This is a genomic window from Metabacillus malikii (assembly GCF_030813355.1).
Lineage (GTDB): Bacteria > Bacillota > Bacilli > Bacillales > Bacillaceae > Metabacillus > Metabacillus malikii.
This window is the reverse complement of sequence record NZ_JAUSUD010000026.1, coordinates 1-57,671: the sequence shown is the minus strand read 5'-3', so window position 1 is coordinate 57,671 and position 57,671 is coordinate 1. Positions and strand designations below refer to the sequence as shown.

Genomic DNA, 57,671 nt, shown 5'->3' with positions numbered 1-57,671 from the left:
AAGTTCAAAAGATGGCATAACTAGAACTGTAAGTAATAGAATGATTGTTACTTTTTTCATGAATTTCATCACTTTTATTCCTCCATTTCTTAGCATATTTTTAACTTACAGAGTTCACTTTAAGGAGTATTTGTTAAATGCATGAAGGGAAACTGTTAAAATTTCGTAAAATTTATGTAGAAATGAAGAGAATTATTACGGAAATTAGCGGATTTTGTTGCATTTTTTATAAAGTGGGACTTTATCAGTGAAAATTTTACACTCCTACTGATGAAAAGCAACGCTACACAGGATACTAATAACAGTAGTAAAACGTTAGAGATACTACTATTATCTTTCGAAACGTTGATTATCCATGTTTCTTGTACCTCTTGTTAGCGTTATTACACACCACACCTAGGTCTTGCTCCTATGAGAAATTAATTCAATAACATCAAGCGACGCGATTTTCCCCAGAAATCCTTTGTAATTGATAGACAATAATAGTAGGTAGCATCTTTTTAGACTTTTTATAATGGTTCTACTAAATACCTAAAAAGATAGGGATTGGCCGAACAAACGAGAAAGTCACAATATTGGCGGTTTTGACGGATACTTCACCATTTCAAGAAAACCAGTAAAGGATTATCAGTACGAACTAAGCATGCCTTACTCTCCAAAATACTGTAAAGCAAATCAATTCATCGTAAATAAGGACTACTCCCACTTAAAAAGGGATAGTCCATAAAAAAATATATGTCTATTGATCAGATTGAAAAAATCACTTCACAATGTCTCAGATGTTTGTGCTTATTAGCCTTACATCATGCCTCCAATAAGAGATATCTTTAATGTCGTGTATCAAAGGGGCTGCATATTAGGTTTTGCTGATTCTAAGGAGCAACATCCTTATCGGAAGTTTATTAATTTCCGAAGGTTAGTTAGCAAACTTTTAACAGTTAACTAATTATCAAGTTAGGTTTAATTCAGTACTTTACCCCTTCTGAGATAATCAACTTATTAAATAAGTTAACGAACACTACGATATAAAAATAACCATGCGGAAATCGCAACTAATAATATTGCCCAAGAAGATTGAACTACTAGTCCCGACCATTTATCCAAATAAATAGTTACCTCGGGTATTGTGAAAAGATTCATCGTAGCAAGAGTTGGTAAAAATTTCGCCGACTCAGATAACATAAACAACATTTGGCCTAGTCCTATAATAAGCGGAAGCATAATAGAAATCGCTGTGATCATTGATTTTGTCATTATCGATATGGTAGACGCAATCCAAGCTATTTGAATCCAACTAAGTATGCCAAGTGAAACACTTCCAAGCAATTTTAACATGAGAGCACTCGTCCATTCTATATCATGTTGAAATGAAAGAACGATTAATCCAAGTACACTCGAAACGATTCCTGTAAATACTACAATAAGGGTAACATTTAAAAACTTCATAAATAGTACTTTTTTTCTTGATGGTTGTGTAAGAAGTGTTGTTCTTAGAGCAGAGTGCGAATATTCTTGTCCAAAGTAAGCAGCACTGGCAATAACAATTCCAAGTTGGCCCAAATAGAGGGCCTGTAGGCAAAGATAAAGTACCCCCTTCTCTCCCTCTATATTAGGTATATCAGATATTATTAAGAATAGTAATGGAATGATAGTAGCTCCGATTATCCCTAAAACACACCAACCAAAAGTAAAAAACTTTGTTTTCTCACTACGGAGTGCAGCGTACATTAGTATTTTCCTCCTACATCTCTACGAATAAAAGCGACACTAGATGTTATTAAAGATAACATCACCCATACGAGCAGTATAATACCGCCTTTTAGTGGTTCATGTTCAAGTGGGTCTGTTGGTGTTGCGAAGAGAAGATTCCCCGCTGCCACTGGGAGATACTCTCCCCATTCCCACTTTTGTGCTAAAAAGTTCCCAAGGTTGAAAACTTGAGGAACTAAGAAAACTAAAGGTACGATGGCGTTTCTAAAAAACATCCCCATACCAAAAGAAAGTAAGGTTAGTAAAATCCAATCAAGTGCTGAAAATCCAATAAACTGCCAGGCTACTGTACTTAAACTAAATGGATTTAATCCTTCTTCGCCCAAACTAAAATGCATAATAGAAATTGTGACTATAATGGATAGAAATGATAAAAATGTGCTGCATATCAATAGTGCAAATACCTTTGAAAAAAACACTTGTATACGATTACTTTGACATAGTAAAGTTGTACGTAATTCATGATATTTATATTCACTTGCCCCTAACATTCCTCCAAAGACTACTATCGGTAGTAAACCAAATAATACGACTTCAAATCCAAGATAATCCAAAGGAGGAATTGCTTCTACTAATTCAGGGTGAGTTTCTGGTGTTGCATCTAAACCAATCTCCGCATAGCTTTTGGCTAATATTATTGCAAATAATGGTTGAACAACGACAACTAAAGTAAAAATCACCCACCACATTCTACTTGAAACAATCTTTATCAGTTCCGATTGTATCGTTCTAGGAAAAGTTTTCATTTATTGACCCCCTTCTTCCGTAAGAGAGAAAAATACGTCTTCCAATGATTCCAGATTCTTCATTACATAATGGAGCTCGCCTTGTGCTATTACTTTTCCATGATTAATAATAACTACATCATCCGCTACAGCCTCCACTTCAGAAAGAATATGCGAGGACAGTAGAACTGTTTTTCCTAAGTCTCTCTGCTGACGAATAAACTCTCTAAACCAACGAATACCTGTTGGATCAAGTCCATTGGTTGGTTCATCTAAAACAATATATTGTGGATCCCCCAAAAGAGCTGCTGCAAGTCCGAGCCGTTGTCCTTCACCCAACGATAAAGTTCCCAACTTAGCGTTGCCTTTCTCTGAAAGACCAACAATTTTCAATACTTCAGTTACACGACGAAAAGGTATGCCATTACTTTGTGCAATGATTTTTAGATGGGTTTTTACCTTTCTAGAAATATTGCCCCCTACACCGTCAAAAGCTGCTCCTACCACTTTCAATGGATTATCAAACGTTACATACCTTCTGCCACCAAAAGTTGCCGTTCCAGCTGATCGATCAAGCCCTAACAAAATACGTAGTGTTGAACTTTTACCTGCACCATTTGGTCCAAGAAAAGCTGTGATTCTACCTTGTTTTGCTTCAAATGATACGTCTTTTAAAATCTCTTTATCCCCATGTCTCTTGCATAAATGTGAAATAACAATATTATTTGTGTTTGTTTTCAATTTAAAAATCTCCTCCGATATTATTTTTTTAATATTGTTCTTATAATAATCTATCTCTTAAACAAATTTTCTCCTATGTAATAATCGGCAATTTGGATGTCATAAATAATTACAATTCTCAGTAGCCCCTATGTATAAGGGATAGTAGGGTAAGTTATTAACTTAAGAGTGGTAATTATAGATGAATTAGAACATAATCAGAGGATAAAACATTTCCAGGCCCTATTAAATACATAGGGGTGTTTTTGACTTTGCTTGGCTATGACGGGGCTAACAAAAAGACAAAAAAAGCCTCTCTTCGCTAAAAGATATAGTTAGGTCCTTGACTACTATATCAGCTGAACGAAGGAGGCATTTCCCAATGAAATAAAAAATAAGTTTTACAGAAAATTTAGATTTTGTAAATTTCAGTCGTTAATTTATTATTAGCTATTCTCCTAGTACCCTCAAATTACCTTGTCAAGGAATTGTTCTTTTGCTAGTTCTCTATATAACGGTACTTTATCTAATAACTCATTGTGGTTGCCAGAACCAACAATTCTTCCATGTTCAAGAACATAAATAATATCAGAATCAACTATTGTTGAGAGACGATGTGCTACAACAATAACAGTTTTAGACTCTCTCAATTTGTCTACAGCTTTTTTCATCACGACTTCATTTAAACTATCTAGATTTGATGTCAATTCATCAAGAAGTACAATCTTCGAATTTGATAAAAGCGAACGTGCTAATGCTAAACGTTGGCGTTCTCCACCAGATAATGTCATACCTGAATCTCCTATTTTCATATCAAGTTTATCAGGAGAACGTTCGATCAGGTAGTTAAGGTTTACCTCTTTTAGCACATCATAACATTCTTGATCAGAGACATCAGTATTTCCTATTAGAAGATTATCTCGTAATGTCCCTGGTAAAACAGGTGCATTTTGCTCCACATAGGTGATGAGATTACGAAGTTCTTCACGTGAATAACTTCGATGGTCTTTTCCGTCTACATAAATATACCCGCCGTCTGGATCATAGAATCTTTCTATTAACTGTAAAACAGTACTTTTACCTGCACCTGAAGGTCCTACAATAGCTGTGCGCTTTCCATATTCTGCACTTAGTGAGACCTCTTTCAATATCATTTCTGCCTCTTTTTGAGCAATATCCGCTCCAAACTCTAACTTTTTGTATCCAAAACTAACTTTCTCAAAAACCACCATTCCTTTTCGAGCTGAAGGATTAGATATGGTTGTTACTTTAGTATTTGTATCATAATCGGATTCTATAGCTAGATCTAATAATTCTCTAATTCTTGCAAAGGCTCCAAGTGATTCCCCTATTCCAGAAAAAGCACCAAAGATTTGCCCTACAGGTCCAATCATTATATAAAGTAATAAAGCAAAAGCAATTAAATCTTCAATCGTCATATAACCCATAGAAACTCGATAACCGCCAATACCAAGAACAATTAGACCACATATCTGTATACTCATATTTGAAATTGGTGTCATAAATGACTGTATTTTTGCTAAACGTATTCCTAACTTACGCAAATGTTCTGCCTGTTGCGTTGCTTTTTCCTCCTCTATGGAAGTAGCATTAGTAGAACGAATTGTTCGTATTGCATGTAAATCACGTTCAACAAGTTCACTTAGTTTTCCAAGTTCTTTTTGCACTCGAAAACTTGCCTTTTGTATTATATTACTCATAAAGAGGATTCCAATAAATGATAAAAGGATAGTTGCTAAAGCTGTTAAGAATAAAAAGCTATCTTTTAAAGCTAGACCTATTGCTGCACCAACTACAATAAAAGATCCACTGGTTAATGCAATTGTCCCTTGAATAAGAGCCATTCTTAGCCGTGAAGAATCACCACTAATTCGACTAAGCATATCCCCTACACTTCTATTGTCAAACTCAAAAATAGGAAGTCTGAACAAATGGCTAATTAAATTTGTTCGGGCTTCATAAACAACACCTTCACCTATTTTCTGTAACATATAATATTGGATTGTAGTTAAAACCATAGCTGTTGTTAGTGATAAAATAAGAAATACTAAAGAACTACTTATTGTAAAACCTGTATTTGATTGTTCTACTATATCTGCCACTAAGTTTGGTTGTAAAAGTGTTAAAGCTGCGCTTAAAATACCAAGTATTAATACCAAGGAGAATTCTAAATTATGTCCTTTAGTTAGAGCGAACAATTGTCTAATACTCGCTCTTGGAATATGTACAGGTTGATCCTCTTGTCCAAGTTCGTTAGGCTTCGAGTTATTACTTTCCAATTCCCCTTGTGATTTCTCCTCATTTTCACTAGTATTAGTTACACTTATAACTTTAGAATATGACCTTACTTCCTCCGGCTCACCAACCGGATTATTATTTACTTCAACCCATGCATGTGCCCTAAAAGGTTCCAAGGCGTATCCAGTGCACCAACTTACAGATCTTCGTTTTAACCAAGTCCCTACCGCTACTGCAAGTGAACGTCTAAGACACCCCTCTTGACTGCGACATCTCCTACTCACTGTACAAACTGCATCACGAATAACCTTAACTTCTTCCTCTGTAGCTGGTGGATATTTTCTTACTAATCTAGATAATATCTTTTCCATCATTCTTGGACTTAACCAATTCAAAGGTGCTGATAGAAGTAGAGCTAGTCTAGCAAGCCAGATCGCCCCGGTTGATACTTCTTCTGGTTGCTCAGGAAAAAGAGGTATATTCATTATGTAAGTCCCACCTCTCTAAGCATTGAAAAAAAGTCATTAACATCTTCCTCCGCATTAGCTTTCTCCAAACCAAATGTTTTTTCTAATTCCGCTACTAATTCACTCTTGGTTTTTCCTTCAGCTATTCTTTCAATTAATAGTCTTCCAACATGATTTACTTGGAAATATATTCCGCTCCTTTTTTCAAAGATTACTGCTCCATCATCTTGTTCAATTATTTTAAGTTCTCTTTTCGCTTTCATAAATTTGCCCCCTTTCCCAGTTAATATCTTCACTTGTAATACATTAACTAATTGCATTATGAAGCCATCGCTCAACAGCAGTTAATCTTTCAAAGTCTGCAATACGGTCACCTAAAGCAGTTGGCAAAGATAATACATTAACAAGTATCTCGGGGTCCACAATGCCTAGTTCAACAACTTTGAATTCTCTAACTAGATGAATATTCTTTTTAACTGCTTCCTTATATGCATTGTATAAGAATGTTGAATAATCTCCTTTAAAACCTCGTGTAAATACTTCAATAGGAACGATCCCTTTTGTAGCTTTATATAACATAGGTTTAGTAATCCTTGCATCTGAGTGATACCGTATTGGTATAGATAGTGCATACTCAATAATCTTTGGATCTAAAAACGGCGCTTGCCAATTTATTTTACTTCCGTAAATATTATTCAATTGACTTACTACATGCCTTTGAAACAGTAATGACTCTATTGCTTGATGCTTAGAACGGTCAGAATCAAGTCCTTCAGGAATTTCCTTTACAGTTTCCATCGCAATTTGGTAACTTGGAGAATAATAATCTTTTGACAGCCATGATGGGATTGTAATTTTTCCGAACCAAGCCAAATCAGACTCTTTCCTCCGTGGTTTAGCTTGGCCAAATCCAATTTCTATTTCTTCTTTCAGTACATCTTTAAAGGATCTATTATCTATTAGATTAGACACACCTCTTAAATATGATATTCTCGTAAGTAAGCTATATCGGAGGCTAAACGATAAACTACGCATTCTGTTCTGCCTTACAAAAGTCCACGCATATGCTGGCATACGGGTAAATAATTCATCGCCACCAAGACCTAAGAAATGAACAGAATCTCCATAGTTATCATTAAATTTAATTATATTTTCAACATACCCCTCTGTATCTGCCCATATTACTGGAGATTCTGGAAGAATTGAACCTGAGTAGGGTAAGTCTGTTTCAAATCTCCGACCAGTCTCACCGATTGATGGCAATAAATTTAACGATTCATACATATCGTTCGCAAACATACTAGCCCACTTCGTATCATTATTGGATGTACTATCTGTTCTTGCATGATACAGCTTGATATTTGTATTTTGTGCCTTTAAAGCATATGCTATTGTAGCTGAATCAACACCTCCAGAGAGGTCGGTAGATACGTTAGAATAGCTACTAGTATAAAACGTCAATAATTCAAAAAATCGCTCTCTTATATTTTGGAGCGTTAATTCCACATCATTATTTAGTTCTGGAGGTATCCATGTTTTGTATTCTTCAAGTTGTGGACTTTTTCCACCTTTCAGAATACAAAATGGTTGGACTTTATTCACACCTTCCCACATCGCTACATTTTGGAAGGGATAAAATGGTAGACTACCAATCAAATTCAATGCTACTGCCGACTTTGATATATCTAAATTGCAATATCGCGCAATCTCACTCGCCGAATCACTAATGATTAATCTGTCATTTAGCCTATACCATGATAAAGAAACATCAAATAATGCTCCGCCTACAATAAATTCTTCGTGATTAACTAGCACAAAAGATCCTTTAGTGATATTTTTTTGAAAAGTTACCGCCAATTGCAACAAATCAAATTCTCTTGCATCCTGTATCTGGTTAGCAACATTTGGATACTCAGATGGCAAACAATATATCTGTAAGTTACCTTTAGAATGCTTAACATACTCATATTTAGAAATAAGCAAAATGCTTACTGATTCTGTATTTATATTTACTTCAAATGGAGCTTTATAAGACTCTAATTTTGTTAATCTTTCTTCTATTAGAATGAAAATAGCCTCCTCCCATCTTACTTAATTTTCAAATACATTTGATTTTTTAATAGGTTGATATTGTACTATGATAAAAATAAATACAATTGCAACAAACTAGTATTCATTGTTGTCCTTGGGTGACATAATAAATATTTTTACATAAGAAGCTGATTTTTTATTGAAAAAGTAATATTCTATAATAGCAATCTTACTCTTCTCCTCTTACCTGAGTAATATGGGGAATAACACATTGATTTTTTAGAGGTATTCCTTATTTTATGTTCGAATTAATATACAGTAATACTTTGGATATGATTATATAAATATAATATCAATATAATTATATGAGATTTTAAAAGTATTGCTTTTACAGAATTGTGGTCATTAGACAATTTAGAATTGCCCAATGACCACTTTCCATAAAATTAATAAACAATAGCAAATACTGCTTTACCACCAAAAACATCTGTGAATTTACCAAACCAAACACCTTTAGTGGACTCTTTAAAACCAGCTACTTTTTCAATAGTTGGTTTTGCATACACAACGTTTGTCATTTAATTTCCCTCCTTTCACTAAATAAGCAACAAAATACTACAAATAGAGACTTATTTCCCCTATTCGCTATAGTCATAATAATCCATTTTTTTCGGAAGATGTCCTACTATGTAACAATATGCAAGTTATATGTAATAATATGCACATTATGCCAATTCCATACAATTTTTTAGGGGGGTTTTTAAACTTATAATAATTTTGCTAATAGACTGTTTTATGAGATAGTTATCGGTAGTAAAGTGTTGACATACTCTTCCATAATCACTAATATTTACTATGTATAAAGGAGTGATACAATGGTATTAAAGGTTGCGATATGCGATGATGTTTCTGTTAATGCTAAAACAATTGAAGATTTAATGCTAGAATACGACTCAGCGTTATTTGAAATTGATATATACTTTAATCCGCTTCGATTAATTGAATCACTTAAAGACAATACATATGATATGTATTTTTTAGATATTGAATTTCCGAATCTATCTGGAATAGAGATTGCCGAGACCATTAGAGAGAACAATTATACTTGTCCAATTATCTTTATTACTAGTTTCAAAGAATATATGGAAAAAGCTTTTAAGGTTAACACGTTTGATTACATCTTGAAACCAATAACAAAAAACAAAGTATTTCCTGCCTTGAATCGCGCGATCAAATATTTAGATTTAAACGCATCAAAATTTATGTTTACATTTAACAAAGCTTTTTACAGTCTGCCGTTTAGTGAAATTGTTTACTTTGAAAAAGACAAAAGGAAAGTATTTATTCATACACCATCTGATGTATATGAAACATTACTTCACACAAAAGCGCTTTTATCCAAAATTAATGAAAATTTTGTACAGGTTCACACCTCGTTTATTGTTAATGTTCGATATGTAAAACAAATTAGCAATAATACAGTTACTGTTAATATACGTGATAAACAAACTATAGAAATACCAATAAGTCGTAAATTTAAGGATAATGCGAGGGAACAAATTTTGATGAGATTAAGAGACATTATATAATGAATGGAAATTACTATTGAATTATTCAAATTGAACAACTTCTCATCTATTCTTATCAATATCTTCTTCACTGGATTATAGTTTTTAAGGTTAGCAGGGATTCAAATGTTTGTGGTTTAGGGGGCTAGGTATGGCTTTATTATTAATACTAATTGCTGAGGCGGTCCTTATTATGATTATTCTTCAAAAATGGAAGTTAAAGAGCCCTACAAATATTTTTATTCTAATGATAATATTCTCTATTCCTGTAATATCATTACTTCTATTAAGTACTGCCGTATTATCTGAATTCCAAATTACTCAACCTCATTTTATCTTTATATTAATTGCTGCTTTTATTATCTATATGAACATATGTATACTATATCTATATATAACCCTAGGAAAATATTATAAAAAGCTTGAAAAAACGACCACACAAAAAAAAGTATTTGAATCAGAATTGAAGTATTTCAAGCAATTAAAGGATTCACAATCTAAACTATATTCCATGAAGCATGACTTAAAAAATCAATACATTGTTCTATTGGGAATGTTAAGCCAAAAAAATATTGCTGGAGCTGAAGAATATCTTCAAAACTCGATACAAAAAATCGAACACAGTGATTACTTTTTTACAAATAACTATGTATTAAATTATTTTTTGAATGAAAAAGCTTCTATTGTTGAAAGCAATGGAGTAAGATTAGACGTTAAATCTTTCCTTTCTGAAAATATTAGTTTAGATACTGATATTCTAGCGATTGTGTTAGGAAATTTAATAGATAATTCTTTAAACGCTGTCTTACGCTTATCAAACTCTGAAGAAAAAAAGATTTCACTTCTCATTAAACAATTTGATAATAACCTACTTATCGAAATTTCAAATCCATTTGATACTGCAGAGCTAGAGACTCGAAAGAATAGACGCTGTGAGGGAATAGGAATTAAGAATGTGAAAAAAGTTATAGAAGAGCATGGCGGGATTTATAATCAATGGATCCAAGATAATCAGTATATTGTAAGCATACTTTTACTCAACGTATATGAAAATAAAGATGAAAAATTGGAATAAGCTTCAACCGCCATTATCCGATTCTTGACCTTTATAACGGAGAAATTCTTGCGCTTGGAATCGAAACGCCCAACGTTGGATCTCGTCATGGAACCCTTAGAGGAAACAATAGAGTTCATAAAAATCACGCAACCTACCGTACGACCATCCATTCAAATCAAGGATGGCATACCAGCACAACAAATGGGTAAAAACAATAAAGAAGAATAAGATATTCCAAAGAATGACACGGAAAGCAACATGCGCAAATAATGCCTCGATGGTGAATTTCTTTGGCATTTTAAAGCAAGAAATGTATTATGGGGAAAAACTAGTAAGCTATGAAGATTTAAAAAGAAGAATATATATACTGGTATAACAATGAACGATCAAAAGAAAAATTGACTGAACTGAGCCCTGTTAATACCGAACTCAATCCAGCCAATCAGCTGCATAATAAAACTCTAACTTTTTGGGGAAACCATCTTGATAATAACTCAACAGAACTCTTTTTATATTTTATAATATCGATGGTTTTCTCGGTGTCTAATGTGAAGGATTCTCCACAAAATACTGTTATGCCAATGTTTTAAAGCTATTACATCATGCCGCCCGTAGTCTGCTAGAGTGTGATATTGTTAAAATTAGGTACAAAAGTGCGGTAAATCAACACTTTGGATGTTTTTGGTTGTAACATCTTTAACGGGGATTTACCGTTTTTTATGGGGTTGCGTTAGCAAAATGTTAGCAGATTCAGAGACGAAACCATTTCTAAAATACAAAATAAATTATCCTCACACTTAAATTGAAATATTTATTGCTTCATCAACTTCAATTTTTGGGGATCGAAATAGCCTCAATCGGCCTTACCCTGGCTACTTCCCTCTTATTTTTGGAGAATTATGAACATTCGATACATAGCTTTCCGTGTTGATCCATTCTTCTTTTGGTAAAAAATTTGAAGAGAACGATTACAATGGGAATCTATGAACAAGGGTAAGTTGCTCATGAGCGGACACGATGGGCATCTCTCTTTGAAAAAGGAACACCATTATTCTGGGCATTCCTAATTCTACTTCACCGATAACCGCTTCATCATGTAAAAATCCAAAAGCTCGACTATCCTTACTATTTAAGCGATTATCGCCCAACACAAATAATGATCCTTCAGGGACTCTTGTTTCACCCGTTACTTCTTCTAGAGTAAAGTCACCCATTATCTTACCAAATGTATGATCCCCTTTCTCTAAAATTGAATTCCTCCGTTGGACTTCCATTAATATAAAGGACTTCATCTTTTTCTTCAACCGTATCTCCTGGCAAACCAATTACCCGCTTAATATAATACTCATTGGCATCTGGCGCATCAAATACGATAATATCGAAATGTTGAATATCAGAAAATTTACTAACAATTACTCTGTCATGATTTTCAAATGTAGGTAACATAGATTCTCCCAAAACAACCGAAGGCGAGAACAAGAAACTACGAATGACAAAAGTATTATAACTGAACTACCAGTGATTATATCCAGGAATAAACTTCATCGACTATATATTTTTTTCTTTTGCTCCAATCGTTTCCCTCCTTATATATGTTTATCAAACTTCAACATGGATTATTTTAGTTTTGCTAGCTTTAAAAACAACATGACTAATAAAACCGAGTAAATGATGATCCAGATAAAAGGAAATATCGTTAGTTCTGAGATGCTTTCACCACTCCAATCACCTAACGGATTTTGTGTAATCACTGCCGGTGGGAGGATCCAAACTATGTTTTTAAAGGATGGCGGTAAATAATTATAAATTCCTAAAGCTGCTATTGAAAGGGTGACGATAAGTGAAAGCCCGCCATAGGAATTGACTTGGTTATCCATTAAGCCTTTACTAAATAAGCTTGCTACACAAATACCTAAAGTTGCTAATAAACTATGATTAGCCAATGAAACTAAACCAGTAGATAACGTAACAGGTTCCTTGAACATATCAAAAATAATAGGATATAGGAATGCATACACTGTCAGAACCATTGCAACAAGCCACACTGACATTAATTTAGAAAGATAGTAACGGTTTCCACTTTTCATATGAAGAATCATCAATTGTTTTTGTACAGACGAATCCAGTGATAAAATGCTTATACACAGCCAGGCGGATACGATGTATAAAATTAATGCCGTTACCGCATAACTACCAATAACTGGATTAGGTTTATATGTATAAAAAATAACAATGAAAATAAAATAGGTTGAAACAGGCGGGAAATATTTATAGGAACGGATATAATCGTGCAAACTATACTTAATAAGTTCTTTCAAAACAATCACTCCTTCTGTACGACAGACCATGATGATGAGTCAACAGTGATTCAAAAGGATTTTTTATTTACCTATTTGATCATTCTCATCGACTACTATGGTTGATACACGATCAATGCTTCCTTGTAATTGCAGGACCCTGGATAGAATGGTGTCACTGTTTTCTAACCCAACATAAAGTAATAAACTATTTTCTTTATTTTCGATATGCAGGACCTCATTCCACCCTTTAACGATTGACTCCTCTATCCGTTTTACTTCTACTAATTTTATTTGTTCATATACTAACGTATTAGTTTTTGAAATTACACCCTGATTTAAATAATAAGTAGTTTCTATGACATCATCAAACATATGAGATTCGTGATAGGTTAATAGAATCGTACCCCCCTGCTCTTTTAATTCCTTTATAACCGTTACTAGTTCTTGCTGTGCATGGATATCAAGACCAGATACAGGCTCGTCTAAAATGAACAAATCGGGTTTTTGTATGATCGCTTGGATAATCCCAACTTTTTGGATATTTCCTTTAGATAGGTGCATAATCCATTTATGGTTCATTTCCTCCAATTGAAAACGACGAAGCAAATTGGGAATTCTTTTGTTTAGATCCTCTTCGGAAATACCACCAATTCTTCCCACATAATGCAAATATTCGCCAGGTGTAAATCGAAGCATTTTAGGAAATCGATCAGGTACGTATCCAATTCTAAAGCCTTTATTTGTATATACCACTTTTCCGGAACTAGGCCGTTCTAAACCAGATATTATTCGTAAAATCGTGCTTTTCCCTGAACCATTCCCGCCTAGAACAGCAATAACTTGATTCTCCTCAATGGTTAACGAAATATCATGCAGAACTTTTTTATTTCCGTATTCTTTACTAATCTGTTTGAGCTCAACAAGCTTGCTCATAATGTACCCCTCCTTTCACAAATACCGATACATGTATTCATCATGATTTCATGTTATTTTTTATACCGTTTTCCATCACTTTACTAAACAGCTTTTCTAAGGTAATAACGTCCACACTTTCTGGTAATTTCGAAGTGGCACAAGCAGCCAAACTATATTTGGAATCAAAATCATACAACTTAAATGTTACATTTGTGCGCAATAGACTTTCTTTCATCGTAAAAGAGATAGCAGACTCCTGGATCCTTACAGAAAAAGAATGTAATGGAGTTTGTAATCCAGTGCCTATACATTTTATATAACTTTCCTTTAAAGTCCATAAATCAAAAAAATACTTCGTTCTTATCGGTTCCTGTAAAGCCATCAGATCTTCGTACTCTATAAGACTAAAAAAGCGTTTAGCTACATCAAGGTCTACCTTATCCCGTTTCTCAATATCCACACCTACATCCTGAGTAGCAAAAAGACAAACTACCCAGTCTCCAGAATGAGAGATGTTAAAATAGAAAGGAACATCTAAATCAATCCCTGGTTTTCCATATTGATTCAAAATAAAGCAAATATGATCATTCGAGATGGAAAAGTGATCCCATAAATAGTGGCGGACTAAGCAATCACCTAGCAAGCTTCTGTAAGCATCTCTCTTATGACGAAATCGACTTAATTTTTCTCTTTTTCCTATTGAAACCAGGCTAAGTAAATGTTTATAATAGTCCTCTTTCATTTCCTGAGGTACTTTTATCGCTATAATTTGTGACATGAAACCTCCAAATAAATAAAACTAAAAATCTCTTTAAATGAAACATCGATTAGCGGGGATTTAGTAAAATCTGCTGATCGTGTTCCCATTTTGTGATCTAGTGCTCAAGAAACTAGTAAGCGATATGAATCCATGTTCATCATGTAAGGTAGATTTTATGTAAAAACCCCGTTTATCATACTGTTTGTAATTTTACGACCAATTGATTGATTTCTTCTATAACTTCTCTTTCATTGTCGTGGATAAAAAAATGGCCGCCTTCAAACTCAGAAAAATGACATGACTTTGTTGTATAAAATTTCCACTCATTCAAGATAGTCAAATCGGTAGAATAATCATTCTTTCCATAAAATACGAAAAGATCGATATCTAATGGCTGGTATTCTCCTGCCCTGTAAGATTCAACTAACTGGAAATCACTTCTTAAAATAGGAATATAAATTTCAGCCATCTCTTTATTGGAAAAAACTTCTTTAGGTGTACCTCCCATGGCAAGAACTTCTTGTACGAACTCCTCATGTGGTAACGTTGAAATGATTTTCTTCTCTCGACATTTTAGCGGATCCGTCCCAGAGAAAATTATGAAAGTTGGCCCTTTATTATTAGATTTCAAAATCTTGTATACTAGTTCATAAGCTAATAGACTTCCCATACTATGGCCTAATAGGATGTACGGTAAATCATCAAGCCCATCTTTTATATTTTCAAAAATATCATTTACTAATTCTTCTGAATTAGAAATGAGAGGTTCAAGTATCCTTCTACCCCTGCCCGGATATTCTATCGGGACTAACTCAATATCTGGATGCAAATTCCTAATCCATTTACTAAATACGTAAGACGATCCCCCAGCATATGGTAGGCAATAGAGCCTCATCTTCTGCATATCGTCACTCCTCTTAACGATTAAAGTATATCACACCGTTTGTTCCATCAACAATGACCTCATCTCCTGTTTTAAGGGTAGAAGTCGCTACTTTCGTCCCTAATACGGCAGGAACCCCGTACTCCCTTGCCACAATTCCAGCATGTGATAAAACACCTCCACTATCCGTTATAATAGCGCCGACAATTGGAAAAAGGACCGTCCAAGCGGGTGTGTTCGTTTTACTTACTAACACATCTCCATGATTAACTAGATGAAATTCTTCTTGTGAATGAATCAATTTAACCTTACCTTTATACATACCTTTAGAGGCAGCTGCACCTTTAAACGATTTCTCCAACTTATTAATCGGTTCTTGTGGAAAACCAACTATTTTTTCCAGCTCCATCGCATTGCCCAATTTGGACAGATCCCCTACAAATGGGACCGGTATACTTTTCATATTCTTCTGATGCTCTTTTTTTCTTTTTTCAATCAATACTTTTACATCTTCATCTGGTTGAGCCAATAGTGTTTTAAGGTCATTTAGATACATATAGAAAATATCATGTTGATCTGAAAGGATTTGTTTTTCAACTAAATAACGACCCACTTCAAGGAAGAAAAATCTCGATTTGGCTGGAAGCATCGCATCAATATAAAAATGATGGTCTTCTTCAATATGCCAAATCTTTAATGCGGTATCCATCATCTGGATAAACTCCTGCTTTTTAGGACTATCTGGTATCTTTGATAATAATTCGTTATATAATTGACTTCTTTTCGTAGAACGTTCCTGTAATTTTTTGTTAAAGTCAAAATTGATATCCATATATGTTTTGACAATTCCAAGAATATATACAGGATTTTCGACCCAGGTCTCTTCCATGAAATCATGAAAATTAGCGCTTCTATACCCACATTCATTCATGACTTGTTGTAAACTGGCAAGAAATCCCTGTCCTGCTTCCAGTCTGGATAGTTGTTCTGGAAGGCTTTCGATTTCCGTCACTTCAAATAAATGAGTTAGTTCCTTTGAATGTTTTACTTTTCTTGATAATTCCCAAATGGCTTTATCGGTCTCTAACGTTTTATTCATGGGTCCGCTCAATACATCATAAAGGACTGACTTATCTTCAGCCTGTACTAATTGAGCGTACATCTCTTCTAAAATCCAACCAGCTGCTTGTTTTGGGGTTAGCACCTCATAATGGATTTCCCATGCTTTGAAAAAGAATTGTTCTAATTCATTCACTGCCTCTAAGATCATGGGTATGGATGTATCTGTTGTTTGAAAGGAAGAGAGTTTCGTATAGAACGGTTTGAACACACTCTCCACATATTCATCTAATTTGCTACTTACATTTGGAATTAGTTTTAACATAAGTGATTTATGTTCTTCAGGATCATACTCTTCCTTATCTGCAGGAACTATAGATTGATAGTAGTAACCGTTTAAAGATTTTACATCGACTCTTTTAATTTGCATCTTCATTCTTTCATAGCATACCTTTGTTCCATGACCCATAGCAGGCATAATGAGGGATGTAAAAAGCGGTGATAATGGTTTAGGAAAATGGACATCGTCTTGTATCCAAAATGCGCTGTCCATATCCTCTTTCGATAATAAAAAGTCTTGTTCTATTAATGTATTAGTCAACTTCAGTAACCTCCTTTAAAGTAGTGATCGGCCTCGTTTGCAGCACATAAATGTCGTCATTCCTGATCCCAAATTCGATATCAACTGGATATTGATAATAATCTTCAATCTCCTGAACGATCTCGGTCAGTTTTTTCAATTGTTCTTCGTTCACACAAAACGATGAACTTTCTTGTTGGGATGTCGGAACTTCCTCAATCCCTTCTGCAGTTCCGATGATCTTACACTCTTTATCCCCTAATTCCCTATGTATTACATCGTGATTCAGTTTTGACACAATAAACATATCTGGCGTGACCAGACCTGAAACAACGGATTCTCCCAAGCCATAACTGCAATTGATTACAACCTCATCAGAATCGGAGGTTATTGGATTCACACTAAAAGCAACACCAGAAATATCTGCCTGTATCATAACCTGCACCAAGATACTTATTTTGGAACTTTTGCTATTCATTTCAGCATGTTGTACATAACGGAGTGCCTGATCCGACCAGATCGAAACCCAACATTTTTTTATACTCTCCACTAAATGATCATAGCTTCCGATGTTTAAATAGGTTTCGTATTGTCCAGCGAATGATTGATGCTGTAAATCCTCTGCAGCTGCTGACGATCTTACCGAAACATGGGATCCACCTGACGATGATCGCAAGGCATCATAGGCACTCCGTATTTCTTTTTCTAAGTCACTTGGCATTTCATGAGATAGAAAACATTGTTGAATCTTTTGATTGGGGTTTTCCTCTGTTTGTATTAAATAATCGATTTGTTCAGCCAAGTGATGCGTTTTGATAAAGTGAGATAAGGCATCGGAAGTGATAATAAAACCGTCTGGGACCTCTATTCCTGCCTTCATCATTTTCGATAGATTTTTTGCTTTCCCACCTATCAGTAATCGTTCTTTATCATATCCTTCGCGTAAAGGAACAATCATGTTGAACTCTCCTTTCAGGTGGAGGATGGGAGATTCCGCGCCGCTCCTATCCTTGCCAACCATTGGTGATTTCTTTTAGTTGATATACCCAACCTTTTTCATATGTTCAAGAAGCTTTTCAATATAGTTGGTTTCTATGTTTGGATACTCAACAAAATCTAATTTCTCTAGGTATCTTCTTGTAAAAGAGGAATCTATTTCAACTTCCCACTGATACGGTTCGGATTCCACTTTTACTAACTCCGGAATCATTGTTGATAATAAGTCATTCTGATTATGTTGGAATTCTTGGCTGATCCATTCCCGAAACTTCTCTTCAGGCAGGATTGTGACCTTGATTCCTAATGAGTGTAAGATTGCCAATATCTCATCCATTTTCATCACGTTGTGATTAAATAGATGGAACACATTACGATCTGATTCCACCGTTTGCATAATTTGAACTATGGCTTTACTACAGATATCGACTGGTGTTAATTCAATAGATTGGTGTAGAAGAGGATCTGGGATCACTTTATAATCCATTAAAAATTTCACTTTTCGATAGAATGCATTTTCCTCTATATTCTCTTGGAATACTCCGTCTGCTAATCTTCCCATTAAGTTACCAACACGATAAATACTCACTTGCAATCCGGCTTTTTGTGCCTCGATGATCCGTGCTTCAGCTTCAAATTTACTTTTTATATACACATTGTTAAAAATATCCTGTTGAATAGACAGATGATTTTCCGTAAAAATCCTTTGTTTTGGATTCATTGTACGATTGCCTGAAATACTAATCGTTGAAACATAATGGAGATGAGCGCTGTGATTGAAACAGAAATCGATGATCCTACCCGTTCCCTTCACATTGATGGTATTAAATTCTGTTTCATTTCCATAGTGTTTCACAATAGCTGCTGCATGGATGACGGTATCAATCTTATTACCTAGATCGGTAAAATCCTTTGTCGACAAACCTAGATGATCTTTCGTAATATCGCCTTCAATAATGTGTAATTGATTTTTCACATCATTCCATGTTTTCATGAAATCTGTATCTTTGAAATATAATTCCACTTTCTGAATCAAGCGTTTTTCCGCAAATGGCCCACGAACCAAACAATAAATATGGACATTGGTATTCTGTAGTAAATCTTTCATAAGATGAATGCCAAGAAATCCGGTAGCACCCGTTACCAATACATGTTGAAGGGTACTACGCTTTCCACTAGGCAAAGTCTGTCGATTATTCGGTGATATATTAAGTATCTCTGCAGGTTGATAGACTTCGTCCACGGACTGTTGGGCTGTCGTTACCTTTTCGGCTAAACTTCTGATGGTCGGTGTCGTATACAGGTCTTTCGCTGTAAGATTCCAGCCTTGGAAATACATTTTTGATAAAGCTTTTAATAACGATATAGAGTGGCCACCTAACTCGAAGAAGTTATGAGTCACTCCAATTCGACTGACTTCAATTCCTAATACTTCTGACCAGATTTGCACTAATTGTTCTTCCGTTTCATTTTGTGGAGCTACAAACTCCTGGTCATCGAATATAGTCGGTTCTACATCGGGTAATCTTTTGCGGTCTACTTTGCCATTTGGTGATAGCGGCATTTTGTCTAAATGGACAAAATAAGCAGGAATCATATAGTCTGGGATCTTCTCCATCAAATAGTCATGCCATTCCTTTTGGCTCCATTCTTTATCTACCACGATGTAGGCACATAAATATTTATTTCCTTGGACATCCTCACGAGAGACGACGACTACCTCACGAACTTCCTCACGCTGCAGGATACAATATTCAATCTCCCCTATTTCCACACGGTATCCCCTGATCTTCACTTGAAGGTCTGTTCTGCCGAGGTATTCAATATTTCCATACGGCAACCATCTGACTAAATCCCCCGTTTTATATAGTACTGAGTCTTTTTTGTAAGGATGAGGGATGAACATTTCCTTGGTTTTCTTCTCATCATTATGGTATCCTCTTGCCACCCCTTGACCGGATATGCACAATTCACCAGGAATTCCTACTGGCTGTAAATGTCCTTCTTCATTTAAGATATATGCTTCCGTATTATCAAGTGGTTTTCCAATTGGTACGTTCGATGCTTCAAGATGGTCATCCAACTCGTATCCTGTACTATAGATACTGGCTTCTGTCGGGCCATATAGATTAAAGATACGGGTATGAGGCAATAATGATTTTGCTGACTTCGCCAGTTTTGGCGACAAGGCCTCTCCTGCCACAAATACATAGGTCAGATTAGTTAATTCTTGCAATTGTTGTTTCGACATCACATCAATAAAGGCTTGCAACAGAGAAGGCACAAAATTAACATGGGTAATCCGCTCTTGTACCATCACCTTATACAGTTCAACAGGGTCTTTTTCCAATCCGGCTTCTAAGATGACAAGTCTTCCTCCTGCAAAGAACCAACCTAATAATTCTGAAACGGACACATCAAAGATAAAAGGTGTTTTGAACAGGTAAGCATCCTCTTCTGTGAGAGGGAATCTTCGCTGTAAGCCGACTAACGTATTTAACACCTGTTGATGTTCGATCATAACTCCCTTAGGCTTTCCTGTCGAACCCGATGTATAGATGACATATGCTACGTTCTCTGGTCGATTGACTGGGAATAAATTCGTCACGTCTTCTTTCGGATCTTTCCGGTCACTCACCACGATCACGTGATCATGGTATGAATAAAGTTGATTTTGAAACTTGTCTTGTGTTAATACCACACCTGATTGACTATCTTTGATGATGGTTTCAATTCTCTTACTAGGATGATGAGGATCAATCGGTACAAAGGCGCCTCCAGCTTTTAAGATGGCTAAAATACTCTTTACCATTTCAAACGAGCGTTCCATGACGACACTTACGAGTACTTCTTCTTTTACCCCCTGTTTTCTCAGTTTTCTTGCGAGTTGATTGGCCTGTTCATTTAATTCTTGATAGGTCATTTTACAGCCATTAAACATAAGCGCTGTAGAATTAGGAGTTCTCTCCGCTTGTTTCTCAAACCATTGGTGTAGTAATACATGATCCGGAACGACCTGTTTCGTTTGATTAAAGTCATAAAGAAGTACTTTCTTTTCTTCCTCCATGACCATATCAATGTCCGCTAGCTTTAACTGGGGTGATGCGGCAATGGTGTTTAAAATCTTAATAAAGTGTTGGCTTAACCGTTCGATACTTTCTTTTTTAAATAACGATGTACGGTACTCAAATTGTACTTCCAACCCATCTTTTCCTTCTGATACGAATAAGGACAGATCGAACTTGGAAGAGTTTGATTCGATGTCCACCGTTGATAGATGCAATCCTTCCATCTCTACCTGAGAATAACTGGACTCTTGTAAAGTAAACATCGTATCAAACAATGGATTACGACTCGTGTCACGCTGAACTTTTAATTTCTCTACTAAAAGTTCGAATGGATAATCTTGATTTTCAATTGCTGCTAACGTCGATTGTTTGACCAAATCCAAAAAGTCTAAAAATGTTTTGCCTTTATTAGGGAAATTACGTAAGGCAAGGGTGTTCACAAACATCCCCATCATATTCTCGACATCATGATGATTTCTCCCGGAAATGGGCGTTCCTACGATAATATCTTCTTGATTGGAATACTTAGATAATAAGACATTGTACGCAGCTAACAAGAGCATGAACAGGGTCGTTCCTCGTTTAGCAGCCAATTGATGCAGGTCACTTGTTAAAGCTGTTTCGATATGTACAGAAAGACTATCCCCCCTTGTTTCCTTGACAGGTGGTCTTGTAAAGTCTGTCGGCAATTGCAGAACAGGATATCCACCCTCATATTGATTCAGCCAATATTGTTCCTGTCTCTTTAATTCTTCAGATTCTAAAAATTCATTCTGCCATGACGCATAATCCTTATATTGAAGGGCAGGCTCTGATAATTCTTTTCCTTCATATAATTGGACAAATTCATTCACCAGTAGTTGTACCGATTGCCCGTCCGATACAATATGATGAATATCAATGAGCAGTAAGTGTTTGTTTTCCTCCAGTTTGACCAGTTTGACTCGTAGTAACGGATCACGGGATAAATCAAAGGGCTGGACAAAATCAGCCACGAATTCTTCTATTGTTCGGTCTTCTAACTGTGAAACCCCCATGTTAATGAATACTTCATCATGAACGACTTGAATAGGTTCTCCATCCTTTACTTGAAAGGAAGTTCTCAATGCTTCATGCCTTTTCATTAACATGTTAAATGCGTATTGAACCCTTTCTGTCTCAAGGGGTCCATCGATTACGATGGCTTTCGACATATTATAACTAATTTGGTCTTGGTTCAGTGCCTGAATCATAAAAATTCGTTTCTGTGCAGAAGACAGTGGATATTCATCTTTTTCATCCACTTTTTCAATTCCGTATATTTCTTCCCTTTTTATCTGCGAGATATAGGCAGCCTGTTTCTTCACAGTGGATAACTCAAACATAATATGGATCGGAATCGAGACTTCAAATTCCCTGTAAATTTTAGATACAAATGAGGCAATCCTTAATGAATGCATTCCTAAATGAAACAGGTTATCGGATCTTCCAATTTTTCCTTCTTCCGAACCAAGAATTTCGCACCAGATGGAGATTAATCTTGCTTCTAAATCATTCTGAGGGGCCTGATACGTGAGTTCCTCGTTTATCATTTGTTTCGGGTCTGGCAGTGATTTCTTATCGATCTTGCCATTGATCGTAAGCGGAAATTCGTCCACTTTCACAAAGTAACTAGGAATCATGTAATCAGGTAGTCTTTTTTCAAGAAAGTCTCGTAATTCTGATACTGACAGCTCGTTTGATGCAATATAATATGCGCATAAGCTACTTGATTCATTTGCATCCTTCAAAGCTGTCACTAAGACATCCTGAATCCCTTCATAGTCTTTTACATGAAGTTCAATTTCTTTTAGTTCAATACGGAATCCCCTAATTTTCACTTGTTCGTCTACTCTTCCCAAGTATTCTAGCGTTCCATCAGGAAGCCATCGTGCCAAATCCCCTGTTTTGTACATGACACGATTAGGCTTAAATGGATTAGGTACCATTTTTTCATCTGTTAATGTTGGATTATTCACATACCCTTTGGCAAGCGAAGCACCTGATATACATAGCTCTCCAGGCACGCCAATCGGGAGTAATTTCTGTTCTTTATCGAGAATATACACACAATTATTGGCAATTGGCTTCCCAATCGTAATCTTAGAATCCGATGTTACATTTCGGCAAATTGTCGTCACGACACTATTCTCAGTCGGGCCATATTCATTGGCGATTTCGACGTTTGTTAATTTTTCTTTACTTTTTTTCAAAAGATCTTTTTTAACTTCCTCACCCGCTAAGGTAATGATTTTTAAACTTAGTAATTCTTCAGGTTTTATCTCATCCAATAAACTATTAAATAACGATGGTGTACTTATAAAATGAGTGATTCGATGCGATTTAATAAGTTTGTATAAATAAGGAGGATTTTTAACATCATCATTTTTTACAAGTATAATTTGTGCACCTGACACAAATGGCGTAAAGAAGCTTGTCACAAATCCATCAAACGAAAAAGAAAAAAGCTGTAAAACACAGTCTTGCTCGCATAGCTTGTATTCGTTTTTTCTCCAAATAATGTTATTCGTAATACTTTTATGCTGAATCATGACCCCTTTTGGTTTGCCGGTCGTACCGGATGTATAAATACAGTATGCCAAGTCATCCGCACGATTAACATGAACTAAGTTCTCTGCTTCACTACTATTCTTCTGTAAATATTCTAAGTCAATGATTTCTCCATTGAAGTCTAGTTTTGATCGATCCGTTGTTTCTTTTAAAAGAAAGGTTAACCTACTATCTTGAATGATGACTTCTTTCCGTTCTGAAGGATACTTCGGATCGATTGGTACATAAGCACCCCCAGCCTTCATGATGGCTAATAGTCCGATCGCCATTTCAATTCCGGGACTGATCATAATTCCCACAAACGTATTTGGCGTGACTCCTTTTTTACGCAGAAACGCTCCCAACTCATTGGCTCTTGAATTCAGGTCACGATATGTAATCTCTTTATCTTCGAATACAATCGCCACTTGATCAGGACTTTTTTGGACGATTTCCTCTACCCATTCATGAAGTAGTTTTTTATGACCGACATCCATGTAAGTTCTATTAAAATCATGTAGTAATTTATCCTTTTCACTTTCAGAAATTAATTGCAGCTCCCCAATCTTACGTTCAGGGTGCTGAGTGAGCTCTTCGATAATCGTAACAAATTGTTCTGCTAACTGACGGATAAAATCACCGCTATAAGCGTCTTGATAAATGATTTCTCCCGTGATCTGTCCATCTTCATTTTTTGAAAAACAGAAGTTTATTAAGGCATTTGTAGTGCTTTTATTTTCCTTCTTACTGAGATTGTCAAAATGAATAAGCACGGGATACGCTACTTCCCTAGTATTGGGTGAAAGCAAGTCCATTGATGATAGTATCGACGCAACATCCCCATGCTGATGATGTACCGCTTCTTTGATGGTCTTGGTTACCTGGATTAGAAGCTCTTTCCACGTCATGTCAGTTGTGACGGTATTTCTGAATAAGAGAGGATCGTCAGCGCCCGATTTTAATCCAGTACTCCCTACTAAGATGTCATCACTTCGATTGTATTTCTGCAGAATCACATTTAGGGATGTCACTAACATGACAAATGTTCCCCAATCTGAATGGTTACTGATTTTGTTGATGCTATCGCTTACCTCTCTTGAAATTGGGATCGAAATAGCAGCGATTCGATCCCCGTTCCCCGTTTCTAAATCAGGTGGAAAACTACTAAACTCCAAATCTCCTGATAACTTTTCCATCCAAAAGGTTTCCGCTTTCTTCCGTTCTTCTTTTAAATTTAATTCATGTGTTAACGTATTGTGTGTCATAGCATTTCCCTTTCCTTTATCTACTAAGCAGCTGTTTTATAAGGTGTCTGGCATCCACCATAAAATTGGTACCTGACACCTTTGCTTTTGAGACAGCCACTCAGTAAGAGTAATCTCAAAATGAGAATGTTAATTCATCTGGAAATGTAATTTCTTCAGATAGTATCTTCCGTTCTACTCTAATATCACCAATCTTGATATTTCCGTCTTGTGCCACTTGTTCGGCAATCAATTCCATATCTTCAGCTAGTTGCGAGATGGTATCGATTTTATACAGATGATTTTGATAAACGATGTCTAAGTAGAATTGATTCCCTTTTTCGACGACGTTAATCGTTAAATCGAATTTCGCCTTGCCATTTTCATATGGGTATTCTGTTAACCTCATCCCGTCTATCTCAGAGTAATGATTATGAAGTTTGTCCTCTTTATAAATAAACATCGTATGAATTATTCCTTGAGCGTTCGCCATATTGCTAAACTGCAAGGTATCTAGCAACATCTCATAAGGATAATCTTGATTCTCAAAAGCTAGAATCGTATTTTCTTTCACTTGAGATAAGAAGTCATTAAATGTCAACTCTGGCTTTGGCTGGTTTCTAATCGCTAACGTATTAACGAACATCCCGACGATTTTCTCCACATCTGCATGTGTTCTGCCAGCCGTTGGAGTTCCGATAATCACATCATCTGATCCACTATACTTTGATACCAAGATGGAATAGACCGTAAAAAACAATTGATATAACGTGGTGTTATCCTCCTTCGCGAGATTCACCAGTTGCTGAGAGACTTCTTGATTTAGTGCATAATGTAAAACTTTTCTTCCGCCTAAAGCAGGGTCGCTTTCAGGATAATCAAACGGGATTCTCTCTAGTTTTATGTCTTCTTTGTACAAATCACGCCAATACATTTCTTGTTTTTCTAATACTTCCTTGAATTCTTCACTTTGTTGCCAAACAGCATAATCTTTATATTGCAGCGAAAGTTCAGGAAGTTGTTCGCCTCTATAGAGTACAATGATCTCGTTTAATAACAATTGAAGAGATGACCCGTCTGCGATAATGTGGTGTGCATCCAAGCAGAAAATGAATTTGGACTGATTCACTTCAAACAGTTTGGCACGAATTAATGGTGCTTTCGTTAAGTCAAACGGAGTTATGAACTTCTCTATGTTCTCATCAATCTCTAATTCGTTGATAGTTTCATATTCCAGTACAAACGGTATCACTTCATGAATTTTTTGGACAAATACTCCATTGATGAAGTCAAAGGATGTCCGAAATGCCTCATGTCGTTGAATCAACTCATGCAAGACCATCTCCAACTTGTTTCTATCTAGTGCTCCTTGTATTTCCAATAATACCGGCATGTTGTAGCTTATCCCCAGTTGTCTTGTTTGTTCGAGAATAAACAGCCTTTTTTGTACATTAGAAAGTGGATAATATTCTCTCTTACCCGCTCTTGGTATGTGCTTATGCAGCAATTCTTTACTATTCTCCAAGTGAACGGATAGTAATTCGATCGTTGGCAGCTTAAAGATATCTCGCAAACTAATTTCTTTATGAAACGTCTTGTTCAGTTTGGTTACGAGTGTGATCGCATTTAAGGAGTGACCCCCAGACTCGAAGAAGTTTTGTGTAATTCCAATTTGATGGCTGTCCATTCCTAATACTTCTGACCATATCTCTACCAATTGTTCTTCTGTTTCACTTCGCGGGACTACATAGTCCTCGATGAGCGAGGTTGTCTCTACCTCTGGCAACGCTTTTCGATCTAATTTACCATTTGGAGATAATGGCATGCTGTCCAAATGTGCAAAATGGGTAGGAATCATATATTCCGGAAGTTTGTCTATCAGATAGTGATGCCATTCTTTATGACTATATTCACGATCTGCCACGATATAGGCGCATATATACTTTCTTCCGTAAGCATCCTCTCGACCGATAATGACAGCTTCGCGAACTCCTTCACGTTGCATGATGATATACTGTATTTCCCCTATTTCGACACGGTACCCTCTTATTTTGATTTGAAAATCCTTTCTGCCCAGATATTCAATATTTCCATCAGGTAACCATCTCACCAAATCGCCTGTTTTGTATAAAACGCCATCTTGTTTGAATGGATGAGGGATAAACTTCTCATTTGTTTTCTTCTCATCATAGAGGTAGCCCCTGGCCACCCCTTTTCCAGCTATACACAATTCGCCAGGAATTCCGATTGGCTGCAATTGTCTCGCATCATTTAATACAAATACTTCGACGTTATCAAGTGGTTTTCCAATTGGCACAATAGAACTCTCAAGACTATGATCCAACGAGTATCCTGTCGTATAAATACAAGCTTCTGTCGGCCCGTAAAGATTCATGATTTTCGTTTTTGGCATTAATTTCATAGCTTTTTTAGCCAATTTTGACGTTACCGCTTCACCGCCGAGAAAAATATATTTTATATTCGTCAATTCCTGTAACATGTCTTCAGGAATCATTTCGATAAAGGCTTGAAACATGGACGGTACGAAATTGACATGTGTCGCTCGATCCTTTTGGATGGTCCAATAAATGGCCATTGGATCTTTTTCCAGTTCCGGCTCTAAAATAACCAGTCTTCCTCCTGCAATCATCCACCCAAATAGCTCCGCTACCGAAGCATCAAACACAAAAGGTGCTTTTAACAAATAGGCATCCTCTTCCGTGAATAAAAATCTTCTCTGTAATCCGAATAAGGTATTTACTATATTTCTGTGCTCAATCATGACACCCTTTGGCTTGCCTGTAGAGCCGGATGTATAAATAACATAAGCTAAATTTTCAAGAGTACTCACCCTATCGAGATTCGTTACGTCCTCTTGAGGATCCATCTTATCATCCACTACCAATATGTTTTCGTGATAGGAACTAAACCTTTCTTTAAACTTAGATTGCGTTAATAACATGCATGGCTGACTATCTAGAATAATATTTTCGATACGGTTACTTGGATGATGAGGATCCACGGGTACATAGGCCCCTCCCGCTTTTAAGATGGCTAATATACTCTTCACCATTTCAAACGAGCGCTCCATGGCGCACCCGACTAGAACTTCCGCTTTTACCCCTTGTTTTCTCAGTTTATTTGCTAGCCCATTGGCTTGTTGGTTCAGTTCTTGATAAGTCATGGTGCCACCAGCGAACTGGAGAGCTATTTTATTAGGCGTTTTCTCTGCGTGTTTCTCAAAAATTTCATGCATCAAAAGATGATTATCAAAATCATATTGCGTTTGATTGAAATCATGAAGCAGTCCGCTCTCTTCTTCATGACCGGTCATCGTGATATCCGCAATTGTTATTTCAGGCGATGATGTTATGACTTCTAGAATATGGACAAAGTGCCTGCTTAGTCTCTGGATGCTATCTCTGCTAAAGAGCTCTGTCATATATTCAAATTGTGCTTCTAACCCGTTTTCTGTTTGTGTCATATATAACGAAAGATCAAACTTAGAAGCTTGCGGCTTGACCTCCCATTGTGACACACGCAAATCATCAATCTTTAATTGCGCATAACTAACATCTTGAAAGGTAAACACGGTGTCAAAAATAGGATTTCGGCTAGTGTCCCGCTCTACATTTAATTTATTCACGAGTAATTCAAATGGATAGTCTTGGTTTTCAAACGCAGCCAGCGTTGATTGCTTGACCTCATCCAAAAATTGTATAAACGGTTTCTCATTTTCAGGAAAGTTCCGCAGTACAAGGGTATTGACAAACATTCCGACCATATTTCCTACATCCGGATGGTTCCGGCCTGAGATAGGGGTTCCAACGATCGTATCTTCTTGGTTACAATACTTTGAAAGTAGAACATTGTAGGCAGCTAATAGGACCATATATAGAGTCATGCCTTTTTCAGCAGCCATTCGTTGCAAATCACGTAATAATGAATGTTCAATCTGAACAGTCACCATGTCCCCTTTATGAGTTAATACTGAAGGTCTTGGATAATCCGTTGGTAACTGCAATACAGGAATGTCTCCTTGTAATCTGTTTAACCAATACGTTTCTTGTTGTTGTAGAGCTTCAGATGACAAAAATTGATTTTGCCATGAAGCATAATCTTTATAGTGAACGAGAGGTTCTAGTAATTCTCTCCCCTCATATATTTCTGCAAATTCTTTAATCAAGACATCAATAGAGTAACCATCTGCAATATTATGGTGAAGATCGATGAAAAACAGATGTTTTCTTTCATGAATTTCAACCAGCTTTACACGAAACAATGGTGCCTTTTCAAGGTCAAAGGGAATAACAAATGTTGGAATCACATGTGCTAACTCCTCCTCTGATGCCTTAATCCTATGTATCTGAAAATCTACCTTCTCATGCACAACTTGTTTTGCCTCGAAGTCTGCATATTGGAAGGATGTTCGAAGCGATTCATGCCGTTTAACAAGGGAATGAAAGGCCTGTTCAAAGCGTTTTTGATCCAGTAAGCCCTCTATCATAAAGGCGCCTGAGATATTATAATTCGAACTGCTTTCATCAAGCTTAGCTATCGTTAAGAGTCTTTTTTGTGCTGCAGATACAGGGTAATACTCTTGTTGCTTCAACGGCTCTATAGGTTCATATTTCCTTTTCCTAACAGTCTGGATATATTGTGCCAGACTTATAATTGTCGGTTCCTGGAAAAATTCCCTGATTGGAATTTCTACTTTCAGTTCTTTATAAATATGAGCTATTAGAATGGTCGCTTTTAAGGAATGACCACCTAATTTAAAGAAATCATCTTCTATGTTGATAACTTCCTCTTCGATCCCTAATACTTCAGACCATATGGTTAAAAGCCTTTTCTCGATTGAATTACTTGGCTTTTTCATACCTTCGACAGAATTCCTTACTGTCTTTGGCTTTGGAAGCGCTGAATAGTCCAACTTTCCATTTACGGTGCTTGGAAACAGATCCAATTCGATAAAATCCGTTGGAATCATATACGGTGGTAAATGCTCTCGCAAATGATTTTCCAGCAGTATAGGTGATTGATGATGGTTAGCGATATAGTAAGCACACAATACCTCATTCCCCACTGAGTTCACACTATTGATGACGACGGCTTCTCTTATTTCAGGATGATGTAACAGAGTTTTCTCGATTTCTTCTAACTCTACTCGATATCCCCGAATATTTACTTGATTCCCGATTCTCCCGATAAACTCAATGCTTCCATCTTGATGCCATCTGCCCACGTCACCCGTTTTATACATTTTTTGCCCAGGCTTAAATGGATCGTCAACGAAACTTTCCTTCGTAATTTCAGGTCTATTTAAATAGCCCTTTGATAGACCTTTGCCAGATAGATAAATTTCACCTGGAACTCCAATAGGTACCAACTTCCCTTTTTTATTTAAGATATAGACAGATTTATCAGGAATTGGGCGCCCAATCAAAATTTTTCCGTTCACTTCAGGATCCACTTTATGAAATGTGGCACAAACTGTTGCTTCGGTTGGACCGTAAGTATTATAAACAGTAGAGTAAGTTACTAGATTGGAAATATGTTCTTTCTTTAACACATCCCCCCCACCTATAAAGGTTCTTACCCCACTTAATGGTCTTTGTTTATTAAATTCATTTAAAATTAGTGGCGTGCTGCTTACCATCGAAACCCCTTCGGTTTCTATTAATGTTGCTAACCTCGGGATATCCATTACTATATCTTTTTCTGGAATCACTAATTTTCCGCCAACCAATAAGATTGGAAACAATTGCTCAATCGATGCATCAAACGCAAAGGATGAGTGCAGCAAAAATCCATCACTCTTATTGAGTTGAAATTCCTGGATAAACTGTTCCACATAGTGAACAACAGCTTGATGGTCAATACTGACTCCTTTTGGCTTTCCTGTTGAACCGGAAGTATAGATGACATAAGCTGGGGCCTCTGAATCGGCCAAATGTAAATTTGTCCCTTCCCCAGCATACATGCTTGGATCATCTACACATACGACTTCATGGCTGTAATCTAACGCATTATAGGCTTGTTCTAAACGCGATGAAGTTAATAAGATACGGATGTTACTGTCTTTTAACATAAAATCAATTCTATTCGCGGGATATAAAGGATCCAATGGAACATACGCTGCACCTGCTTTTAATATCGCAAGAATCCCAATAACCATTTCAATACTATTGTCTATCATAATTCCTACATAATCCTGTTGGTTGACACCTAGGTCCAGCAATTTTCGGGAAAGTTGATTGGATTTGTGATTGAGATCTTGATAACTGACTTTCTCATTTTTGAACACAAGTGCTGTTTTTTCCGAATAGTGTACTACTGATTGTTCAAAAAGTTGATGCAGTGTCTGAGGTTGGATATCGTGATAGGTCGTTTCTGATTTCTGGTTAAACTTTTCTAGTATTTGGTTTTCTTCCTCTTCTGTGATCAAGGCAGAATCTGACACTTTTTCATTGGCATTTTCACAAAAAGACTCTAAAGCTAAAATAATCTGCTGAAAAAATCTTTTGATGGTTTCTTCATGATACAAATCTGAACGATATTGAATCCTGGAGCGTAATTCACCATCCGATCGTTGGAAAGAAAGAATCAGATGTTGATTCTCTAAATCATGACGAATCGTGCTATGTAAATGTTCGAACATCAGAAATGTTTTAAATACTGAAGAATCTTTATGGTAGGCCGTATCTGCCACATTCACTAGTTCTTCATAAGGAAAATTCTGATGTTCATTTGCTTCCTTAATCGTTTGCTGAACCTGCAGAAGAAATTCTTTCCAGGTCATCTCCTCATTCAAATGATTGATAATCGCTAATCGGTCATTGATAAAATCTCCTGTCTCATATTCATGTTTAAAAACAGGGGTCCCAATGACGATCACTTCTTCATTTGAGTATTGGGATAAAACTGCATTCATGGACGAAGTCACCAATAAAAAAATTCCCATCTCAGATCCGTTTGATATTCTATCCATCTTTGTCAAGACACTATTTGGAATACTGAAATTGATTGTTTCCGTGGATGGTTTCAGCCCTCCGGCATACTTTCTATCTGCAGGTAATGTACTTGGGTAGATACCACCTGATAGTTTCTTTTCCCAGTATTCCTTTTCTTTTTGGAATTTCCCGTTTTTTAGTAATAGCCGTTTAGAAAAGTTCATTACTTCTCCCCCCTATATGGATGAAACAGAGAGAGAGGCTCTCCCTCTGTTTATAAGTTCATAAGGATCAAACGATCGCTTTCCTTCCATTTAAAAAGTAAAATTTACGTCTTCGATCGCGATTGGTTTTAATTCCTTTATTTTGGTCTCTAATACAAGCTCCCCTAAAGGCTGATACGGATGGCTTAACACCGTATCTAGTATCTTTAAAAAATCCTCCGCTACGATCTTAATCGTTTCTTCTTTAAATAGATGGGTATTGTATTCAAACCTCAATATATAGTTTTCACCGAGCTCTTCCGTCTCTAAACTCAAATCAAATTTGGCAGTTCCCCTATTCATTGGATAATTGATAATGTGTAATCCTTCCATGTTGATGTCATGGCTGCTCACTTTCATATCAAACATCGTATGGAATAATGGATTTTGGTTTTTGAATCGCTGTATCTGAAGATCATCAAGTAAATTCTCAAATGGATAGTCCTGATTTTCATTAGCACTCAAAATGCATTCATTTAATTCCTCTACATACTGAATGAAAGATTTATGATTTTCCGGATAACTTCTAATCGGTAATGTATTCACAAACATGCCAATCACATTTTTTAGCTCATGGTACTGTCTGCCTGCAAATGGTGTGCCGACGACCACATCATGTTGACCCGTGTATTTCGATAAAAGCACATTATACACACCAAATAACAGAACATAAGATGTTTTATTTAGCTTTTCCGTCATGGTACGTATAGCTGTAAAAGTCTGTTGATCGACCTCCATGGATAAAGTCTCTCCTTCAATCGTTAGAATATCGGGTCTAGTAAAATCATATGGCAATTCTAAGGGTGACACTTCTTTATGAAAGACATCCTTCCAGTACATGGCCTGCTTTTGCATGGTTTCTGTCTGCATTTGTTTTTCTTTCCAAACCGCATAGTCTTTGTATTGTATGTTCATCTCTGGCAATGCTTCCCCCTGATAGAAGGCAACAAAATCACGAATCAGGATGTCAATGGAAACGCCATCTGCGATGATGTGGTGCATATCAAATAAAAAAAGGTGCTCATTTTCCTCCAACTGAACGAGCATGCTGCGAAATAGCGGAGCTTCTCCCAAGTCAAAAGGGGTGATAAATTCTTTTATTCGTTGCTCGATATTTTGGTAGGAATCAGATTCTTCTACTTTATCGATGTTGATGTTCTCGTGAATCACTTGAATCAGTTCACCATCACGGTAGGAAAAGCTTGTTCTGAATGATTCATGTCTATCCACAAGTTTTTGTAAACTACTCCAAAATCTTTCCTTATCTAATGGACCCTTGATAGATAAAGCTTCATACAGATGATAACTACTATCCATATCGTTGACCTGTTCTAGGATATATAATTGTTTTTGCGAAGGCGTAAGTGGATAATATTCCCTCTTTTTCACAACTTCGATTTTGCTGTATGCTTCTTCATTGCCGTTCTTAACTAGTATTTCAGCCTGCTCTTTAATCGTTGGCGAATGAAATACATCTTTTAAAGATAAAGTAGTAGCAAATTCTTCATATACTTTTGAAATAATCGATATTGCTTTCAAAGAATGTCCGCCTAATTCAAAAAAGCTGTCATTTATTCCAATCTTTTGTTCATCTATATGAAGGACGTCAGCCCAAATCCTTGTTAATTTTTGCTCGACCTCATTACTTGCTACCATGAATTCACTGCTTTTTGTCACATTCTTCAATTTCTGAAGCTCTTTCCGATCTACTTTGCAACTTGCATTTAGCGGCATACGTTCTACGAACACATACATCGAAGGTAACATATAATCTGGCAGCATTTTAGACTGATAGTTTCTTAACTCCATGTTAGGGATAGGCTGACTCGCCACATAATAGGCAAATAATTCGTAATTCCCGTTTTCATCTTGTATAGGTAGAACGACAGCATCTGTTATCGAATCATATCCTGTCAAGTTTGTTTCAATTTCTCCGATTTCTACACGATTTCCTCGGATTTTCACTTGATCATCTGTGCGACCGATATATTCTATATTTCCATCAGGCAGATACTTGGCAATATCACCGGTTTGATACATTTTCGACCCTGGAATAAAGGGATTATCCACAAACTTTTCGTCTGTTAGTTCTTGGCGATTTAAATAGCCTCTCGCCAGTCCAATCCCTGATATATATAATTCCCCTTCTACTCCAACAGGTTGAATGTGATGATGTTTATTCAAGATATACAAGGAAGTATTATAGATAGGCTTCCCAATCGGAACGGTGGATACATATTCATCCTCACAATCATAATAAGAGACATCAATTGTTGCCTCTGTTGGCCCGTATAAATTGGTTAATCTTGTTCCAAATTCTTTCTTTACATATTGATGAAAGGCCGTAACATGACTGCTCAATAACGCCTCGCCACTCGTAAATATTTGTCTTAAAGAGCTAAGATCATAAGATCCTTTATAATATTTTAGATGATCTAAAAACATAGAAAACATCGTTGGCACAAAATGCATGGCCGTAATTCGATGCTTCTCGATTGCTTCACAAATGATGGCTGGATCTTTTTCACCATTTGGTGGAAGCATGTACACTTTTGCTCCATATAAGGAACTCCATAATAACTCCCATACAGATACATCAAACGTGAATGGCGTTTTTTGCATAATAATATCTTCTTCGGTTAATGGATATCTGCTCTGCATCCAATCGATTCGATTTATAAGGGATTGATGTTCAATCATGACGCCTTTCGGATTACCCGTTGATCCGGATGTATAAATGACATATGCCAGACTCGTAGGTTTTGTCACAGATGGAAGATTCGTATGATCCTGCTTCTTAATCTCGTCATCATGCAAATGAATAGTCAATCCAGAAAAGACAATCTCTTGCTTCATAGAACCACTAGTTACTAAGACGTTTATTTCACTATCCTGAATCATGTATTGAATTCTTTCAGCAGGTAAATGTGGATTGATTGGTAAATAAGCCGCACCTGCTTTTAAAATGCCTAAAATTCCAATCAGCATGTCGGTTGATCTTTCTAGCATAATGCCCACGAGATCATCCGGTGCTACTCCGACGGATCGTAAATAACGTGCCACTTTATTGGCTTTTTGATTTAATTCCATATACGTGAGACCTGTATCGTTTTCAAATACAGCTGTATGGTATGGTGTGCGATTTACCTGTTCTTCTAATTTTTCATGATAGCCCTTTGAAACATCGACGAGATGTTTAGTATCATTCCATTCATAGATTTGCTTCTGTTGTTCTGCTTTATCTAACAATACAATGTCTTTAAGGCTTGTGTTTGGTTCAGTTGTCACTCTTTGAACGATCTCCATAAAGCCATCAACCATTCGTTCAATCGTGCTTTGATTAAATAAAGCTGTACTATATAGGATTTTCACTTGTAGTTGATTTTCCCTTTCAACTGCTTCAAAACTTAAATCAAATTTTATATCCTTACTAGTTACTTCAACAGACTGGATTTCTAAATCTCCAACGGTTAGGGATTCGATCTTTTTATCTTGCATCGTAAATATCGTGTCAAATAAAGGCGCTTGGTTTCTATTAATCTGTATTTCAAGTAATTCGATAAGGTGTTCAAACGGATAGTCTTGATTTTCATATGTTTTTAATAAATTTTCTTTCACAGAACATAGGAATTCTTTGAATGACAAATTGGAGTCCGGATAACTTCTGATTGCTAATGTATTGACAAACATGCCAATTACATTTTTGATTTCATTGTGCTTTCTACCAATAACAGGGATGCCCACCGTAATATCTTCTTGACCACTATACTTGGATAACAGGATGTTATAGATTGAAAAAACAGTCATAAATAAAGTAGCTTCCTGGCCTCTTGCCACCTCTTTTAATGAAGAAAGGAGATCCTTTTCTATCGAAAATGTGACCTGTTCTCCTGCGTACGAAGGTTGTGATGGTCTTACTCGATCTAATGGAAGATTGATATTCTGTACCTCTTTTGAGAAGACTTCCTGCCAATAAGATTCCTGTTTCTTCATTTCACTTGAAACCATTTGACCTTCTTGCCAATGCGAAAAATCCTTATACTGTACTTGAAGTGGAGGTAAATTCTTCCCTTCGTATAGTTGAATGAAATCTTCCATAAGAATTTCAATAGACGTACCATCGGAAATAATATGGTGCATGTCAACAAATAATATCCACTGATCCGCTTGTTCGTGCAGCAAATACACACGTAGTAATGGCGCACTTGATAAGTCAAAAGGTTCAATGAGCGTTTGGATTTTTCCCCTAGGATCAGCGTTCTGTAATTCGATTAATTCAACATTGAAGTCTACCTCACGATGGATTTCTTGGACAAGGGCACCGTCGACCATCTTAAATGAAGTACGAAATGCTTCGTGTCTCTCCACGATTTTTTGAAAAATATCATTTATTTGCTTGAAATCTACTGCCCCATTTATTTTAAAAGCACCAGGCATATTATAGCTTGTTGTATGATTCGTTGTATTTATAATATATAAACGTTTTTGTGATGTTGAAGCCTGATAATACTTTTGATAGGTAACTCGTTCTATTTTTTCCTGACTTTGTTTTACTAATGATTCAATATGTTTCGCTAGCTTTTGGATGGTTGCATATTGAAAGGTCTCTTTAATCGATAGGTTAACTTGGAATTCTTTTTGAACCTGAACGACTAGTTCAATCGCTTTTAAAGAATGGCCGCCTAAATCAAGAAAATGATCATGAATCCCAATCTTGGATGGATGTTGATTAAAAAGTTTCCCCCAAATGTTCGTTAATTTCATTTCTGCTTCCGTACTTGGTGCAACATACACATGCTTCGTCTTATTTTCTATAAAAGGATCCTGTAACCTTTTATGGTCAACTTTCCCATTTGGTGTTAATGGAAACTCCTCCATCGGGAAATAATAGGTTGGAATCATCGCATGTGGCAAATTATAGGTTAGATATCCCCTAATTTCTTCTATTTTAACCGGCTCTTTTGCTATGTAATAGGCACAAAGATACTTCCCATTGTTCCATTGCTTCACCGTCACAACCGATTCTTTGATTTTCGGATGACTATCGATTTGGTTATGAATTTCTCCCAGTTCCATACGCACCCCATTGATTTTTACTTGATCATCATTTCGACCAAGAACCTCGAGTTCCCCATTAGGTAACCATCTCCCCAAATCACCTGTCTTATACATCATCAAATTTGGCTGGAATGGATTTTTGACAAATTTGAGTGAAGTCTGCTCTGGATTGGAGAGATAACCATTCGCGATACCCCCACCAGATATACATACTTCACCGATCACCCCTATCGGCTGCAACTTCTCATTTGTGTCAAGGATATAGATTTCTCTATTCGCAATAGGCTTTCCGACCGTTATGGTATCAGCATCATGGTTGATTTCCTTGAATGTTGACCATACCGTCGTTTCGGTTGGACCATAAATGTTATAAAGCCTCGCGGTTGTTTTCTGTTTTATTTTTTGTACTAGATTATTTGTCAGCGGCTCTCCCCCAACCAATACCTTCTTTAAATGGTGAAGAGAGGCAGTGTCCTCTTCTAATAAAAGTCGTAAACGAGACGGTGTCAGTTGGATCACGTCCACTTCATGCCACCTTATTAAATCCTTTGTTTTCTCTGGATTTTGTCGTTGCTCTTCATTTGCAATAATGACCGTCATACCTAGGGATAAAGGAAGAAAAGATTCTATTACAAAAGGATCGAAAGACATAGAGATAAGCGATAAAATCGTTTGATTCTCTGAAAATTGAATGGCTTCTGTAAACCCATGAATATTTTGATGCAATGCTTGGTGGTTAATCCCGATCCCTTTTGGCCGGCCCGTGGATCCAGATGTATACATGATATAAATTAAATCCTGTGCACTGCTGATTTCGCGCAAATTCTCAACACTTTCTTGATCTATTTTCGCAGAAACAAGATCTATTATTTTACCTGTGAATTCTAACTGTTCAGTCTGCACATTGGTTAGTAATAGCTCTAAACCACTATTTTCAATCATGTAGTGGATTCGGCCTGTTGGATAATAAGGATCGAGCGGGATGTAAGTGCCTCCCGCCTTGATGACCGCAAAAATAGCAATAATCATGTCCATGGAACGATCCGTCATGACACCAACACGGGTTGTTGCTTCAACGCCTTCTTTTCGCAATACCCTTGCTAGCCTATTGGCCTGATGATTCAATTCTTTATATGTAAGTGTTTGATTGCCATAGACTACAGCAGCCTTGTCTGGTGTTTTTGCTGCTTGTTCTTCAAATATTCGATGAACCGTCTTCGTACGATCAAATTCCGCTTTTTTACTATTAAAATCTGTAATTAGTAAATCTTTTTCACGCGGTGGCAGTATGTCTAATTGAGATATTGGACAGTTTTCATCCTTAAATAAGTTTAAAATGATTTGTATCATTCTATTATAATGAGTCTCAATTTCTTCTTCTGTAAATAGTTCTGTTAAATAATCAAAATCGAGCATCAGTTCGTTTTTTTCTTCACGATCATTAATATGAATATTTAATGAATTTATCTCATGTTCTGAGAAATGCCATTGTGTTTCATATTCATCCTTTATCGCTTCATCATTAATATGAAGTTTTGAATTTTGATAGGATAACGAAATATCAAATAATCTCTCTATATAATTATATTGATCTCTTAGTTTTCTAGTTAACAGATCAAAAGGGTATTGCTGGTTTCGCAGCAAGGACATGAGTTTATGGCCCATTTGGTCCATCAATTCCACGATGGTCAGATCATCATTTAGCTTCACACTAATAGGCATCGTACTCACAAACATGCCAAAGGTTTGCCGTTCTACTGGATTCAACCTGTTTAGGATTGTCGTACCTAAAATAAACTGATTTTGACCTTTTAACCTTTTTAAATAAATCGATAAAATCGATAGAAAAAATGGAAAAACAGACAGATTATGTTTTTCACAAAATTGATAGATGTCTGACGTCATCTCTTTAGATAACGTGAATGTTTTTCGTTTGGCATTCGTGCTTCTCATGGCTGTATTGCTTTCTTTTAAACTGATGGGCTTCGGTAAATCAGCTAGTTCATTCAGCCAAAACGATTCATTTTTTTCAAATCGCTTCGATAATTTATACTTATTTTCACGTGAGATAAAGTCTACGTATGAATAATCTTTACTCTCACTAACCTCGACCCCGTTACATAAATCAGCATAATATTTCATCAATTTTTCTGCCATCAAATGAATCGACCAGGCATCCGAAATGATATGATGAACTTTTGCCAATATGCCACTTTCATTGTAGCCATTTTTAAATAAGATAAACTCAAATAAATCAGAATCTATTAATGCAAATGGTTTCCTTGTTTCTTGTTGTACCCACTCATGAAATGTTTTATTACTAGCTTGCAAATTTATGATGTTGAATGTTTTCTCTTGAAATGGTGATATGTATTGTTTTACTCCATCTTCCTCTTCTACTACACGAAGTCGAATGGAGTCATTTTTGAGAATAAATAAATTGATTGCTTGTTCAATTTTAGTGAAATTCAATATCCCCTTGATTTTAATGGTCCCAACTAAATTGGATATTGAAGAATGTTGAATAAACTTTTCAGTTTCCCAAATCCTTTTTTGCGGATGTGTCAAGGGATATCTGAGTTCAGACACGCTTTTTCCCCCTTTTAAAACATTAATTTTTTTCTCTCCATTGAATAAATTTAATAATCAATAAAAATGAAATGAAACTAAACACTACTAATACCACTAAATCTTGTGTCACTTGGACGTTCCAAACCCCTTGAAACAAATACCGAAGAGCATCTGTCAAATAGGTTGTTGGCAATACATAGGAGATGTACTGAATAAAAATTGGCAATGATTCCATTTCTACCATCACAGGACTCATAAACGTAATAAACATCATGGCGACTTGGCCCAAAATGGCTGCCACCTGTGGAGTTGGTGACCAAAACCCAATCAACACGCCAATTCCCACACAACTTAATATTCCAAAAAGCATAATTGGGATTATGTTGATATGAAATTGAAGGGTGACATCATACATTAGCTGTCCAACGATTGCTAAGATAATAATAGATGGGATGGCAGACAAAATCCCCTTTACTAAAACAGATAAAATAAATGTTATCTTTGAAATTGGTAAAGAAGCATAGTAGGTAAAGTGACCTTGATTTTTTTCATGAGAAATATCCTGTGCGACACTCGTTAATCCCATTAAGATAATCGCAAACACAATATTTCCGACTATGATTCTCGTAATGACCTCAAGAGTGGTTTCTTGATTAAAGACTTTTAGAAAGAATAGCGAAGTAAGAGGGAACATGGAGGCCATAAATACAATTAAGTGCCAAGTATCTCTAATAATTCCCCATTGAATTCTCCCTAATATATAAAAATCGGTTAAGTGCTTTACTAATCTGTTTGATACTTTTGTTTGTTTATTTGTAATTTCAATATAATCAGATTTCGTATTCATATCAGACTCTTTCCTCATAATGTAGATACACATCTTCAAGGCTTGGCGGTATAATTCGATACTCATCACAACGGACCGCCTCTAAATACTGAATGATTTCACCTATGACACTATGTAAGTTTTCTTTTGGTATCAATACTCTAAAACGATTTTCCGTTATAGCTTGGATTTCACCGTATTTCGACATATCGGTTTTAATTTTATTATCTCCCCCTAGAATCGTAGATATTTCGAGCTTATATCTCTGATCCACATTTTGCTTTAGTCTCCCAATAGAATCTAGCGCTAAAACTTTCCCGTGATTAATAATCGCAACACGGTCCACTATTTTTTCTGCTTCTAATAGATTGTGAGTAACCAAAATAATCGTTGTGCCTTGTTCACGATTTTTCTCTTGCAGAATGCTCCAAATTAAGTTTCGTTTAACTGGATCCAAATCATTGGTTGGCTCATCTAGGATGATAATTGGCAGGTTTCCTGTTAGACAAGTAGCAAAGCCGACCATTCTTCTTTGTCCTCCAGATAAGTTTTTCACAATCATATTCCGCTGTTTCGTTAAACCTAATTTTTCAATCAGTGCCGCTGTTTCTTTCTTTGCTTCCTGATGTCTAACGCTTCTCAGCATGGAAGTAAAATAGATCGCTTCATAAACTTTAAGTTTATTTAAAGCAAATGTTTCCTGTGAATAGTAAGACACATGATTCATAACATAATAACTATCTTCCAGAACATCTTTTCCATATAAAAATATCTTCCCGCTAGTGGGTTTTAATTGCCCGACCATTTGTTTAATTAGGGTTGATTTCCCCGCACCATTTGGTCCTAATAATCCGAAAATCTCCCCTTTACGAATGGTAAAAGAAATATTTGAGTTAGCTACCTTTCCTTTTTTAAATTGTTTATAGACTGACTCAACACGGAATACTTCATTTTCTAACGGTTCCATTTATATCACACTGTGCGGTAATTCATTATTAATCAATTGCGTAATATTATTTTCTTCATCCATAATGGCAATATTTGAACGGAAATTAGCCAACTCATCTTCATGAACCAGTGCATAAGAGATAATGATCACGACATCTCCTTCTTGCACAAGTCTTGCAGCAGCACCATTTAAACAAATATCCTTTTTTCCCGGCGGTCCAGGTATGACGTAGGTTTCAAAACGTGCACCATTATTATTATTCACAATTTGTACTTTTTCATTGGGTAAAATCCCCAATGCCTCAATAATTTCACTATCAATGGTAATACTCCCTACATAGTTAAGATTTGATTCGGTTACACGTGCACAATGGATTTTTGATTTCATTATTGTTCTATACATGTTCATTCACCAATCCTATTTGAAATTATTCTTTAAAGTTTCTTCTTTAAAATTTTTTTGAATCATGATATACATCGTAGTTAATCATGCTCAATAAAAACAAGTCCGTTATTCCCACTGTATGACTCCCTTAGTAAATCATGGTTCTAATTAAACGATATTCTAACCGTATAAATATTCCAAAAAAGTAAACAATTATAATTATAGCGAAATATCCTCCGTAGAGGATAGGGACTTTGAATTGTTTTTTCAACATGTAACGACAAAAAGAATTAGAAATCTACTAAATTTTATGGTTTTTTTACCATAAAATTACCCTTTTTTTACAAAACCTGACTTTCTCCCATACCACGGCTTTTGAACTGTTCACTAGATAATCTTTGTAAGATAATAGGTCAGAGGGACAGATGTAGTGCACCCCAAAAGTTAGATTTTACGTTCCAACTTTTGGGGTGCACTTCAGATTTTGGTTCCAATTAATCCTTAATGAAAATAAGAACAAACTAACATACTCCCCCCTTTCTCAGCTACTAATTCCTCATCGGAATAATCCTCTTATTCAAATTTATGTGTTCATGTTACTACATCACGATATAAACGATATTAACGTTGTTAGTGCAACTTGTAGTTTAGTCAGAGGGGATACTTTTGCATTTCCTCCACTAAAGGGTGAAATAAATGGATGGCAGAATTGAATATTGTCCTTATTGTAACGTAAGCTTACAATGTGAACCCCTACCTAAAGAATTACGTAACATTATGGTAATGCTACTCACGGCTCAAGAAAAATTTGCAATTTCTAGTTTGGAAGAAGATAGAGTGACAAAATGGGAATGTCCAGATTGCCATAAACAATGGGATCGGATTAAGTAAACTAATTGATCTAGATAGTACTCATAAGGTTTTCGTATTATAATTTTATATAAATAACAGAAAAATCCAGCACTTAAATTAGTGCTGGATTTTTCTCTTTAATGCCCTTATTGCAATCATTCGATAATATTTATTATTTCCACCTACTCAAAATTTAATCATTATCTAACCCCCACTAATCATCTACATTCCGATTAAGGATTAAAAATAATCCCAAAACATCTTTGCTATTAGCCATTTCAAGTAACTAAAATTAAAAATATATATTTTAGCTATTCGAATATCATCTTTTTAAAAGTAAGATGATTAACGCTTGAGGACAAGAGCATTAAATTAAAAACCCTATAGAAAGGAGGACTCCCAAGTGGAGAACAATAAAAATAACTCCAATAATGACTGGTATAAACGATATCTATCCCACTGTGAAGGTGTTGAAATCTCTAAAACTATCACTCATTTGTTCTCCCACCTACAGGAACTACAGTATGACAAGATTATAAAGAAGCTTCAAATTCCCGGTTATGAAACAAAAGTGATCATTAAGCCAAGAAAGAATCAAGGAACTAAGCGAACGGATGGTGTCCAGTTATCGCTAGAAATAGAAATGGAACAAATAAAGTCAGCTAAAGCCAAGTAACGTATAAATAATTCCCCTACAGTCAAAGATGATTACAAAAAAATAGACTGGAGAGGATAGTATGAACAAACAATATCGCATTATAAAAGATGACTATAGACTTCGTGCTTTACTGATTAGTAGAAAATAAATAATTATAGAAAGGAAGTTTTCATGATGGAAAAACAACTAATTGTTGTTTATCAACGTGTTAGTTCAGATGCACAAAGCCTTAAACTGCAGGATGCTGCAGCGAGAAGATATCTCGAATCGCAAAATTTAACTGGAAACGAGGATTTCATTATTTATCTATCTGATCATGACGTTTCTGCGACAAAATTAAAAATGAGTCAGAGACCAGAGTTAAGAAAGTAATTGGATATAAACGTGATCGTTTTGCTAGAAACTTTTATGAATTCGTAGATATCACAAACGTCTTTATTAAACATGGTGTGGAAGTTATCTACACCGCTAGTAAATGAACCACCATTTAGAAATAAGTTGGCTCTAGAGTCGTTCTATGGCATGTTTAGACAAATTGAAGGAGAAAATATTCGTTCACGTACAGATGACGCACGGAAGCAATTTCCTTCAAGTATCATTGGAGGATACAAGGATTAAAGAGGATGGAAAGGTAATCTATGCAATTAATGAGAACAAAAGTGAAATAATTATTACCTTATTTAATGATTTCATTTCTATAGTTATTGAGGATCAATTTATTGATCAATTACTACCCCATGTATATCCGATGATAAATTTAGATACTTTTACTACTGCTAGGACACTTGTTGATAGATTTGTATCCAACTATCAAGAGAAACTTTTAGATATTAGCAACATATCTACCATTACTATACCGAACAGGAAGAATGATCTTTCGAAAAGCATTAGAAATGGAGATGATTAAAAAAGATCCAACAGAAATTGCCTATCTGAAAAAAGATAAGAAAACAATTGAACAGCTGGAAGAAGAGGAAATTCCCAAATATCTTGAAAAAGGGGAACTTGCTCTGTTTCTAAATACAGCTATGCATAATGGACTTGAGCATTACTACTTGATGTTCCTAATTCTTTCGTACACAGGCATTCGAGTAGGTGAATTAGTTGCTCCAAAAATGGAAAGATATCAACTTCGTAAACCATACAACCAGCATAACCAAAACCTATTACAACGAGATAAATAACACGTTTCAATATCAACTCCTTCCCAAAGACAAGGAAGTCGCGAAGAAGAATTATTGTGGATGAAGAGGTGATAAACACTTTGAAACAGCATAAGCAAGCACAAGACGAGGTAAATAAACGACTAGGGGATTCTTACTATAACAAAGATTTTATTTTTGCAAAAACAGAGCTCCAACATGGCTATCCCATCGTTATCAAGAATTGTCAAAACAGAACGGGAAGACTGTTTAAAATTGCGGGACTGAATCCAGAGTTAACACCGCATTCGTTACGCCATACACATACATCTCTTCTTGCTGAGGCTGGTGTATCATTAGAACAAATCATGGATAGGCTTGGTCACACTGCTGATTAAATTACGAAAAATGTGTACCTTCATGTCACCCAAGAAATGAAAAAAGAAGCCTCTCAAAAGTTCAGTGAACTCATGAGAAGCCTCCGTTAATTTACCTCAATGTTAGCAAAATGTTAGCATTCCACTCTCACCTTACCAACAAACCCAGTCATACCAAGGGTTTGAGTGGCAGATTACATCATGCCGCCCATACCGCCCATGCCGCCCATGTCAGGCATTCCGCCGCCAGCGCCGCCTTCTTCAGGCTTGTCAGCGATAACAGCTTCAGTTGTTAAGAACATAGCTGCAACACTTGCTGCGTTTTGTAATGCAGAACGAGTTACTTTAGTTGGGTCTACGATACCTGCGTCGAACATGTTTACCCACTCGCCGTTAGCAGCGTTGAAGCCGATGCCAACTTCTTCTTTCTTCAAGCGGTCAACGATTACAGAACCTTCAAGGCCTGCATTGTGTGAGATTTGACGTACTGGCTCTTCAAGTGCACGTAGGATGATGTTAACACCTGTTTGAGTGTCGCCTTCTTCTTGGATTTCCGCTACTTTGTTGTATACGTTAACGAGTGCTGTACCACCACCAGAAACGATACCTTCTTCTACTGCTGCGCGAGTAGAGTTAAGTGCGTCTTCGATGCGTAGTTTACGTTCTTTTAATTCTGTTTCAGTTGCAGCACCAACTTTGATTACTGCTACACCGCCAGCTAATTTTGCTAGGCGCTCTTGTAATTTTTCTCTGTCAAATTCAGAGGTTGTTTCTTCGATTTGAGCACGGATTTGGCCAACACGGCTTGAGATTTGGCTTGCATCTCCAGCACCTTCAACGATTGTTGTATTTTCTTTTGTCACAACAATTTTAGAAGCGCGACCTAATTGTTCGATTGAAGCTGATTTAAGGTCTAAACCTAAGTCTTCAGTGATTACTTCACCGCCAGTTAAGATTGCGATGTCTTCTAGCATTGCTTTACGACGGTCACCGAATCCTGGAGCTTTAACAGCTACAGCATTGAATGTTCCACGTAGTTTGTTAACTACTAATGTAGCTAATGCTTCACCTTCAACATCTTCAGCGATTAATACTAGTGGCTTACCTTGTTGAACAACTTGTTCTAGAACAGGTAAGATTTCTTGGATGTTTGTGATTTTTTTGTCAGTGATTAATACATATGGGTTTTCTAGAACTGCTTCCATTTTGTCAGAATCAGTTACCATGTATGGTGATGCATAACCACGGTCAAATTGCATACCTTCTACGACTTCTAGTTCAGTAGAGAAGCCTTTAGATTCTTCGATTGTGATAACACCGTCGTTACCAACGCGTTCCATTGCTTCTGCAATTAATTGACCTACTTCTTCATCAGCTGCAGAGATTGCTGCAACTTGTGCAATTGACTCTTTACCTTCGATTGGTTTAGAAATTGCTTTAAGCTCTTCAATTGCAACAGCAACTGCTTTCTCGATTCCTTTACGAACAACCATTGGATTAGCTCCAGCTGTTACGTTCTTTAATCCTTCACGGATCATTGCTTGTGCTAATACTGTTGCAGTAGTTGTACCGTCACCAGCAACATCGTTTGTTTTGCTCGCTACTTCAGCAACTAATTTAGCACCCATGTTTTCAAATGCATCTTCTAATTCAATTTCTTTTGCAATCGTTACACCGTCATTAGTGATTAAAGGTGAACCGAATTTCTTTTCTAATACGACGTTACGTCCTTTTGGTCCTAATGTAACTTTAACAGCATCTGCTAACGCGTCTACACCGCGTAACATTGAACGACGAGCTTCTTCGCTAAATTTAATATCTTTTGCCATTTAAACTAGACCTCCTCAAATTTTTAAAAATAGATTCTATGATATAGTGCTGTATCCTTATCCGATTACAGCTAAAATGTCGCTTTCACGTAAAATTAAGTATTCAGTACCTTCATATTTCACTTCAGTACCAGCATATTTTGAGAAGATAATACGATCGCCTTCTGCTACTTCAAGAGCTACTTTTTCTCCGTTGTCTAGAACACGACCTGTACCAACAGCAACGACTTTTCCTTCTTGTGGCTTTTCTTTCGCACTATCTGGAAGAACGATACCACTAGCAGTTTTTTCTTCTGATTCAACTAACTCGATAATAACGCGATCACCTAATGGCTTTAACAAGTGAAACAACCTCCTCAAATTTCTTGTAATTATGATAAATTTTCCTTTTTATTAGCACTCATCATCATTGAGTGCTAACACAATTTATATATTATATAAGATTTCTATCAATTTCAAGTCTGAAGTTAAAATTTTTTTTAGAAACTTACCTACTAAATTATGTCTATTATATGATAAAAATAAACCTACTTGTCTAATTTAATAACACTTAACATACAATTGGTTATGAAAAGGTATGTTACAATATGTTTTGGGTATGGTTAGCTTTATTTGTACTATGAAGTTAATATAACTAATAAATGACTCACTCTATAAATCGTTAATTTTAAGGAGGTATGTATGAAAAAGAACTATTGGTTCATTATCCTTACATATATGGTTATGCAATTTTCTGGGATTTTCGGCATTGAATTATTTGAGTATTTACGTATTGGTGAATCGCGGGCCGAGTATATTGCAAATTGGACAATTGTCAGTTTTACGCTTGCTCTTATTATCACATTGTACTTACTAAGAAATGAACGTACAGATGGTAACTCCCTACGTGGTGGAGAACCCTCATCAATACTTATCTCGAGCCTTTGGGCATTTGGTGGGATTTTTCTCGCACTCTTTTCGCAAGTCATTGCAGCAAATATAGAAATTGCTCTATTTGGTGTCGAACCGGGTTCAGAAAACACCCAAAATATCGTTAAACTAATCCAAGCCTCACCACTCGTTATCATCGTTACATCGATTATAGGTCCAATACTAGAGGAAATTATTTTCCGTAAAATTATCTTCGGTGGACTTTATAACAGAACGAACTTTTTCATTGCAGCCATTATTAGTTCACTATTATTCTCTCTTCTTCATGGCGAATTTGAACATTTATTATTATACGCAGCAATGGGCTTTACGTTTGCCTTTCTCTATGTGAGAACAAAACGAATTATCGTACCAATTATTGCGCATGTTTCGATGAATACATTAGTTGTCGTTACCCAAGTCCTCTTCAAAGATAAGATTGAGGAATATCTGGAAAGATTAGAGCAAATGGAACAGTTACAAGTGATTATTGGAGGCATTTTATTGTGAGAGTGAACCCTATTTCCATGGGAATATTTTATTTTGTGATGGGGTTAATCTTTATTTACTTAGCAATTAACAGTGCACGGGAAGGACTCTTTACCTTTCCGACGATTCTACTTATGTTATTTGCTACATTTGATATTGGTGTTGCCATCAGAATGTTCCTATTGTCAAAAAAAGTGAAGGATCAAAATAAGAAAAAATGAGACTGAGTTTGAATTCAGTCTCATTTATTTTTATTCTCTTCTTCAAATTTAACCTTTTGAGCTTTACGATATGAAATTCTTGATATCCATATACTAATTTCATATAAAATAAACATTGGTATCGACACCATTAAATGTGATGTTAACTCCGGCGGTGTAATGAATGCCGCGATAACAAGTAATACAAAGTAAGCATATTTTCTTATCTTTGACAAAAACATCGGTGTGACAATTCCAAGTCTAGTAAGAAACATAATGACTACAGGTAACTGAAATAATATTCCAAAAGGGATGACTAATTGTAATAGAAAAGTAAAATACTCATTAATCCCAATCACTTGATTGATTTCTAAGTCTGTTGAAATTCTCTCCATAAAATCTACTACAAATGGGAATAGGATAAAATATGCGAAAGATACACCTATTAAAAATAAACCAAGTGAAATCGGGATATAGCTTAGTGTTACTCGTCTTTCCTTTTCGTATAGACCAGGACTTACAAAAGACCATAGTTGATATAAAATGATCGGTGAAGTAATGACGAAAGCGATAATAAATGCAAATTTCATATAGACCATTAAAGGGTCTGTTAAATTAAACGCATTTAATGTTAAATTTTTTGCCTCATCAGTATGCTGCAAGTATACAATGATCGGTCTAGAAAGCAAAAAGCCAAGGATTACGGCTAGAAAAAAGAAAACGACAACAATCATTAGTCGTTTTCTTAGCTCTGTTATATGCTCAATGACCGACATTTCATTTTGTTTCATATCGGTTCATTCCTATCTTACTTGACTTCTTCCCTATTTTCTTTCTTTTTCACGTCGTCATCATCATCATCTGCTAAACCTTTTGTTGCATGTTTAAACTCTCTCAACGTATTGCCTGCCGCTTTCCCTAGTTCTGGTAACTTTTTTGGGCCAAAGATTAGTAAAGCAACAAAAACGATTAATACGATACTGCCGAATCCTAAATTCATCGACATCCACCTCCTTTATATGTATGCATTACGATTTGTCTTCTATTGGATAATGTTTTAAAAAGTACACGAGAGATTGTAACTCTACCGCTAAATCAATATGATGGATTCGAATGTTATCGGGAACATTTAATCTAGCAGGTGTAAAGTTTAGAATCCCTTTAATCCCTCTGACAATTAATCTGTCGGTAATTGCTTGTGCAACATTTGCCGGCACAGTCAAAATCGCAACTGTGACATCATCAGGTAGAAACTCTTCTAATTGATTTAAATCATAAACCGGGACTCCGCCAATTTCTTTGCCAATCTTCTCTTTATCAACATCAAATGCAAGTGAGATGACTGTGTTATTATTTTTGGTAAAATTATAATGCAAAAATGCGGTCCCTAAATTACCAACACCTATTAAACAGACATTCGTTGTTTCATCTTGATCTAATGTTTTTCTGAAAAAGGATAATAAATAATTGACATTGTATCCATATCCTTTTTTACCAAGTGCTCCAAAATAAGAAAAATCCCGGCGAATTGTTGCCGAATCTACCTTTACAGCATCACTTAACTCTGCTGAGGAAACACGCTGCTTCCCAGAGGAATGAAGATTTTTTAAAAATCTGTAGTATAATGGCAGTCGCTTTGCAGTTGCCTGCGGTATCTTTGATTGTTCAATATTCATTTTATCCCTCACATTCATCCATAAGGCATGTCGTTTGATTGGTTGTTAGTTAAAACTTCTACCTATTTCTCTTAAGCTACCAACTAATCGTAATATTTTTCATTTATGCGAATGAGTACGGGAATCTACTTATTATGGTCTACTGTCTATTATATGGCTTCTCTTAAAGAAACACACTACTTTATCTAAAATAGTCTCCATTTTTCCCACCTGTTTTCGATTTCAAATAAGTAGGACCAATGACCATTCCCTTGTCTATCGCTTTACACATATCATAAACGGTTAATGCTGTAATACTTGCAGCAGTTAACGCTTCCATCTCAACCCCTGTACTACCCTTTGTTTTGACAGTTGAGAAAATATGAAGTACATAGTTTGCGTCATTTGTTTTCCATTCAAACTCTATATCGACACCTTTAATTGGGATAGGATGACACATAGGAATTACTTGTGATGTTTGCTTTGCAGCCATAATACCTGCTACCTGTGCTACTGAAAGAACATCACCCTTCCCTATCTCATAATTGAGGATCTTTTCATAGACCTCTTTACCTACTTCAATGCTAGTTTTTGCTCGGGCAGTTCGAACAGTTGTATCTTTTTCTGAAATATCAACCATTTTTGCTCTGCCTTGCTCATTAAAATGTGTAAATTCGGACATATACACTACCCCTTATAATAGACTATACACTATTTTTTCCAATCTGTCTTTTCCGTGAATGTGACAATTATATGGAAACTGTTTATTTTTTACATATTGTTGTGATCGTTAATTTTTTCTATGTATTCGTCACATCTTAAGCTCTTATATACTCTTTTTCACTCACGTAGGTGAACTTCTTTGATGAATTCTTACATTTATCCAAAATGATAATGATTTTCTATCGACTACACCCCATCAGTCTACCATAACTGAAAACCTGTTCTAGAAAACTTTGTCTAATGTATCTCTGTTGCCGATTGGCTTTTATTAAGCTACACTTAAAGAATTGATAGAGGTGAATATAATGATTCTATTACAAGTAAATCAGCTTAGTAAATCTTTTGGTGCTGAGCCTATTTTATCTAATATAAAGCTTGAAGTACAAACTAGAGACAAAATCGCGATTGTCGGTCGTAACGGCGCTGGCAAATCAACACTTTTAAAAATAATTGGTGGTCAAATGTCTTACGACTCTGGTGATTTGATAAAACCTAAGGATGTGACGATCGGTTATCTAGCACAAGATACTGGCCTTGAGTCTAAATTATCAATTTGGGATGAGATGCTACTCGTTTTTAAACATCTCCAATCAATGGAAAAAGAGATGCGTACCTTAGAAAATAAGATGTCAACCGTAGATCCTAGTCAGGATTCCCGACAATTCGAACAATTGCTAAAGGAATATGACACCCTACAAGTTGCCTTTAAAGACCAAGGTGGTTATCAATATGAAGCTGATATTCGGTCAGTATTACATGGTCTAGGATTCAGTAACTTCGACCCAGCAACTACTATTTCTTCTTTAAGTGGTGGCCAAAGAACTAGACTTGCACTCGGTAAGCTATTGCTGACAAACCCAGACTTATTAATATTAGATGAACCAACAAACCATCTAGATATCGAAACGCTATCCTGGCTGGAGCAATATTTACAAGGTTATCCTGGGGCTATCCTTATTGTTTCTCATGACCGTTATTTCCTCGATAAGATTGTAACACAAGTGTATGAAATAAGTCGGCATACTAGTACGAAATATATCGGGAATTACAGTAGTTACTTAAAATATAAAGCCGAAAACTATGAACGTGACTTAAAAGCATATGAAAAACAGCAAGAAGAGGTAGCAAAATTACAAGATTTTATCCAACGTAATCTAGCTCGTGCCTCAACAACAAAGCTTGCTCAAAGTAGACGGAAAAAGCTTGAAAAGATGGATATAATGAATAAGCCGCTTGGTGATGAGAAATCAGCAAACTTTCATTTTGATATTGAAAGGCAAAGTGGAAATGACGTTCTTAAGGCGACAAATATATCTGTATCTTATGAGCCTAATAAACCTGTTATTTCAAATATTTCCTTTTCGATCTCACGAGGTGAAAGCATCGCTTTAGTAGGTCCAAATGGGATCGGGAAGTCTACCCTTTTAAAATCAATCGTACAAAAGTTAGACAGCTTAACTGGTTCCTTCTCTCTAGGAACACATGTCCAAATTGGTTACTATGATCAGCAACAAGCAGACTTAACCTCAAATAAACGTGTGCTTGATGAACTATGGGATGAATATCCTAATAAAACTGAAAAAGAAATCCGTACTGTACTCGGGAATTTCCTCTTTTCAGGTGATGATGTCTTAAAATCTGTATCCTCTTTAAGTGGGGGAGAAAAGGCAAGATTAGCATTATCAAAGCTTATGCTCCAAAACGCAAATTTTCTTATACTGGATGAGCCTACAAACCATCTCGATTTAGACAGTAAGGAAATCCTAGAAAATGCACTAATTGATTATCCAGGTACAATACTCTTTGTGTCGCATGACAGATATTTCATCAATCGAATTGCCACAAAAGTGTTCGAGCTATCTAGCAATATGCTAACAGAGTATCTAGGTGACTATGATTATTATGTCATGAAAAAAGAAGAACAGCTTGAACTTGAGTTATTGGAGAAACAAGAACAGAAAACGGCAGAAGCAACTGCAGCAGAAACAACTGGTAAACTTACTTATCAACAAGAAAAAGAACTAAAGAAACTCGAACGGCAAAAACAACGGAAAATTGAAGAAATAGAACTTCAAATAAGTGAAATAGAAGAAAAAATTGAAGAAAATGAACAATTACTCTGTGATCCAGAGGTCTACCAAGACCACGAGCAAGTACAGAAAATCAATACTGAAAATGAACAGCTGCAAACACAACTAGAAGAATTGATGACAGAGTGGGAAACATTACATTAATATGAAAGGTTAACTCAAACTTATTCACAGCTTCAATTTGAGTTAACCTTTTACTTCGACAAAAACTTTTAAAATATAAATTTCCTAATAGTGAAAATTAACTTTTATCCACACTAAAGCCCCTTTATTTTCAACATATCAACAGACTTATACACATTATCCACATTTTTCGATGTTATTATCCTATTTATCCACAGGTTGTTTTTTTCTACGTATGACAGGATTTTCAACCATTTTACACACTTCAACAAATCTCGTGGATAACTATGTGGATAACCTTAATCAACCCAAGACGACAAATGCACCAATACTAAAAAAACGGCAAAACAAAAAAAGTCCCCTACAATAGGAGACTAAGAAGGAAGAAGCTCTAACCCAGGGTTTGCATTTAATGACAAATCACTTCTTTTCCCCTTTTCAAACAGAACACTTCCAGCTGCAGCAATCATTGCAGCATTATCTGTACAAAGTGACAGAGGAGGAATCACTAATTCTAAATCACTATTTGCAAACTTATTATTTAAAGCTGTTCGTAAACCTTTATTTGCTGCTACTCCTCCTGCAACTAACAGCTGTTTTACTTCATATTTATCCACAGCTTGTGCAGTTTTACCAACAAGTACATCGATTACACTCTGTTGAAAGCTGGCAGCTATATCCTTTGGCTCTAATTCAATCCCTTTTTGCTTCGCATTATGTAATGTATTAATGACAGCTGATTTAAGCCCACTAAAACTAAAGTCAAACGATCCTTCACCAAGCCATGCTCTTGGTAAATCAATAGATGGCTGACCTTCATGTGCAAGTTTATCAATATGTGGCCCACCCGGATATGGTAGTCCTAACGTTCTTGCAACTTTATCATAAGCTTCACCGGCTGCATCATCTAACGTTTCTCCTATTACTTCAAAGCTTGCATGTTCCTTCATATAAACGAGCTCTGTGTGTCCGCCAGAAACTACTAATGCAAGTAATGGAAATTTCATCTCTGTAACAAGACGGTTTGCGTAAATATGCCCAGCAATATGATGAACCCCTACTAATGGCAACCCATGAGAAAAGGCCAATGCCTTTGCTGCATTGATACCAGTTAATAGTGCTCCAACAAGTCCTGGTCCTTCCGTTACTGCCACTGCATCCAAGTCTTGAAATTGTAAATTTGCCTTGTTCATTGTTTCTTCAAATACAATCGTTAATTGCTCAACATGATGTCTCGAAGCAATCTCCGGTACTACTCCACCAAAACGCTTATGACTATCAATTTGAGAGGAAACAACATTTGCTACAATTTCACGGCCATTTTTAATAATCGCTGCAGCAGTTTCATCACAACTTGTTTCTATCCCTAAAATATACTGATCTTTATCAATCATCAATATTCACCCACATAACTATAGCATCTTCTAAATTGTCTGTATAATAGTTCTTTCTAACGCCACCTGTTTCAAAACCAAGCTTTTTATATAAAGCTTGAGCTATATGGTTAGAAACCCTTACCTCTAATGAGAGTCTTTTCGCACCTAATTCTTTACTTAACTGCAAGGAAAATTGTAATAGGGCTTCTCCAATTTTTTTCCCGCGATACTCTGGATGTACAGCAATATTCGTAATTTGTGCATCATCCATTATCACCCATAAGCCACAATAACCGATAACCCTACCTTTATATTCAACGACTACATATTTAGCAAATAAATTTTGTTCTAGTTCATAATATAATGAATCCTTTGACCAAGGTGTTGAAAAGGATAATAGTTCAATTTGGTAAACTTCCTCTATATCATCCTTTCCCATCGCCCTAATGACATATTCATTCTCCAATTCTTTCACCATCTAATTTCTGCTGTTCAAGCCATTTTGCTTCTGCTTCAGCTAAGCGAATATAGTTAGGGACAAGGGAATGTACATCAACTGCTTCTTTAGGAAGACCCAGTACCCCTAGTTCACTTGGTCGTGGATTGTTCAATGTCATATGTCCGATTACTGCTTTTTCACCAAGTATCTCTTGAATTACATCTTTATGAATCGAAACATCATTTCCTAGGAATAATACTTTTTGTCCCGAACCTTTTAGTTTTTCTAACCAATCAGTTAGTAAGAGATTACAATCCTCATTTAACGTTATCAGTTTTCCTTCATTGTATTCATATAAACCGGTATAGACTTGTCCTCTTCTTGCATCAAACAATGGTGAAATTACTCCATTAAAGTATCTGCCATTAGCAGCTAATACTTCTAGACTGGAAACACCTACAATTGGTATATGCAAAGACCAGGCTAGCGTCTTTGCGATTGACACACCGATTCTTACCCCTGTATAAGAACCAGGCCCTGTTGCTACAACTATCTTTTCTAATTCACTTGGATTTACATCACAATCATTTAATAATGCTTCAATCGCAGGCATCGCACGTACTGAATGATTTTTTTTCAAGTTTGTAATATACTCCCCGATAACTTTTTCATTATCAAGTAATGCTACACCTAATACTAGATTGGTCGTATCAATTGCTAATGCCTTCATGTGTTAACTCCTTACAAATCTCATTATATTTATCACCATATGGAGTCAGGATGAGATTCCTTGTAGATTCTTCAATATACTTAATTGTAATATTTAATCTTTCTGTCGGTAATTGATTTTCTATGAGGTGTGCCCATTCTACAACGGTTACTCCGTCACCATTAAAATATTCTTCGAAACCTAAATCTTCACCTTCATCATCTAAACGATAAACGTCCATATGATATAAAGGCAGTCTTCCACTTTTATACTCTTTAATTATTGTAAAGGTAGGGCTGTTTACATTTCGATTAATTCCAAGACCAGTAGCTAGCCCCTTCGTAAAAGTGGTTTTACCTGCTCCTAAATCACCTTCGAGCGTCAAAACCATTCCTTCTTCCAATAATCTTGCTAAGCGTTGTGCAACCGTAATCGTGTCTTCAGCTGCATTTGTTTGAATAACATATGATTCCACATTCATTCACCTAATTTTATCTAAAGTGGTTAAATCCTAATTTATTTATCGGTATTAATTGGTCGTCTTTTTTAGAAAAAACACCTCTTAAATTTTTATCAACATATCCTATTTTCGTCATTTTAATATTACTATCATTACAAAGCCTTATCAATTCATCCCATGATTCTAAAGATATAGTACCAACTAATTGATAATCTTCTCCACCGTAAAGTACCCATTTTGTAATATCGAATTTATCTGCAACACTTTCTAATTCACTACTTATTGGCACATCTATTCTATTTAGAACAATACCTACTTGACTTGCCTCGGCTATCTCATGTAACTCACTAGCTAAGCCGTCACTGATATCATTTAACGAAGCCCGATCAAGTTTGGCTAACAATCTTCCTGCTCTAACTTGTGGTACTGGTCGTTTATGACGCATCAATAATGTATCTCTTATATACGTATTATCAATAGAAATATTGTCTAGTAAGAGAGCAAGACCTGCCGATGAGTCACCTAATGTTCCTGTTACAAACACGACATCACCATCTTTAGCTTTACTTCTTAGCAAGGATACATTTGCTTCAACTTCACCAATTACCGTTACAGTTATAACTAATTTATTACCTGTAGCAACAGTATCTCCACCGAGTAAGTCCATTTGATATTGAGTTGCTAGCTCTTCCATACCGGCAAATATTTCAAAGAGCTCTTCTTCGTTCCAACTATTTGGAATTGCGATAGATACTAAATAATATAAAGGCATCGCTCCCATCGCGGCTATATCACTAATATTAACAGCTAATGCTTTATAACCAATATCTCTTGGTGATGACTTTTCCTTTAGAAAATGAACATCCTCTACCATTGTATCTACACATACAACTTGATTCATTGCTTTATTAGGCTCATAGACTGCTGCATCATCACCAATACCAACTTTAACTGTGCGATGATGTTTTCTCTTTGGCTTAATTTTACTAATAAACTCGAACTCTTCCATAATAATCAAAACCAATCTAAAAAGTTTGTATGAAAAATCCTTAGGAATGTTATTTCCTAAGGATTTCTAGTCTCTTATTAGTTTATCTTATATTAAGAGTTTATCCAAGTTTTATCAATTTAACCTTATTAAAAAGCCAGATACACAGTAGGATAAACTGCTCTACAAATTTGAGCAGAAATGCATTCAGATTTAGATTTTGGCCATAAAAAAAACGAAACATTGTAGTTTCGTTGTAAATTATGTATTTATGGCGGTCCGGACGGGACTCGAACCCGCGACCTCCTGCGTGACAGGCAGGCATTCTAACCAACTGAACTACCGGACCAATTTTGGTTGCGGGGACAGGATTTGAACCTGCGACCTTCGGGTTATGAGCCCGACGAGCTACCAGACTGCTCCACCCCGCGATAATATGAAGTACTAAGTTCTTCTATGCATATAGAAACTACCTAATACTGACCACCCCGATTTGTCAATCGGTGTGCTTATGTTCCTCAGTGAAGCTTATTCGTTCGTGCTCCACCCCGCGATAATATAAAGTCACTACTAATATTAATATAATATCTACCTGGCAACGTCCTACTCTCACAAGGGGAAGCCCCTAACTACCATCGGCGCTGAAGAGCTTAACTTCCGTGTTCGGCATGGGAACGG

Annotated in this window: 43 protein-coding genes, 2 tRNA genes, 1 rRNA gene and 2 pseudogenes (1 of these 48 running past the window's edge); 12 read left to right on the top strand and 36 right to left on the bottom strand. The window is 36.1% G+C overall.

Going from position 1 to position 57,671, the window contains the following annotated elements:
• From J2S19_RS19735 to J2S19_RS19700, 8 genes are all read right to left on the bottom strand, one after another.
• Positions 1-69, bottom strand: the start of a protein-coding gene (locus J2S19_RS19735; RefSeq protein ID WP_307345466.1) for a hypothetical protein. 672 nt of this gene lie to the left of the window's left edge; 69 of the gene's 741 nt are visible here — the first part of the coding sequence; its start codon is at positions 67-69; its stop codon lies beyond the left edge, outside the window.
• Between the two features lie 939 nt (positions 70-1,008).
• Positions 1,009-1,728, bottom strand: a complete 720-nt coding sequence (locus J2S19_RS19730; protein ID WP_307345465.1) for an ABC transporter permease — start codon at positions 1,726-1,728, stop codon at positions 1,009-1,011.
• Positions 1,728-2,516, bottom strand: coding sequence for an ABC transporter permease (locus J2S19_RS19725; RefSeq protein ID WP_307345463.1), 789 nt, complete (start codon positions 2,514-2,516; stop codon positions 1,728-1,730). Before J2S19_RS19725 ends, J2S19_RS19730 begins: the two co-directional genes overlap by 1 nt.
• A complete protein-coding gene (locus J2S19_RS19720; protein WP_307345461.1) occupies positions 2,517-3,236 on the bottom strand; it encodes an ABC transporter ATP-binding protein in 720 nt (239 codons plus the stop codon). It abuts the gene before it with no gap.
• Between the two features lie 446 nt (positions 3,237-3,682).
• Entirely contained in the window at positions 3,683-5,959 is a 2,277-nt protein-coding gene (locus J2S19_RS19715) for a lasso peptide biosynthesis B2 protein (protein ID WP_307345459.1), read from the bottom strand.
• A complete protein-coding gene (locus J2S19_RS19710) occupies positions 5,959-6,204 on the bottom strand; it encodes an HPr-rel-A system PqqD family peptide chaperone (RefSeq protein ID WP_307345457.1) in 246 nt (81 codons plus the stop codon). The genes J2S19_RS19715 and J2S19_RS19710 overlap by 1 nt, the downstream gene beginning before the upstream one ends.
• 43 nt (positions 6,205-6,247) lie before the next feature.
• Complete coding sequence (locus J2S19_RS19705; RefSeq protein ID WP_307345454.1) at positions 6,248-7,864, bottom strand: asparagine synthase-related protein; 1,617 nt, start codon at positions 7,862-7,864, stop codon at positions 6,248-6,250.
• A 554-nt stretch (positions 7,865-8,418) separates the two neighbouring features.
• Complete coding sequence (locus tag J2S19_RS19700) at positions 8,419-8,550, bottom strand: putative RiPP precursor (RefSeq protein ID WP_307345452.1); 132 nt, start codon at positions 8,548-8,550, stop codon at positions 8,419-8,421.
• Between the two features lie 297 nt (positions 8,551-8,847).
• Here J2S19_RS19700 and J2S19_RS19695 point away from each other — a divergent pair, with 297 nt between their 5' ends.
• The 4 genes and pseudogenes from J2S19_RS19695 to J2S19_RS23755 all read left to right on the top strand — a co-directional run.
• Complete coding sequence (locus J2S19_RS19695; RefSeq protein WP_307345449.1) at positions 8,848-9,561, top strand: LytR/AlgR family response regulator transcription factor; 714 nt, start codon at positions 8,848-8,850, stop codon at positions 9,559-9,561.
• A gap of 130 nt (positions 9,562-9,691) precedes the next feature.
• Positions 9,692-10,615 (top strand): sensor histidine kinase, encoded by a 924-nt coding sequence (locus tag J2S19_RS19690; RefSeq protein ID WP_307345446.1) that lies wholly within the window; start codon positions 9,692-9,694, stop codon positions 10,613-10,615.
• 54 nt (positions 10,616-10,669) lie between these two features.
• Positions 10,670-10,825, top strand: coding sequence for a hypothetical protein (locus J2S19_RS19685; RefSeq protein WP_307345443.1), 156 nt, complete (start codon positions 10,670-10,672; stop codon positions 10,823-10,825).
• Positions 10,826-10,950: 125 nt separating this feature from the next.
• Positions 10,951-11,187 (top strand): annotated as a pseudogene (locus J2S19_RS23755) (IS3 family transposase); the annotation flags it as partial.
• Positions 11,188-11,565: 378 nt separating this feature from the next.
• On the opposite strand, the gene lepB (J2S19_RS19680) reads toward J2S19_RS23755, so the two are convergent.
• From lepB (J2S19_RS19680) to panD, 14 genes are all read right to left on the bottom strand, one after another.
• Entirely contained in the window at positions 11,566-11,901 is a 336-nt protein-coding gene (lepB, locus tag J2S19_RS19680; protein ID WP_307345440.1) for a signal peptidase I, read from the bottom strand.
• A complete protein-coding gene (lepB, locus tag J2S19_RS19675; protein ID WP_307345438.1) occupies positions 11,816-12,043 on the bottom strand; it encodes a signal peptidase I in 228 nt (75 codons plus the stop codon). Before lepB (J2S19_RS19675) ends, lepB (J2S19_RS19680) begins: the two co-directional genes overlap by 86 nt.
• 170 nt (positions 12,044-12,213) lie before the next feature.
• Positions 12,214-12,915, bottom strand: coding sequence for a hypothetical protein (locus J2S19_RS19670; RefSeq protein WP_307345434.1), 702 nt, complete (start codon positions 12,913-12,915; stop codon positions 12,214-12,216).
• A gap of 63 nt (positions 12,916-12,978) precedes the next feature.
• Positions 12,979-13,830 (bottom strand): ABC transporter ATP-binding protein, encoded by an 852-nt coding sequence (locus tag J2S19_RS19665; protein WP_307345431.1) that lies wholly within the window; start codon positions 13,828-13,830, stop codon positions 12,979-12,981.
• Between the two features lie 40 nt (positions 13,831-13,870).
• Positions 13,871-14,590, bottom strand: coding sequence for a 4'-phosphopantetheinyl transferase family protein (locus J2S19_RS19660; RefSeq protein WP_307345427.1), 720 nt, complete (start codon positions 14,588-14,590; stop codon positions 13,871-13,873).
• 175 nt (positions 14,591-14,765) lie between these two features.
• Positions 14,766-15,476: a thioesterase II family protein gene (locus tag J2S19_RS19655; protein ID WP_307345423.1), complete on the bottom strand. Its 711-nt coding sequence runs from the start codon at positions 15,474-15,476 to the stop codon at positions 14,766-14,768.
• Between the two features lie 13 nt (positions 15,477-15,489).
• Complete coding sequence (locus J2S19_RS19650) at positions 15,490-17,115, bottom strand: PEP-utilizing enzyme (protein ID WP_307345420.1); 1,626 nt, start codon at positions 17,113-17,115, stop codon at positions 15,490-15,492.
• Entirely contained in the window at positions 17,108-18,052 is a 945-nt protein-coding gene (locus J2S19_RS19645) for a PEP/pyruvate-binding domain-containing protein (protein ID WP_307345417.1), read from the bottom strand. The genes J2S19_RS19650 and J2S19_RS19645 overlap by 8 nt, the downstream gene beginning before the upstream one ends.
• A 75-nt stretch (positions 18,053-18,127) precedes the next feature.
• On the bottom strand, positions 18,128-24,991 hold the full coding sequence (locus J2S19_RS19640) for a non-ribosomal peptide synthetase (RefSeq protein ID WP_307345414.1): 6,864 nt from the start codon (positions 24,989-24,991) through the stop codon (positions 18,128-18,130).
• A gap of 115 nt (positions 24,992-25,106) precedes the next feature.
• Positions 25,107-32,147 carry a non-ribosomal peptide synthetase gene (locus J2S19_RS19635; protein WP_307345412.1) on the bottom strand — a complete coding sequence of 2,347 codons (7,041 nt, stop codon included), beginning with the start codon at positions 32,145-32,147 and terminating at the stop codon, positions 25,107-25,109.
• Positions 32,148-32,237: 90 nt separating this feature from the next.
• Complete coding sequence (locus J2S19_RS19630; RefSeq protein ID WP_307345409.1) at positions 32,238-39,833, bottom strand: non-ribosomal peptide synthetase; 7,596 nt, start codon at positions 39,831-39,833, stop codon at positions 32,238-32,240.
• A gap of 22 nt (positions 39,834-39,855) precedes the next feature.
• Complete coding sequence (locus J2S19_RS19625; RefSeq protein ID WP_307345406.1) at positions 39,856-40,662, bottom strand: ABC transporter permease; 807 nt, start codon at positions 40,660-40,662, stop codon at positions 39,856-39,858.
• A 1-nt stretch (position 40,663) separates the two neighbouring features.
• The gene (locus tag J2S19_RS19620) at positions 40,664-41,608 is read right to left on the bottom strand and encodes an ABC transporter ATP-binding protein (RefSeq protein WP_307345402.1); all 945 of its coding nucleotides are present in this window, start codon (positions 41,606-41,608) and stop codon (positions 40,664-40,666) included.
• Complete coding sequence (gene panD / locus J2S19_RS19615; RefSeq protein ID WP_307345398.1) at positions 41,609-41,992, bottom strand: aspartate 1-decarboxylase; 384 nt, start codon at positions 41,990-41,992, stop codon at positions 41,609-41,611.
• A gap of 1,237 nt (positions 41,993-43,229) precedes the next feature.
• Here panD and J2S19_RS19610 point away from each other — a divergent pair.
• The 5 genes and pseudogenes from J2S19_RS19610 to J2S19_RS19590 all read left to right on the top strand — a co-directional run bounded on the left by J2S19_RS19610 (position 43,230) and on the right by J2S19_RS19590 (position 45,024).
• On the top strand, positions 43,230-43,502 hold the full coding sequence (locus tag J2S19_RS19610; protein WP_307345395.1) for a hypothetical protein: 273 nt from the start codon (positions 43,230-43,232) through the stop codon (positions 43,500-43,502).
• A gap of 153 nt (positions 43,503-43,655) precedes the next feature.
• Positions 43,656-43,963, top strand: a pseudogene (locus J2S19_RS23850) (recombinase family protein).
• Positions 43,964-44,001: 38 nt separating this feature from the next.
• Complete coding sequence (locus J2S19_RS19600; RefSeq protein ID WP_307345389.1) at positions 44,002-44,391, top strand: hypothetical protein; 390 nt, start codon at positions 44,002-44,004, stop codon at positions 44,389-44,391.
• Positions 44,378-44,668: a site-specific integrase gene (locus J2S19_RS19595; RefSeq protein WP_307345386.1), complete on the top strand. Its 291-nt coding sequence runs from the start codon at positions 44,378-44,380 to the stop codon at positions 44,666-44,668. Before J2S19_RS19600 ends, J2S19_RS19595 begins: the two co-directional genes overlap by 14 nt.
• 80 nt (positions 44,669-44,748) lie before the next feature.
• Positions 44,749-45,024, top strand: coding sequence for a tyrosine-type recombinase/integrase (locus J2S19_RS19590; protein WP_307345384.1), 276 nt, complete (start codon positions 44,749-44,751; stop codon positions 45,022-45,024).
• Between the two features lie 173 nt (positions 45,025-45,197).
• On the opposite strand, the gene groL is transcribed toward J2S19_RS19590, so the two are convergent.
• A complete protein-coding gene (gene groL / locus J2S19_RS19585) occupies positions 45,198-46,832 on the bottom strand; it encodes a chaperonin GroEL (RefSeq protein ID WP_307345382.1) in 1,635 nt (544 codons plus the stop codon).
• A 57-nt stretch (positions 46,833-46,889) separates the two neighbouring features.
• Positions 46,890-47,174: a co-chaperone GroES gene (groES, locus tag J2S19_RS19580; RefSeq protein ID WP_095302236.1), complete on the bottom strand. Its 285-nt coding sequence runs from the start codon at positions 47,172-47,174 to the stop codon at positions 46,890-46,892.
• Positions 47,175-47,513: 339 nt separating this feature from the next.
• Between groES and J2S19_RS19575 the strand changes: the two genes are divergently transcribed.
• Positions 47,514-48,251 carry a CPBP family intramembrane glutamic endopeptidase gene (locus J2S19_RS19575; protein ID WP_307345380.1) on the top strand — a complete coding sequence of 246 codons (738 nt, stop codon included), beginning with the start codon at positions 47,514-47,516 and terminating at the stop codon, positions 48,249-48,251.
• Entirely contained in the window at positions 48,248-48,451 is a 204-nt protein-coding gene (locus tag J2S19_RS19570) for a DUF4305 domain-containing protein (RefSeq protein ID WP_307345378.1), read from the top strand. The genes J2S19_RS19575 and J2S19_RS19570 overlap by 4 nt, the downstream gene beginning before the upstream one ends.
• Before the next feature lie 20 nt (positions 48,452-48,471).
• On the opposite strand, the gene tatC is transcribed toward J2S19_RS19570, so the two are convergent.
• The 4 genes from tatC to moaC form a co-directional block, all read right to left on the bottom strand.
• Positions 48,472-49,221, bottom strand: a complete 750-nt coding sequence (tatC, locus tag J2S19_RS19565; protein WP_307345375.1) for a twin-arginine translocase subunit TatC — start codon at positions 49,219-49,221, stop codon at positions 48,472-48,474.
• Positions 49,222-49,238: 17 nt separating this feature from the next.
• Positions 49,239-49,430, bottom strand: a complete 192-nt coding sequence (locus J2S19_RS19560) for a twin-arginine translocase TatA/TatE family subunit (RefSeq protein WP_307345373.1) — start codon at positions 49,428-49,430, stop codon at positions 49,239-49,241.
• Positions 49,431-49,458: 28 nt separating this feature from the next.
• Complete coding sequence (locus J2S19_RS19555; RefSeq protein ID WP_307345370.1) at positions 49,459-50,106, bottom strand: redox-sensing transcriptional repressor Rex; 648 nt, start codon at positions 50,104-50,106, stop codon at positions 49,459-49,461.
• A 181-nt stretch (positions 50,107-50,287) separates the two neighbouring features.
• Positions 50,288-50,767, bottom strand: coding sequence for a cyclic pyranopterin monophosphate synthase MoaC (gene moaC, locus J2S19_RS19550; protein WP_307345367.1), 480 nt, complete (start codon positions 50,765-50,767; stop codon positions 50,288-50,290).
• Between the two features lie 346 nt (positions 50,768-51,113).
• On the opposite strand from moaC, the gene J2S19_RS19545 reads away from it, so the two are divergent.
• Positions 51,114-53,042: an ABC-F family ATP-binding cassette domain-containing protein gene (locus J2S19_RS19545; protein WP_307345362.1), complete on the top strand. Its 1,929-nt coding sequence runs from the start codon at positions 51,114-51,116 to the stop codon at positions 53,040-53,042.
• A gap of 353 nt (positions 53,043-53,395) precedes the next feature.
• Here the strand turns inward: J2S19_RS19545 and tsaD are convergent, their stop codons facing one another.
• The 8 genes from tsaD to rrf all read right to left on the bottom strand — a co-directional run.
• A complete protein-coding gene (gene tsaD, locus J2S19_RS19540; protein WP_370875180.1) occupies positions 53,396-54,415 on the bottom strand; it encodes a tRNA (adenosine(37)-N6)-threonylcarbamoyltransferase complex transferase subunit TsaD in 1,020 nt (339 codons plus the stop codon).
• Positions 54,408-54,863, bottom strand: coding sequence for a ribosomal protein S18-alanine N-acetyltransferase (rimI, locus tag J2S19_RS19535; protein ID WP_370875179.1), 456 nt, complete (start codon positions 54,861-54,863; stop codon positions 54,408-54,410). Before rimI ends, tsaD begins: the two co-directional genes overlap by 8 nt.
• Positions 54,853-55,566, bottom strand: coding sequence for a tRNA (adenosine(37)-N6)-threonylcarbamoyltransferase complex dimerization subunit type 1 TsaB (tsaB, locus tag J2S19_RS19530; protein WP_307345354.1), 714 nt, complete (start codon positions 55,564-55,566; stop codon positions 54,853-54,855). The genes rimI and tsaB overlap by 11 nt, the downstream gene beginning before the upstream one ends.
• Positions 55,547-56,020, bottom strand: coding sequence for a tRNA (adenosine(37)-N6)-threonylcarbamoyltransferase complex ATPase subunit type 1 TsaE (gene tsaE / locus J2S19_RS19525; protein WP_307345351.1), 474 nt, complete (start codon positions 56,018-56,020; stop codon positions 55,547-55,549). The genes tsaB and tsaE overlap by 20 nt, the downstream gene beginning before the upstream one ends.
• 16 nt (positions 56,021-56,036) lie before the next feature.
• A complete protein-coding gene (gene thiL, locus J2S19_RS19520; protein WP_307345348.1) occupies positions 56,037-57,014 on the bottom strand; it encodes a thiamine-phosphate kinase in 978 nt (325 codons plus the stop codon).
• Positions 57,015-57,265: 251 nt separating this feature from the next.
• Positions 57,266-57,342 (bottom strand) — tRNA-Asp (locus J2S19_RS19515).
• 5 nt (positions 57,343-57,347) lie between these two features.
• A tRNA-Met gene (locus J2S19_RS19510) sits at positions 57,348-57,424 on the bottom strand.
• Positions 57,425-57,583: 159 nt separating this feature from the next.
• Positions 57,584-57,671, bottom strand: a 5S ribosomal RNA gene (gene rrf, locus J2S19_RS19505); the annotation flags it as partial.

What these genes read in the sequence shown, in the direction of transcription:
- J2S19_RS19625 (WP_307345406.1), bottom strand. Translation starts at nt 40,662, where the DNA reads ATGAATACGAAATCTGATTATATTGAAATTACAAATAAACAAACAAAA.
- J2S19_RS19690 (WP_307345446.1), top strand. Translation starts at nt 9,692, where the DNA reads ATGGCTTTATTATTAATACTAATTGCTGAGGCGGTCCTTATTATGATT.
- J2S19_RS19660 (WP_307345427.1), bottom strand. Translation starts at nt 14,590, where the DNA reads ATGTCACAAATTATAGCGATAAAAGTACCTCAGGAAATGAAAGAGGAC.
- J2S19_RS19555 (WP_307345370.1), bottom strand. Translation starts at nt 50,106, where the DNA reads ATGAATATTGAACAATCAAAGATACCGCAGGCAACTGCAAAGCGACTG.
- J2S19_RS19640 (WP_307345414.1), bottom strand. Translation starts at nt 24,991, where the DNA reads ATGACACACAATACGTTAACACATGAATTAAATTTAAAAGAAGAACGG.
- panD (WP_307345398.1), bottom strand. Translation starts at nt 41,992, where the DNA reads ATGTATAGAACAATAATGAAATCAAAAATCCATTGTGCACGTGTAACC.
- lepB (WP_307345438.1), bottom strand. Translation starts at nt 12,043, where the DNA reads ATGTTACCTACATTTGAAAATCATGACAGAGTAATTGTTAGTAAATTT.
- groL (WP_307345382.1), bottom strand. Translation starts at nt 46,832, where the DNA reads ATGGCAAAAGATATTAAATTTAGCGAAGAAGCTCGTCGTTCAATGTTA.
- tsaB (WP_307345354.1), bottom strand. Translation starts at nt 55,566, where the DNA reads ATGAAGGCATTAGCAATTGATACGACCAATCTAGTATTAGGTGTAGCA.
- J2S19_RS19710 (WP_307345457.1), bottom strand. Translation starts at nt 6,204, where the DNA reads ATGAAAGCGAAAAGAGAACTTAAAATAATTGAACAAGATGATGGAGCA.
- thiL (WP_307345348.1), bottom strand. Translation starts at nt 57,014, where the DNA reads ATGGAAGAGTTCGAGTTTATTAGTAAAATTAAGCCAAAGAGAAAACAT.
- J2S19_RS19715 (WP_307345459.1), bottom strand. Translation starts at nt 5,959, where the DNA reads ATGAATATACCTCTTTTTCCTGAGCAACCAGAAGAAGTATCAACCGGG.
- J2S19_RS19620 (WP_307345402.1), bottom strand. Translation starts at nt 41,608, where the DNA reads ATGGAACCGTTAGAAAATGAAGTATTCCGTGTTGAGTCAGTCTATAAA.
- J2S19_RS19595 (WP_307345386.1), top strand. Translation starts at nt 44,378, where the DNA reads ATGGAGATGATTAAAAAAGATCCAACAGAAATTGCCTATCTGAAAAAA.
- J2S19_RS19575 (WP_307345380.1), top strand. Translation starts at nt 47,514, where the DNA reads ATGAAAAAGAACTATTGGTTCATTATCCTTACATATATGGTTATGCAA.
- tsaD (WP_370875180.1), bottom strand. Translation starts at nt 54,415, where the DNA reads ATGATTGATAAAGATCAGTATATTTTAGGGATAGAAACAAGTTGTGAT.
- tatC (WP_307345375.1), bottom strand. Translation starts at nt 49,221, where the DNA reads ATGAAACAAAATGAAATGTCGGTCATTGAGCATATAACAGAGCTAAGA.
- J2S19_RS19560 (WP_307345373.1), bottom strand. Translation starts at nt 49,430, where the DNA reads ATGAATTTAGGATTCGGCAGTATCGTATTAATCGTTTTTGTTGCTTTA.
- J2S19_RS19695 (WP_307345449.1), top strand. Translation starts at nt 8,848, where the DNA reads ATGGTATTAAAGGTTGCGATATGCGATGATGTTTCTGTTAATGCTAAA.
- J2S19_RS19730 (WP_307345465.1), bottom strand. Translation starts at nt 1,728, where the DNA reads ATGTACGCTGCACTCCGTAGTGAGAAAACAAAGTTTTTTACTTTTGGT.
- J2S19_RS19545 (WP_307345362.1), top strand. Translation starts at nt 51,114, where the DNA reads ATGATTCTATTACAAGTAAATCAGCTTAGTAAATCTTTTGGTGCTGAG.
- J2S19_RS19645 (WP_307345417.1), bottom strand. Translation starts at nt 18,052, where the DNA reads ATGATTGTTCCTTTACGCGAAGGATATGATAAAGAACGATTACTGATA.
- J2S19_RS19600 (WP_307345389.1), top strand. Translation starts at nt 44,002, where the DNA reads ATGGCATGTTTAGACAAATTGAAGGAGAAAATATTCGTTCACGTACAG.
- J2S19_RS19635 (WP_307345412.1), bottom strand. Translation starts at nt 32,147, where the DNA reads ATGAACTTTTCTAAACGGCTATTACTAAAAAACGGGAAATTCCAAAAA.
- moaC (WP_307345367.1), bottom strand. Translation starts at nt 50,767, where the DNA reads ATGTCCGAATTTACACATTTTAATGAGCAAGGCAGAGCAAAAATGGTT.
- J2S19_RS19655 (WP_307345423.1), bottom strand. Translation starts at nt 15,476, where the DNA reads ATGCAGAAGATGAGGCTCTATTGCCTACCATATGCTGGGGGATCGTCT.
- J2S19_RS19700 (WP_307345452.1), bottom strand. Translation starts at nt 8,550, where the DNA reads ATGACAAACGTTGTGTATGCAAAACCAACTATTGAAAAAGTAGCTGGT.
- J2S19_RS19665 (WP_307345431.1), bottom strand. Translation starts at nt 13,830, where the DNA reads ATGAGCAAGCTTGTTGAGCTCAAACAGATTAGTAAAGAATACGGAAAT.
- J2S19_RS19725 (WP_307345463.1), bottom strand. Translation starts at nt 2,516, where the DNA reads ATGAAAACTTTTCCTAGAACGATACAATCGGAACTGATAAAGATTGTT.